The following is a 57671-nucleotide window of genomic DNA, read 5'->3' on the forward strand; positions in this document are numbered from 1 at the left end:
GCCCCGGCCCCGGTTGTTCTCCCCCCCCGCCCCCCCCCCCGGGGGGGGGGGGGGGCCGGGGGGGGGGCGGGGGGGCCCCCCCCGGGGCCCCCCCGCCCCCGTGCGCTCGTGCCCTCAGGCCGAGGCGCGACGGACCAGGGACGTGGGGGTGATCACGGAGGCGGGGACGCCCGGACCGGTCCCGTCGAGCAGTCCCATCAGCAGCCGCACCATCAGCCGGCCCATGCCCTCCACGTCCTGGTGCACCGTCGTCAGGGCCGGGTCGGTCCTGACGACCACCGACGCCATGTCGTCGAAACCGACCACCGCCACGTCCTCCGGCACCCGCAGCCCCCGCTCCCGCAGGGTCAGCAACGCCCCCGCCGCCATCAGGTCGTTGGCGACGAACACCCCGTCGACGTCCGGCCGCCGGTCGAGCAGCTCCGCCATCGCGCGCGCACCGCTCTCCTCGGTGAAGTCGCCCCGGCACAGCAGGGCGGGATCGGCGTCGGCGAGGACGTCGTGGTAGCCGTGCAGACGGTCGAGGGCGGACGTCTGGTCCCGGGGCCCCGAGAGGTGCGCGATGTTCCGGCGGCCGAGACCCAGCAGATGCCGCACCGCCTCCCGGGCGCCGCCACGGTTGTCGCAGTCGACGAACGGCACCCCGGGACCGGTCCCCGGCGCCGGACGCCCGCCGAGCACCACGGGCACGCGGGCCCGGTCGATCACGCCGGGCAGCGCGTCCTCGTGCAGGGAGAAGGCGAGCGCCCCGTCGACGTGCCCCCCGCCGAGATAGCGGGCGATCCGGTCGTGATCGCCCGGCCCCTCCGCCCAGAGCAGCACCAACTGGGCGTCGTACGAGGTGAGCTCACGGCTGATGCCCCGTACCTGCTGCTCGAAGAACGGGTCGGAGAAGATCCGGAACTCGGGCTCGGCGATGATCACCGCCACCGCGCCGTTGCGCCGGGTGACCAGGGTGCGCGCCGCGTGGTTGGGCACGTAGCCGAGTTCCTCGACGGCCCTGCGGACCTTCTCGACCAGCGGGGCGCGGACACCGGCGCCGCCGTTCACGACCCGGGAGGCCGTGGCGCGGGACACGCCCGCGCGCGCGGCGACGGCTTCCAGCGTGGGGCGTGACCCCGTGGTCTGCTCGGACAAGTCGGGCGCTCCTCGGCTGCGTCGCGTGGCGGGCGGACGTGCGCGCCCCCGGGGATGATATCCGCGCCCCTGGGCCGCTGAGAGCGCTCCCAGAATCGTGTGGCGGGGTACGGAGGAGCCCTCCGTACGGTGGGGTCGTGCCACCGTACGGAGGGCTCCGCCGTACCGGTCGGGTGACGGAGGGGGTGTCAGCCGTTCCAGTCGGCCGCGCCGCGCACCATGTGATGGTCGGTCACCCTGTTGTCGAGGGGCATGGAGTCCCCGACGACGTGCCGGAAGTGGCGCGAGCTGAAGAAGATGTAGTCGATCTTGCAGTCGGTCAGGGTCTCCGGCACGGTGACGGGCGGGCAGCCGGGGCCCCTGAACGTCGGCTCGCCACCACGGCAGAGCCGGGTGCCCGCCGGGCACGCCGGGGTGTTGCGGGGGTTGTTGTCGGTCTGGTCCGCCTCGTCGAAGACGCCCTGGGCGCCGCCGCCGAGCGCGGGACGGTAGAAGCCGTCCATGAAGTTCTCGTCGGGGAACCCGTTGAAGTCCCCGCCCAGGACGACCGGGGTCCCGGCCCGCTCCCAGCTCTCGGCCTGTCGGCGCAGGACCGCGGCCTCGGCGTCCCGCAGGGAGTTGTCGTCCCAGTACAGGTGGATGGAGCAGGCCCAGCTCAGCCTGGACCGGTAGAGGGTCTGCACGCAGGGGACGCGGATGAGTTCCCGCTCGTTGCTCTGGGTCAGCTCGATCGTCGCCGTCCGGACGACGGTGCCCTTGACGAAGACGGCGACGCCGTACGCCTGGCCGCCGCAGACCGTCGCCTTGCCGGTGACGGTGGCGGCGAACTTCCCGCTGAACCCCAGGGGCGCGAGCTTGGCGCCGAGCTCGTCGTACTGCTGCTGGCAGACCTCCTGGAGATGGATCTGGTCGGCCTTCCAGGGCCCGGACGCCTCCGCGACGACGGCGGCGATCCGTCGCGCGTTGCTGTAGCCGCCCGGGGCCGGACCCTTGCCCTCGGGGCAGGAGTGGCCGCAGATGTTGTAGGTGACGAACCGCAGGCTCTGCGGAGTGTCGACGGGCACGGTGTCGGCGGCGGCGGGCGTCGGGGACGCGAGCGTGGTGAAGAGGAGTGCCGCCGCGGTCGCGAGCGCCGCGGCAAGCGTTCTGAGACTTCTCACAGGGGCTTCCTTAGGGACGGTGACGGGCTCTCGGGGTGGCCGAAAGGCGATGGAGGGCCGTGGTGTGCTCCGTACCGAGGGGTGGCTGCCGAAGGGCCGTGCGGGCGCACGGCCGCCCGGTACCGGGCGTGCGGGTCCGGCGGAGGGCCGGTCGGTTCCCTCTGCCGGGGTGGTGGTTGCGGGGTGCCGATGCCCCGTGCGGCTGCGCGTCTCTCCACGCCGGACTCAACGCGGTGTACGGCCATAGGAAGCGATGCGTTACGGACTTTCCGGGGCAGACCGTCCGGATGGTCCCTTGAGGGGCCGTCAGTGCCCCGTGCCAGGATCCGCCGTGACCGTCCCGCTCGAAGCCAAGGTGCCCGTTCTCCGGCGGGCGCACACCTCCGCCGTGACGCCGACCGGCCGCCGTCCACGATCCCGGCGCCGTCGGCGACGCGCGGGGAACCGTGGGGGAAAGTGCGGGTGTCCTGAATCAGACCTGGACCGAGCCCGGGGCCTTCGCCGACTCCAGGGCCGGGCGGACGCGGCGGCCGTGGACCGCAGGGCGCGGGCGCGGTGCGAACGGCCCGGCGCGCTGCCCGCCGTGGACGACCGCCGGGACGTGGGAGCGCGGGGGAGCGCCGGAGGCCCGTACGCCGGGCAAGCCGTCGTACGGGCCGGTGCGGCGGCTGCGCGCGGCCACCGGCCCGGGGCCGTACGGACTCCTTCCGGCCACGGGGAACGCCCGGGTACGCGCGGACGGCGCCCCCGGGCCGGTGCCGGGTGACGGCCCAGCGGGACCGGCGGAGGCCGGAGCGGGGACGGCGTCGCCGGGGCCTCGGCCCGCTCCCGGGTCAGTCCTCGTACAGTCCCGCCACGAAGGCGTGGGCCAGGGTGCGGGTATGGGTGAGGGTGATCAGCCAGGACCGCACCCCCGCCTCCTCCGCGAGCGCGGCGGCGCGGCCCGTCAGCCGCAGCGAGGGGCTGCCGGACGGGTCGCGGACCACCTCGATCTCGGTGAGCACGGAACCGTTGAGGCCCACCCCCAGCGCCTTGAGCACCGCCTCCTTGGCGGCGAACCGTACGGCGTACCGCTCGGCGCAGTCCGCCGGGACGCCGCAGTAGGCGCGTTCCTGCTCGGTGAACACCCGCTCCGCGAAGCGCGGCTGACGCTCCAGGACGGCCCGCATCTCGTCCACCTCCACCAGGTCCGTGCCCACGTTCAGGACCCGTCTGCCGATCAGGGCACGGGCCGCCCGTGCCGCCGCCTCCCCGACGTCCCGGCCGCTCTCCCCGAGACTCCCGCCGACCTTCCGCGCGGCCTCGCCGCCGCTCATCGACCCGATCATCATGCCAAGATCCAACTCTCTTGCTCCGCCGCGCGATCGGCCGATATGGTGCCGTGCCGTCACCCATGATGGAGCACGCGCGCGCCGATACCGAGCGCCGACCGAGAGGGTCCCCGCGATGAGTCTGCGGTTCACGCTTCAGCCCCACCCCCGCCCCACCGCTCCCGAGCGGCGCGCCGAGATCCTGGCCGACCCCAAGTTCGGCCAGTACTTCACCGATCACATGGCCCGCGCCGTGTGGACGGCGGACGACGGCTGGGGCGACGCGGCCGTGGTCCCGTTCGCCCCCGTCCCCATGCATCCGGCGGCGGCGGTCCTGCACTACGCGCAGGAGATCTTCGAGGGGATGAAGGCCTACCGGCACGCGGACGGGTCGGTCCGGACCTTCCGTCCGGAGGCCAACGGAGAGCGGTTCGCCCGCTCGGCCCGGCGCCTCGCCCTGCCGGAACTCCCGCTGTCCGCGTTCCTCGAATCGGTCACCGAACTCGTCAGGGCCGACCGTGACTGGGTGCCGACCGGTGAGGAACAGAGCCTCTACCTGCGCCCGTTCATGTTCGCCTCCGAGCCCTTCCTCGGCGTGCGGCCCGCCGCCGAGGTCACGTACATGGTGATCGCCTCGCCCGTCGGCCCGTACTTCGCGGGCGGCGTGAAGCCGGTGTCGATCTGGCTCTCCACCGACTACACCCGGGCCGGACGCGGCGGCACGGGCGCCGCCAAGTGCGGCGGCAACTACGCGGCGAGCCTCGCCCCGATGCGGGAGGCCGCCGAGCACGGCTGCGACCAGGTCTGCTTCCTCGACGCGGCGGAGGGCCGCTACGTCGAGGAACTCGGCGGGATGAACCTGTACTTCGTCACCGACGACGGCAGGCTCGTCACCCCCGAACTGGGCACGATCCTGGAGGGCGTCACCCGCGCCTCGATCCTGGCCCTCGCCAAGGAGGCGGGTCTGGAGGTCGAGGAACGGCCCGTCCCGATCACCGAGTGGCAGGAAGGGGCGCGGACCGGCGCGATCCGCGAGGTCTTCGCCTGCGGCACCGGCGCCGTGGTCACTCCGGTCGGACGGCTGGTGTGGGACGGCGGCGAGGTCGTCGCCCCGGACACGGACGCCGAGGACTCGGTGACCATGCGGCTGCGCCGCCGTCTGGTGGACATCCAGTTCGGCCGGGCGGAGGACCCGCACGGCTGGATGCACCGCCTCGTCTGATTCCCCGCCCCCGGCGGTCCGGCGGCCCCCCCCGCCCCGGGCCGTCCGGGACGGGACGGGGCCGGGCCCGGACACGCGGAAGGGCCCCCGAGGGGCTCGCGGACCGGCCCCGGGAGCCGTCAGGCTCCGCGCCCGCCCGCCGTCAGCAGGCCCAGGCCCACCGCCTCGTTCGGGCAGGTGCCCCCGCAGGCGTCCCCGGTGGACGTCACCCCCTCGGTGACCGGCAGACACGCGTCCGCCAGGTCCTCCGCCCGCAGGGCGCGGCCCCCGCCGACACCCCGCTGCACGGCCAGCGCCACCACGCCCGCCGCGTACGCCGTCGCCCCCGACGTCCCGCTGGACACCAGCCAGCCGTCGTCCGGGGCGGTCCCGTCGTAGGCGCTGTTGCGCCGGTCGAAGAGACAGCCCGGCTGGGTCGGGAAGACGATGTAGTCGCCGTGCGGAAGGAGTCCGCAGGGCCCCGACAGATCCGGCACGCTCCGGCCGGGGAACACCGCGGAACGGTAGCTCGACGCCAGGTCGGCCGCGCGCAGCGCGCCCCCGGGGGAGAGGTGCGCCCCGCCGACGGTGAGCGCGCCGGGCGTGGCCACCGACTGGAACATGGCGGAGGGCCGGTCCGTGGAGCCGTTGCCCGCGGCGAAGAGGACGGTGATGCCCCGCCGGACGGCGTCGGCGACCTCCAGATGCAGCTGCGGCTCGGCGCGCAGGGTGCCCCAGCTGCACGAGATGACGTCGGGGGCCAGCTGCACGGCCCGCTGGAACGCCGCCAGCGGGAACGAGAAGCCCTCGTTCGCCATCTTCACCATGGTCAGCTCGGCCCGGGGCGCGACCGCGAGCAGCAGCGCCGACATGGCCGTGCCGTGGCCGCGTTCGTCGGCGGCGGGGTCGAAGGCGGCCAGCGCGGGCACCACGGACGTCGTGTAGCCGTGCGCCCGGTGGTGCGGATGCGCGTAGAGCCCGGTGTCCACCATCACCACCCGGACGCCCTCGCCCCTGATCTCGGCGGCGTGCAGCGGCCCGGCGCCCGCGACCCGCACCGCGTCCTCGGGGAGCCGCAGGAAGCGGTCGGTGCGGGGGAGCGGGGGAGTGGCGCTCACCGCCAGTTCGAAGCCGGACCTGGGGACCTGGACGTCGTCGACGAGTTCCGGCAGGACACGGGAGCGCAGGGGGCCCGCGGCCCGGGTCTCGTACCGTACGGAACCCCGGATGTACTTGTTGCGGACCGGGCGGACCGTGCTGCCGAAGACCTCCGCGAGCAGGGCGTTCCCGCCGGACACGGTCAGTCCCGCGCCGGTGCGGGCCTCGACGAGCAGCCCCGCGCGGGCGTACGCGTCGGCGAGCCGGTCCACGGCCCCCGGGGGCGGCAGGAACTCCGTCACGGGGTGGCGCAGGAGCTGCCCGGGGTCGGAACCGATCCGCCGTCCGCCGGCCGAGCGGGGGACGACGGTGAGGGTGCCGCGCTCCTCGAAGCGGGCGAACTCCTCCTCCACCATGGGTGCCTTCCCTTCAGCCGGTCGTGAGCGCCCGCAGGCGCCGCCGGTCGAGCTTGCCGGACGGGGTCAGGTTCACGTCCTCGTCGCCGAGGAAGGTGATCCGGGCGGGCAGCATGTAGTCGGGCAGCCGCAGGGCCAGGGCGCGGCGCAGCTCCGGCTCCCCGGGGGGCCCGCCGACCGGACCGGGGCCGCCGCCCAGGACGAAGAGGGTGATGGCCCGGCCCGTCAGGGGATGGTCCTCCGGCACCGCGCAGCAGTCGCCCACCCCGGGCACCGCGAGGGTCGCCGCCTCGACCTCCGACAGGTGGACGAGGTTCCCGTTGATCTTCAGGGCGTCGTCGCGGCGGCCCAGGAACACGAGCGCGCCGTCCGCGCGGCGGCGGACGTAGTCACCGGAGCGGTAGTAGCGGGCGCCGCCCGGCCCCGGCAGCTCCACCACGGCACGGGAGGTGCGTCCGGGCTCCCCGCAGTACCCCGTCATCACCTGGGGCCCGCCGATGAGCAGTTCCCCGGTGGCCCCGTCCGGCACCGGCCGCAGGGCGTCGTCGACCACGAGCACGTCCACCGACGGCAGGGGCCCGCCGATCGGCAGGAACTCCTCCTCGTACCCGGCGATGTCGTCCACCAGGAAGAGCGTCGCGCTGTGCGTGGTCTCGGTCGGCCCGTACCCGTGGACGTACGTGAGCCCCGGCACCCGCTCGGCGAACGCGCGCAGCACCGCCACCGGGCAGGACTCGCCGCCGAACCAGAGCCGCCGCAGCGAGCCGAGGTCGCGGCGGGCCGCGTCGCTGAAGCGGCCCACCAGCATCCGGATCACCGAGGGGACGAGCAGCGTGTCCGTGATCCGCCACTCCTCGACCGCCCGGGTGATCTGCGTCGGCATCCGCAGCCGGGGCAGCAGATGCACGCTCCCGCCGACCAGGAACGTCGACCAGAGGTCCACGACGGAGGCGTCGAAGAACAGCGGCGCCACATTGAGGAAGCGCATCCCCTCCTCGAAGCCGACCGTCTCCTGCGCCCCCGCGAGGAAGGCGCACAGCGCCCGGTGGCTGATCACGACCCCCTTGGGGGAGCCCGTCGAACCCGAGGTGAACACCACGTACGCGGCGTCGTCCGGGTCGCGCCCGGCCGGGTCGGCCACCGGACGCGGAGCGGACTCGGCCCTCGGGTCCCACTCCCCGGGACCGTCCCCGACGGTCACCACCCGGCCCGCCGACGCCCCGTCGAGGAGCGCCCGGTGGCCGGGATGGACGAGGGTGACGGTCGGTTCGCACCGGTCGAGCAGCAGCGCGACGCGGGCGGCGGGCAGCGACTCGTCCACCGGCACGTACCGGGCGCCGAGCCGCAGCGCCGCCCACATCGCCGTCACCGAGGCGATCGACTTGTCCATCACCAGGGCGACGGTCGAGCCCCTGCCGACACCCAGCGACGCGAGGAGCCCGGTCAGGGCCTCGGTGCGCCGGGCGAGCGTCCGGTACGACACCGTCTCGCCGGTGTCCAGCGCCACCACCGCCGTGGCGTCGCTCGTGGACCGGGCTTCCAGGATCTCGTCGGCGTACCCGGGCACACCGCCCTCCGCCCGTCCGCTCATCGGTCCTCCTGCCAGGTGAGGGGGGAGTCGAGCCGGAGGCGGATCGCTTCGAGCAGCTCCGGGAAGGTGTCCATCCGCTGCTCGTACGAGCCGAAGTGGCCCATGCCCTTCAGGACGGTGAGGTCGCTGCCGGTCAGCCCGTGCAGCTCCTCGGCGACCGCCAGCGGCACCCACGGGTCGTCCTCGGAGTGGAACTGGGCGATGAACCGCTGGTTGGCGCGGATGGCGTCCCAGTCCCACGGCCGGTCGAAGAACCCGCTGCGCCGCTCCAGTTCGTAGCCGCAGTCGGTGTGGTGCCCGGCCACGGCGAACGTACCGAGTAGCGGCGCCGTCTCCGCGTACCGGAACGCGGCGAGCGCCCCGGAGGAGTGCCCGACGATCACCGTGTTCTCGTCCGGCCGTACGACGTCCGTGAGGTACGGCAGCCAGAACCGCAGCCGCCCCTTGATGGGGTCGGGGAAGGTCTGCGCCACCACCTGGTGGCCGAGGGCCTCCAACTCTCGCTTGAGATAGGGGAACCAGATGCCCTCGACGCTCGCTCCGGCGTTCCCGTGGATCAGGACGATCCGCACGTCCGCCCGGGAGCGGGGCCGGTGCGGCCCCGCTCCCGCCGTGGAGATCTCAGACAGGGGACACCTCGTCGTCCAGGAGCTCGTCGAGCAGCTCGGACAGCGAACCCAGGGTCGCGAAGTTCTCGACGGTCAGCAGCTCGGGTTCGAGCTCGATGTCGTAGAACGTCTCGAAGGCCAGCGTCAGCTCGATCATCTGGGTCGAGTTCAGCGAGAGGCCGCCGTTGAACAGGGGCGTGTCCGAGGTCAGTTCGACCTTCTGGTGGGGGAAGATCTCGGCGATGACCCCGCGCAGGTCGTCCTCGATGTCCGCCCGGGTCTTGCGGTCGCTCACCCTCGGTTCAGCTCCTCTCGGGCGCGGCGGGACCTTCGCCGGGCGTCTTCGCCGGGGTGGTCTCGTCCGCGGTCTTCGGCCGGGTCTGCAGGAACAGCGGGGTCCTGGGTATGTTCTGCGCGTCCTGGTGGAAGGGGTTGCGCTTGTTCTTGAGCGAGAGGTACATGGTGCGGCGGGCCCGCGCCTTCTCCTCGTCGGAGTAGAACAGGAAGGCGATGTTGCCCGCGTTCTCCCGGCCGACCTCGGTGAGCGTCAGGTCCTCGTCGGTCTCCACCGCGTAGCCGCCCTCGACGAGCCAGTCCACCTCGCGGCGGTACTTCTCGAAGTTGGCGACGTCCTCCTTCCGCACCGTGCCGAAGACGGGGAAGAAGACCATGACGCGGTTCTCGACCTCGTCCTCGCTGCAGATGCGGCCCTGCTCGATGGGGATGATCCCCTCCTCGACCTCCCGCATCCACCGGTCCACGTCGGTGTGGTTGCGGTAGCTGCGCTCGCCCATGTAGTTCTCGGCGGCGGGGCCGATGCCCAGGGTGTAGCTGGCGCGGTAACCGTTGCCGCCGCAGGCGTGGTTGAGGCCGATCTCGCCCGCGTCGTCGAGATGGGTGAAGAAGTTGATCAGGAGCTGCTTGTCGTAGCCGTACCCGGCGAGACCGTCCTTGATCTGCCGGTACTGTTCGCGCTCGATGGTCCCCGACGGCTTCACGTCGGCGACCTTGCCCGCCCGGATCTGCTGGTCGAGCCGGGTGCCCTCCCACTGGTTGAACCGGTACGTCTGCACGAAGCTGGGGCGCAGCTCGGCGCAGATGCCCTGGAGGTCCCGGCCGAGGACCTCGTCGTCCTGGCCCGGCAGGTTGTACATGAGGTCCAGGGCGAAGGTCCGGATGCCCGCCCTGCGGATGTTCTCCGCCGTGCGGTGGACCTGCTCGACGGTGGCCTTGATGGTGAGCTTGCGCCGGATCTGCTCGTCGAGGGTCTGCACGCCGAAGGAGATCCTGGTGATGCCCAGCGACTTCAGCATCTCGATGTAGCCGTCCTGGGAGAGCCCGAGCGGGCTGCCCTCCAGGGAGATGCCGTCGACCTCGCTGAGGTCGAACTCGCGGTGCACCGCCTCCAGGATGGTGGCCATCGAGTCCTGTTCGAGCGCGGAGGGCGTGCCGCCGCCGAACTGGACGTACTTGATCTTCGTTCCCTGGAAGTACTTCGAGCGCGCGTTGCGCTGGATCTCCTTCACCATGGCCTGGACGAAACGCTTCTGCCGTTCGCCCTGGTACTTCGCCGCGGACTCCTTGAAGCACGCGCAGAAGTTGCAGAACGCCTCGCAGAACGGGATGTGGAAGTAGAGCAGGATGTCCGTCCGCTCCGGGTGGGACTGCCGGTCCAGGAACGAGAAGTACTCGGCCTTCTCCGCCTCGTCGTCGAGGGCGTCCTGGAAGGCGCAGATCTTGGGGTAGAACCAGGTGACATTGGTGCGCTTCTCGGGGCTCTCGAACTCGTCCTTCAGATAGAAGTTCGAGTCGAGCCCGAGCATGAAGGGATTCTCGACAGGGGTCGTCATGGCCTCGGCTCCCACTCTCTGATCAGGAAGGCTGGCTGGAGGGCTCCCCGTGGGGACCCCGGCTCTTGAGGAGAACCGGGTACTGGGCGCTCTTCTCTCCGTTGATCTCGATCCACTGGAGCTTCTCCTCCGGCAGGTCGACGTCCGCCCAGATGGCCTCGGGCGGGCACTCGGCGACGCACGCGTTGCAGTCGATGCACTCCTCGGGGTCGATGTAGAGCATCTCGGGGCCCTCGTGGAAACAGCTCACGGGGCAGACGTCCACACAGTCCGTGTACTTGCAGCCGATGCACTCGTCGGTGACGACGTACGCCATTCTCGGTACCTCCGCGGTCTCGTTCCCGGCGTTCCCGCCGCGGTTCGTGTCACAGGGGGTGTGACGCCCTCACGCGTGGACCGGCGCGACCTCGGTCAGCCGGCGCATCCACCCGAAGCGGTCGACGGTCTCGCCCCGGTGGACGCCGTCGAGCAGCCCCTGGAACCGGGCCGTCACCGGACCGGTCTCCCCGGCGGCGAACCGGTGCTCCTCGCCCCGGTGGCCCAGCGACGTCACCGGCGCGATCCCCGCCCCGCCGCCGGTGGCGAAGCACTCGGTGACCGTGCCGTCCGCGATGCCCTTCAGCACCTCGGCCAGCTCCACCGGCCGCTCGACGACCCGGGTGCCCGCGTCCCGCGCCAGCTTGACGACGGAGTCGCGGGTCACCCCGGGCAGCACCGTGCGGTCCAGCGCCGGTGTGGTCAGGACCCCGTCGATCACGAAGAAGGCGTTGAGGCTCCCGATCTGCTGCACGAAACGGCCCTGCGGCCCGTCGAGCCACAGCACGTGGTCGTAGCCGTAGTTCGCCGCGACCTCGCCCGGCACCACCGACGCCGCGAGCGAACCGGCGTCGTTGACGTCGCCGGTGCCGCCGGGCCAGGCCCGGACGTAACCGTCGAGGGTCATCGCGCGGACCGGCCGCCCCGCCGCCGCCGGGTCGGCGACGGACGCCAGGACGTAGAACAGACAGGCGTCCGCCGGTCCCGGCGTGAGCCCCGTACCGTCGGCGGCGAGGACCGCGCGCAGCCGCAGCGCCCCGCCGGGACCCGCCGGGATCCACTCCCGGTCCAGCTCCACCAGGGCGCGGACCGCCGTCCACACCCGGTCGAAGTCGACCTGCGGCAGGGCCAGCCTGCGGGCGCCGTTGTTCAGCCGCTTGAGGTGGCTGTCCGGCCGGAACACGGCGATCGGGCCGTCCGCCGTACGGTACGCGGTGAACGTGTCCACCACCGTCTGACCGGCCAGGACCGCGCCCGCGGTGGGCCGCAGCGCCGGGATCGCGTCCCGGTCGGCCACGGTGAGCCCCTGCCAGGTGCGGCGCTTGCCCGTCCGCATGAAGAAGGCGTGATCGGTGAGGACCGGGGCGACGGGACCGTCCGCCTCCGGCCTCGGACGGGGGGTGGCGGTGGGTGTGACCACCAGTTCGTTGCTCATGCGTGGACACCTTCCTTGTCCTGGAGACCGACGCCCTCGACGTCGGCCTCGACCTCTGAGATGACCGAGGCGACGAGACGCTCGACCTGGTCGAGGGCTCCCTCGAAATGCAGCCGGGCGACCCGGTTGCGGAAGATGTCGCCCGGATCGAGCACCGTGCCCGGCTCCGCCTCCGGGACCAGCTCCCGGAACTCACCCGCCCCGGTGAACGGACCGGTACCGCTCAGCGTCCCCGCGTACGGCCCCGCCCGCCGGGTCGTCACGAACGCGAGGCCCGCGCTCACCGGCGACAGTGGACCGGGATCGTGCCGCAGCCCACGGGCCGCGTCCACCGCCGCCGCGCACAGGTCCACCCCGGGACCCGCGAGCACCAGCTCGGGAATGTTGTCTCCGGCGAGCCGCGCGCCGACCTCGATCAGCACCGGCCGCCCGGCGCGGTCGATCCGCGTCTCGATGTGGAAGGGCCCCACCGTCAGCTCGAACGCCTCCACCACCCGCCGGGCGAACTCCTCCAGGGCCACGCCGTACGGCGAGCGCTCCGGAGCGGTCGCGATGTGCCCCGTCTCGAAGAAGTCGGGCTCCGCCGACAGGAACTTCGTGGTGACGCTCGCCAGATGCGGCCCCGCCGCGTCCACCCAGCCGTCCAAGGAGAACTCCGGCCCCTCCACGTACTCCTCCACGAGCGCGGCCCGCCGGGGGTTCGGATGGAACCTCACCTCGCCCGGCCCGTGCACCACGGCGCACGCCGCCGCGTACTCCTCCTCGTCCCGGCAGAGGCTCACCATCAGGCTCCCGCCGCAGTCGACGGGCTTCACCACCACCGGGAACGGCAGCGGACACGGCCCCGGCACCCCCTGCTCCACCAGCACCGAACGGGGGAACGCCACCCCGCGCTCCGCGCACCAGCGGCGCATCACGTCCTTCTGCCGCACCGCCTCCGCCGCCTCCGCGCCCAGCGCCGGAAGCCCGAGCGCCCGCGCCAGGGCGGCGCTCTCCGGCACCACGTACTCGAAGCCCGCGACGACCCCGGTCGGCCGCTCCCCGCACTCCCCGACGATCCGCAGCAGCTCCGCCACGCCCCGCTCGGGACTCCAGTCGACGACGGTCGCGCCCGCCGCGACCTCCGGCGGCAGCAGCTCGGGGAACTGGGTGGGGATCAGACAGGGCGTCCCCGACGCCACCACCCGGGCGGCGAGCCGGACACCCGCCGACAGGGGCTGGACCACGATCAGCACGGCAGGACCTCCGACGAGACCCCGGCGACGAACCGCTCGTCGTCCCCGAGGAACGCCCAGTCGGGCGCGGGAACGGGCAGCGGACGGCCGGTGCGGGACATGAACAGGGTGCGGCGCGCCCGCAGTTCGGCGCCGCGCAGGGACTTCGCCCGGTACGAGGTGACACCGAGGTGCACGGCGTCGAGACCCCGGTCGAGAGCGAGCCGCAGCGGACCGTACACGGTCGCCTCGAAGTACTCCCCGGCCTCGCCGTGCCCGGCGGCGTAGTCGCAGCCGAAGACCCGCATGTGCAGGGTCCGGCCGTGGACGATGCCCAGGGCGAAGGCGGCGAGCCGGTCCCGCCCGTCCAGCACCTCGGTGACGACCACCTCCGCGCCGCCGACGCTCAGACAGCGCAGCAGATAGCGCACCGCGCCCTCCTCGCTCAGCTCCTCGCCGTGCCGGGCCTGCACCTGGACGACCAGCGGCGCGTACCGCTCCAGCTCCGCCGGGTCGGCGACCACGGTCCGCGACCGGTAGCCCCCCTTGGCGAGCCGTCTCAGATCGCGCCGCACCAGCGAACGCCGGGACGAGGGCAGCGCCGCCACGTGCGCGTCGAAGTCCGCGCCGCGCGGCAGGACCACGGCCGTCGGAGGACAGGGCGCGGCGACCGTCGCGAACCCGGGCAGCGAGGCCAGCTCCCGGGTCTCCGCCTCGGGCAGGTACCACCAGGAGACGTGCCCCGCGCCGTGCTCCTCGGCCCGGTCGAGCAGCCGCCCGCACAGGGAGCCGAGCAGCCCGGCGCGGTCCTCGCGGGACAGCGCGGGGCTCAGCAGCACCCGGTTGTCGTAGCCGGTCCGCGAACCGGCCAGCACCTGCACCTCGGGGGCGTGCCCGAGCAGGGTGGACTCGTTGTAGAGCGGGTTGCTGTCGCCGCCGGACGCCGTGTGGAAGGGCACCAGGGCGCTGGTCCGGCCGCTCGCCGCGTCCCGGCCCGCCAGATACGCCGTGACGAAACCCCGGTCGCCCTCCTGGGAGGCGGTCCAGCGCCGGGAGGTGTAGAAACCGGCCTCGTCCAGCCACGGCACACCGGTCCCCGAGGGGTCGAGGCGGTCCAGCTCGCCCACCGTGAAGGGCGTCAGGGAGTCGTCCATGCCTCGTCCTGCCTCTCGGTCGTGTACGTGCCCCGGGCCAGGACCCAGGTGGCGACGACGCTCAGCACCGCCACCAGGCTGGCCGCCACCGCCGCCGTCGTGAACAGCAGCAGGAGGGCGGCGGCGCCCGCGCCGAGCGGGATCGTCCCGAAGGCGAAGGTGCGGTACACCGCGTTCACCCGTCCCAGCATCCCCTCGGGCGACACCAGTTGACGCCGCGTCAGCGAATGCACGTTGTAGAACGCCATGGCGGCGCCGTACACCGTCATGCTCGCCAGGAAGGCCGCCGCACCCCAGGTGCCGAGGTCCAGCGCCCACAGCGCCGCGAGCAGCGCCGCCTGGGACACGAGCAGGGCCCACACCCACGACCGGGCGCCGTTCCCGCCGCCGTACCGCGCGCTGGCCCTGGCGCCGAGCACACTGCCGACCCCCGCCGCGCTGAACCCGATGCCCAGGAAGGTGACCGAATGCTCGGCCTCCTGCACCACGGCGATGAACAGCACGCTCAGGGCGACCTGTTCGGCCAGATTGAACAGGGAGCCCGCCGCCACCAGCCGACGCAGCGGATCGGACGCCGCGACGGCGGCGAACCCGGCGCGGATCGACGCGTTCTCCCGGGTCGCCCGGCTCCGCGAGGGCTGCCGACGGGCCCGCAGCGCCGCCCCGCCGAACAGGTACGACACGGAGTCCAGGGCCAGGGCCAGACCGGGGCCCAGCCCCGACACGACCAGACCGCCGACGGCCGGACCCGCCGTCTGCGAGACCGCGTTGACCGCCGCCAACTGCCCGTTGGCACGGGTCAGGTCCTCGGTGTCCACGGTGTCGGGGACGTACGCGAGGAGCGCGGTGTCGAAGAGCGCGGTGAACGCGCCGAGCAGCATCGCGGCGGCGAACAGCGTCGTGTAGTCCAGCCACGCCGCCGCGGAGAGCCCCACCACCAGGAGCAGCACCACCGCCCGCGCGAAGTGCGCGGCGTACAGCAGCGGCGCCCGGTCCCGCAGGTCCGCGAGCCGCCCCGCGAACGGGGTGACGAGCAGCACCGGGACGAACTGCGCCCCGCTGAGCAGCGCGATCTGCGACGGAGAGGCGTCCAGACCGGCGGCGGCGAGGACGGGCAGCGCCACCAGGGTCAGCTGCGAACCGGCCGAGGACACCGCCTCGCTGACCCGCAGCGCCCGGAACGCGACGGGCAGCCCCCGGCGGCCCGCCGACGGCGCCGGCTCCTTCGCCGTACCGGCCATCACACCGCCCCTTCCGAGGGGCCGCGCCTGCCCACATGGAGCGTGAACACCATCGGCACCGGCCCGAAGTTCTCCAGCACCCGCAGCCCCTCCGCCCGCGCGGAGGGGCCCGTGGTCACACAGGCGTCGAACTCACCGGCCGCGCAGAGGGCGGCGGCCCGCGAGTTGCTGCTCGCCAGGGACACCGCGCCCCGGCCCTCGACCAGGCAACTGGGCGCCGGGTGCGACACGATCGTGCGGATCCCGGTGCCGTCCGCCCGGCCCGCGAGGACCATGTCATGGGTGTCCAGGAGGAAGCTGTCGGCCATCTCCAGACGGTGCAGGTTCTGGAAGACCAGGTCGTGCAGCCGGGGGTAGACGGCGCACGCGAGGATGGCCTCGGTGCCGTCGAAGCCCATGACGTCGAGCCCGTCCTCCACCTCCGCGTGCAGCAGCACCTTCCCGTCGACGCCCCGCTCGGCGAACCAGTGGTGCGCGGCCTTCTCCAGATTGGTCCCGGTGGGGCCCAGGGTGTGGATCGTGGTCACCGCCGGAAGCGTCGCGCCACGGCCCGTCCCGCGTCCCGTGCTGTCGTTCATGCGTGTCGTCCCCCGCCTTCGATGGCCCTCGCTCCGGCGCCGCCGGTGACCGGCAGCAGCCAGCCGTGCGTGTCAGGTGTACGTGCGTGCTGGACGTCGAGGAGCGCGGTCCGCAGCCGCCGGGTCACCGGGCCCTCCGCGCCGTCGCCGACGAGCAGGTCCCCGCCGTCGAGGCCGAGCCTGCCGACCGCCACGACCACGCCCGCCGTCCCCGAGGCGAAGACCTCGGTGAGCCGCCCGGAGCGCAGCCCGTCCCGCACGCTGTCGATCGCCGTGGGCTCCTCCGCGGCCGGGAGCCCGAGGTCCCCGGCCAGGGCCAGCAGCGAGTCCCGGGTGATGCCCCGGACGATCGTGCCGTCGCACGGCGGGGTCGTCAGCCGGGGCCCGTCCCCGTCGTCCCGGACGAAGAAGACGTTCATGGTGCTGAGTTCCTCGACCCAGCGGCGCTCCAGACCGTCCAGCCACAGCGCCTCGTCGTACCCGGCGGCCTGCGCCGCCGTCCTGGTGAGGAGGCTGGCCGCGTAGTTCCCCGCGCACTTCGACTCGCCCGTCCCGCCGCGCACCGCGCGGACCGCGTCCGACGCCACGGTCACCGACAGCGGCCGGAAGCCGCTCCCGAAACAGGGGTCGGCGGGATAGGGAAGGACGACGCACCGACAGCTCCGCGAGGGCCGCAGCCCCATCTCGGCCTCGGTGGCGAGCAGCAGCGGACGCAGGTACAGGCTCTGCCCGTAGCCGCCCGGCACCCACCGTTCCTCCGCCGCGACCAGCTCCGCACACGCCCGTACGTACAGGTCCACCGGCATCTCGGGCATCGCGAGCCGCGCCGCCGAGAGCCCGAGGCGACGGCCGTGGTCCGCCGCCCGGAACAGGGAGACCGACCCGTCCGCGCCCCGGAAGGCCTTCATGCCCTCGAAGACGGCCTGCCCGTAGTGGAGTCCCAGCGTCGCCGGGTCCAGGGCCAGGTTCCCGTACGGCTCGATCCTCGGCTCGGACCAGCCGGTTCCGGCCTCCCACTCCACGACCGCGACCCGGCCGGTGGGGTGACGGCAGAAACCGGGATCACGGAGCACGCGGTCAGGGCCGGGCGGCGCTGTCTCAGACATGTACCTCGGAACCCCACAGTCCGATCGGTGCCAGCGGACCGCCGTAGCGGTCCGGCTTCGACTCGGGCCTGCGCAGCAGCGTCCCGTACAGGAAGTCGACGGCCCGCGTCCGGTAGGCCTCGTCGTCCTCGACGGTCTCGATCTCCTCGATCAGACGCACGAGTTCACGGACGCACTCCACGATCTCCGCCTTCGGCCCGAGGGCCCGCCGCCCGGAGCCGTCCACGGTGAACAGCCCGTGCGCCGCCAGCCAGGTGCCGAGCGCGAACCCGGTGCCGGAGTCGAAGTTGCGCAGCGGCTCGGGCTGCGCCGGATAGCGGAACAGCCGCTCCAGGAAGACGTATTCGAGGACGACCGGGCCGTACGGCACGTCCTCCTCGAAACAGGCGATGGCCGTCTTCATGTCGACCTTGAGCTCCTCCAGGAGGCCGGGCCGCCACTTCGTCTTCAGCGCCAGGTGCTGGTCGAGCGGCCGGGGGCCGGTGTGGTGGAAGTAGTCGTGCATGTACCCCCAGACGCACCTGGCCTGGTAGACGTCCTCGGGGTCGATGCAGGGGGAGACGAGCCCGGTCTCCCCGGCGAACGGCGACGGGCCGCACAGCCGCTCGGTGATCGCCAGCGTCTGGGCCCAGATGTCCACGTGCCGGTCGAAGAAGAACCAGGCGAAGTTCTGGTGCGTACAGCGGGTCGCCGACGGGATGTTCTCCGGGAAGAACACCACGCAGTTGCCCTCCCGCAGACCCCGCGAGGCCGAGAGCAGCCGGGTCGACTGGAAGACGGCCTTCGGGTGCGGATAGGTGTCCTGGAGGTACGGAGTGCAGTCCGGGTCCTGCCGGACCACCGAGAAGGCCTCGATGCGCACCTCGTGCCGGTCGCTGTTGGGCAGGATCACCGGCCCCACGTACGCGGCCGGTTCACCGTCCTCGGGCGCGGGCACCGAGTCCCGGGTGGCGTCGAAATCCGGGACGCCCTCGCACCCCGACTCGCCCCAGCGCGCCAAGTCGTCGAGCGTCGCCGATATCTGACGCTCCGGCATAAGTCCCGAGAGCCCGCGGACAGCCGTGCGCAACTCCTCAAGGACGACCCGTGGATCGCCGTCTCCTCCACCGCTCCTGACCTCGCGCAGACGGTCCACGACAGGGACGACCCGACGCTCGAAAACCAGGAGTTCGGCAATGCTTCGCGGACCCACTCCACCCCCCACGGCGACGCTCCCCAGTACGGAACCCGAGGGCTCCGCTCGTCCCACCGGCGTCGAACACCGCCGGTCGCCAGGGACGCTAACATCCCAACTCCGCTCCTAACAATGGCAGTCTGAAGATCGGGACGTCATCTGCTCGACCTGCGGCGATGCGCCGGGCGCGGCGACGCGCGCCGGAGCGCCGGAGGCCGCCCGGACGTCAGCCTCCCCTCGGTCGGCCGCGCCGGGGCACCCGGACACGACCCGCCCGGAGGACGCTCACGGAAAGCGGCCCGGGAGAGTGCGACCGGCCGCACCGGCCGGTCGCACGGAAACTCTGGAATTAATACAGGAATGACCTGAATTCTCTCGCCCGCTTGGGTGCAGGAAATTTGTTGCGCGTCAATCCGACTGATAGGGATTCACCACAACGGGCCGAAAGGGAAAGAGGCGCGCGGTGAACAGAACTCGCATGGTCGGTCGTATCGTTTCGGCGGAGGAGTGCGGGCCGGGCGAGATCCTCATTCCCCTCCGCTTTTCCCACGGCCCGCGCGAGCGCGTCACCTGCGCGGAGACCGGCCTGCTCGCCGGAAGCGCGGCACGGAACGGCTGGAAAGCGACGCCCCGCGAGATGCGCGCCCAGGCGTTCGCCGAGGATTCCCCCGGAAGCCCGGGACCGTCCGCCGACGCACCCGTCCGCAGCACCGGCTGGGCCGTCTCGTACGAACTCGGCACCGGGCTCCGGCTCGGATTCGCCGCGCTCGCCGACCCGGCGGACCACGCCGCCGTCGCCGCCGCCCGGCGAATCGTCGAGGAGTGGACGGCCGCCCTGCGCACCCGCCTGCTCGTCACCACCGAGACGGGTGCCCTGTGCACGGGTGCCCGGGGCCTCCTCGCCGCCGTCCAGCGGGCCGGGCGCCCGCCCGGCGGCCGTACCGTCGTCGCCGGATCCGAGGGCTGCGGTCTGACGGTGACCGACGAACTCCGCCACCTCGGCGCCCGGCGGACGGCGGACGCGGGCCCGGCCCGCCCGGGGGACCTGATGGTCGTGGGCCCCCTGCCGCCGTCCCCGGCGGACCGCGCCGCCGCACCCGGCGTCACCGTCGTGGACGCCGTCTGCGAACGCCACCGGGCCACCGCCGACGAACTCGCCCGCCTCACCCGCCAGGGCGAACACGTGGTCCTCGCCGCGCCCCTCCGGACGATCGCGGCGCAGCGGCTGAGGGAGGGCGCGGAAGAAGCGGAGGGCCCGGAGGGGGGAAGGGCGGGCGGCGAGGTCCGGCGGGGGGAGACCGGGTCGGCGGCGGACGGCCGGACCGACCCGGGCCGCGCGTCCGGCGGGGAGCGGGCCCGCCCCGGGGTCGTGCTCTCCGCGCCGGACCCTGCGGCCACCCCCGTGCCCGATCCGCGTCGGGTCGGGTTCGCCCTCGTCCCCGGTCAGGCCCTGCGGCCCGCCCTCGCCGTCGGGGAGACCCTCCGCGCCCGCTTCGGGCACGTCGTGCCCCAGGCCCCCCGCTCCTACTGCTACGAGGCCGACGACCGGCGCGACACCGTGCGCTGCGTCGCCGCGCTCGTGGACCTCCTGCTGGTCGCCGCCCGCCCCGACGACCCCGAGGCCGCCGAGGTCGCCTCCTGGGCACCGCCCGGCACCCCCGTCCGCACGGTGACGTCCGTCCACGACCTGGACCCCGGCTGGCTGCGCGCCGCCGGAGCCGTCGGCGTCGTCGAGACCGTCCACGCCCCGCGCCCGCTCGCCGAGCAACTGCTGTGCGCCTTGCGGGGACTGGGCCCGAGTGACACCGTGAGACGATCCGTCACGACCCGCCGCGCGGGCCCCTGAGCCCCCGCCCCGGGCCCGCCGGACACCGCCCCCGGAGCCCCCGGGCCCCCGCCCCGGGCTCGTCGGCGGACGCCCCCGGCGGGGGTCCTCCCTCCGCTTTCAGCATCCCGCCGTTCTCACCCCGATCCCGCCCGACGGCCCTGTCCCGGGCCCCGTCCCCGGCGCGACCGTGGTACCAGGCGTCCGCACGACCGGTGGACGCGGAGGACGACGGTGTCCACGGGGGAAGACATGGCGAGAACGGTCCACATGTTCCCGGGCCAGGGAGACTTCCCGGTACGGGAGTTCACGGCGGCGCTCGCACGGGACGAGGTGCTGCGCGCGGCGGCCGAGGCGACCTTCGCCGCCGTCGACCGGGACCACACCCGGCGGGGTGTGCCCGCACTGCGGCCCTGGCTGCTGGGCCGGACCCCGCCGGACGCCCGGGAGTTGGCCGAAGCGCCCGTGGGCACCGGACAACTCGCCCTGTTCGGCGCCTCGATGAGCGTCCACACCGCACTCGTCCACCGGTACGGCCGCCCGGACGCGGTGCTCGGCGTGAGCTTCGGGGAGATCGCGGCCCTCACCGCCGCCGGAGCCCTCACCGTCCGCGAGGGGGCCGGGCTCGCCCATGTGCTCGCCCGCGTCCTGGCCACCGCCCCGGGCGGGCTGACCCTGCTGGTCTGCGACGAGGCCACCGCCGCCGTGCTCATCGCCCCGGTGGACACCGGCGCCCTCGCCGTGGCGTGCGTCAACCACCCCGAGGAGACCGTCGTCGCGGGGCCGCTGCGGGAACTGGCCCGGCTGGAGGCGCGGGCGACCGCCGCCGGGATCGGAGCCGTACGGCTCAGGCTGCCGTTCAGCGCCCACCACCCGGCACTCACCGCACAGGCGGACCGGTTCCACGCGGCCGTCCGCGCCCGGTTGCCGCGTCGGCCCCTGCTCCCTGTCCTCTCGGCGGTCGCGGGCCGCGCGTACCGCCCCGGCGAGGACCTGCCCCGCCGCCTCGCGGACTGCCTGGTCCGCCCCGCGCACCTCCCCGCCGTACTGCGGCTCGCCCGCGCCACGGGCCACGACACCTTCCGCGAGGCGGGCCCCGGCACGACCCTGACCCGCGCGGCCCGCCGCGTCCTGCCGGAAGACCTCACGGTGTCCGGGGGCCTCGGGGAGGCCCCGGAGCCCGAGCCGGGGACGGCCCCCGGCCCCGGTCCCGGCTCGGGCCTTGGTCCCGGTCCCGGCTCGGGCCTCGGCTCCGGTGCCGGTCCCGGCTCGGGCTCCGGCCCCGGCGGTTCCTCGGGTGAGGGGGTCTTCGCCCTCGGCCTCCCGGGAGACGGCCCGGTCGACGGTCCCGCCCCCGGCGGGCCCTCCGGCATCCGGCCGCCACCGCCGCTCGTCCGGCCGGTCCGCGCCGCCACGCCCCTCCCTCTCCTCCCGGAGTGACCATGACCCTCACGCCCCTGCCCCCGTGCACCGCCCGGTCCGGCGCCCGACTGCTCCTGCACGGCGACTGCCCGCCCGGCTTCCTCCGTACCGTCCATGAGGCCCTGGCCCGGCACCCGTACCGGATCGCCGTCCGGCCCGAGGAACGCGACCCGTACCTCGGTGACCGGCTCCGCTCCCTCCTGCGGGCGCTGCCGCCCGCCCGTACGCTCCTCACCTCCGCCGACGCCCTCGCCGCCGCCCTCGCCTGGACGGCCGTCGCCGACCCGCGCCTCGCCATGAACCTCGTCACCCACACCGTGCTCTGCTCCGGCTCCCTCGTCCGGCTCGCCCCCGGGACGACCGGCACGCCCGAAGTCCGCGAGGCGCTCGACGCGTTGGACCGGGGAGACGCCAGGGGCAGCTACCTGATCACCGAGACCGGACGGGCCAACAGTCATCTGGGGGCGATGACCCGCGCCGTCCACGACCCGGAACGCGGACAGTTCGTCCTGGACACGCCCGATCCCGCCGCCGCCAAGTTCGCCGGGGTCCCGGACGCCCCGGAGCGCCGCCTCGCCGTGGTCCTCGCCCGCGTCGAGGCGGGCGGCCGGGAGGGCGGGGTCTTCCCGTTCCTGGTGGAACTCGCCGACGCCGACGGCCCCCGCCCGGGGGTGGAGTGGTCGGCGCCGGTCGAGGTCGGCGCCCTGCCCCTCACCCTGCGCAAGGTCTCCCTCCACGGGGTGCGCGTCCCGGTCGGCCACTGGCTCCGCGACACCGCCTCCCTGGACACCGACGGGACCCCGGCCGACCCCCTCGGCTCCCCGGACGCCCGCCTCCAGCGCTCCCTGCACGTGGGGCGCGACCTGTGGGGCACCCTGCCGTCCGCCGCCGCCGCGCTCGCCCGCCAGTCCACGGTGCTCGCCCTGCGACACTCCCGCCGCAGGGCCACCCTCGCCAGGCCCGCCTCCGGCGCGCCGCTGTTCTCCCACCGAAGCCAACAGCGCGCCCTGCTCGGCGCGTTGGCGGACTCGTACGCCCTCGGCTGCGCGGCGGCCCGCGCCCGGGAACTGCTCCAGGAGCTGCTCGACGCCCCCGGGGGACCGACGGGCCGCGCCACCGACGCCATGGGGTTCGCCCCGTGGACGGCCGTCAGCCGGGACCTGTCCGCCTACAAGGCGCACTCCGTGCGCGAGGCGGAACGCGTCGTCGCCGGGTGCCAGCGGCGCTGCGGCCACCACGGGCTCGTCGACGCCAACAGGCTGGCCGGGTACCGGGGTTTCCTGCACGCCTTCGACCCGGCGGGCGGCGACAGCCAGCTCATCCTGTACGACCTCGGCCGCACCCTCGCCACCGAGCCGCAGGAGCCGTACGAGCACCATGGGCCGTACGTGCCCGAGCCGTACGAGCACCACGGGCCTTACGTGCCCGAGCCGTACCGGTCGTACGAGCCGGGGGCCGCCCGCCGGGCACCCGCGCCGCGCCCCACGGACCCGACCGACCCCTCCTGGTGGCCGACGGTCCTGCGGGCCCACGAGACCGCCCTCGCGGACGGGCTGCGCGGCGCCCTGCGCACCCGCCGCCATCTCGACGACTTCGAGAGGTGGAACCCGCTGCTCGACCTCGCGGGCGAACTGGGCGAGACGCACGCGGCCCGGCTCGCCGCCGAGGACGTCGTACGGGCCGGGAACCGCTTCCTCACCGACGTCGGCCCCCCGCTCCGTGACGCCCTCGAAGACCTCGGCACCCTCGCGGCCCTGCGCGCGGCCCGCCGCAGGGCCGGGGAGCTCCTCACCCACGGGACCCTCGCCCCGGCCGCCCTCGTACCGGTCGCGGCGGAGACCGACCGGCTCTGCGACCGGCTGCTGCCCCATCTCCCGCTCCTGGAAGGGCTGTTCTCCTTCCCCGACGACATCGTGTGCTCCGGCCTCGGCGTCCGTCCGCCCGCCGCGCACCCCACCGGAGCCTTTCTCCCCGAGGACCCCTCATGAACATCCCCGCACCGCCGCCGGGACCCGCCATCGGCGTCCTCGGCACCGGCAGCCACCTGCCCCCGACCGTCCGCACCAACGACCAGGTCGCCGCCGCCACCGGGGTCTCCGCGGCCTGGATCAGGGACCGCACCGGCGTCCGCGAGCGGCACGTCGCCGCCCCCGACGAAGCCTCGTCGGACCTGGCCGCCGTCGCGGTCCGGCGCGCCCTCGCGTCGGCCGGGATCGACGCGGGACAGCTCGGCCTCCTCGTCTGCGCCACCTCCACCCCCGACGAACTCGGCCCGTCGACCGGCTGCCGCGTCCAGGGCCTCGTCGGCGCCTCGGCGGCCGTGGCGCTGGACGTCTCGGCCGCCTGCTCCGGCTGGCTGTTCGCGGCGAAGGTCGCGCACGACTGGCTGCGGCAGGAGAGCCCGCCCGGATACGCGGCCGTGGTCGGCGTGGAGACGTACTCGAAGTTCCTCGACCCCGCCGACCGGGGCACCTCCGTCCTCTTCGCGGACGGCGCCGCCGCCGCCGTCCTCGGCCCCGTCCCGCCGCCCGGCGGATTCTCCGACTTCCGGCTCGGCAGCGACGGCACTCTCGCGGACCTGGTCCTCATCCCGGCAGGCGGGAGCAGGCGGCCCGCCGACGTCCGGAGCCTCGCCGACGGCGGGCACCGCATCCACATGGACGGCCGGGAGATCAGCCGCTTCATCCGCGCGACCTTCCCCCGCCTCGTCCACGAGGCCCTCGACCGCAACGGGCTCCGGCTCGGCGACCTCGACCGGATCATCGCCCACCAGCCCAACCCGGTCCTCCTGCGCGGGCTCGGCGAGGAACTGGGCCTCGGCCCCGACCGGCTGGTCGTCGTCGGCGACGAGGCGGGCAACATCGGCGCCGCGAGCGCCCCCTACGCCCTGGCCGCCGCCGACGCGCGCGGTCTCCTCGCCCCCGGCGACCTCGCCCTCGTCACCGTCTTCGGCGCGGGCATGACCTGGGGCAGCGCGCTCCTGCGCTGGAGCCGCCCCGCCGCCACCCCCACCCTCCCGACGAAGGACAGGACCACCCCGTGAACACGACGCCGACCACGCCCACCGCCCCGTCCCTCCCCGCCACCTCCCCGACCGCGCCGGGCGAGGACCCCGGCGGCCCGTCCGCCGCTCCCGCCGTCCCCGCCATCCTCGCCGTCCCCGCCGCCCCGGCCGGTTCGTCCACCGTCCCCGTCGTACCCTCCGGTTCGTCCACCGGTCCCACCAGCCCCACCGGTCCCACCGGTCCCACCAGCCCCACCGGTCCTACTGGCCCCGCCGCTCCCGTCGACGCGCCCGCCGTCCTCGCCGCTCCGCCCGGCGACACCATCGGTTCGCCGACCGTCTCCGTCGCCCCTTCCCTCGCCTCCGCCGCGGCCCCCGCCGAACCCACCGCTCCGGCCACCGTCTCCCTCGCGCCCGGACTCCTCGGGGCCTTCCGGCTCGACGGTGCCCGTGCCCTCGTCACCGGCGCCTCCCGGGGCATCGGCCGCGCGTGTGCCGTGGCGCTGGCCGACGCGGGCTGCGACGTCGCCCTCGCCGCCCGGAGCACCGAGGCGCTGGCGGCGACGGCCGCCGCCGTCGAGGCCCGCGGGCGCAAGGCCGTCCTCCTCGCCGGAGACCTCGGCGTGCCCGGCACCGCCCGCGCCCTCGTCGACGCTGCCGCCGCCGCGCTCGGCGGGCTCGACGTCGTCGTCCACAACGCGGGCGTCCTGCCGACCGCCGACGACGGCGTGACCCCGGTCGTCGCCCCCTTCACCGAGAGCGACCGGCACGGCTGGGAACAGGTCATCGGCGTCAACCTCCACGCCACCGCCGAACTGTGCCGGGCCGCCCACCCCGTGCTCGCCGAGTCCCCGCGCGCCTCCCTCGTCCTGATGTCCTCGGTCGCCGGAGTCATCGCGGCCCCCCTCCTGGAGGCCTACGCCGCCTCCAAGGCCGCGCAGGTGTCCCTCGCCCGCACCCTCGCCGCCGCCTGGGCCCGTACCGGCATCCGCGTCAACGCCCTGTGCCCCGGCTGGACCCGCACCGACATGACCTCCTTCGCCCACACCAGCGGCCCGCTCAGCGACTGGCTCCTCGCCCATGTGCCGCTCGGCCGCTGGGCCCACCCGGACGAAGTGGCCGCCGCCACCCTCTTCCTCGCCTCGCCCGCCTCCTCGTACCTCACCGGTCACGCCCTCGTCCTGGACGGCGGACTCTCCCTGGCCGACGGGGGCCTCGCGGGCATCCCGAAGCCCCCGTCCCCCTTCGCCGCGCCGTGACCCCGCCCCCGGCCGCCCCACCCGGCCCACCCGTGTCCCGCACCGCCGTCGTCCGTGCCGTCGGCACCTGCCTCCCCGCCCCCGTCGTCGGCAACGACGAGATCATCGCCTTGGGCGGACTCGACACCAGCCACGAGTGGATCACCAGCCGCACCGGCATCCACCGGCGGCGTCACGCCCCGCCCGGCACCTCCACCGGAGACCTGGCCGTCGCCGCGGGCCGCGCCGCCCTCGACGCGGCACCCGGCACGCCCCGCCCCGGTCTGGTCCTCCTCGCCACCACCACTCCCGACCGCCCCTGCCCGGCCACCGCGCCCGACGTCGCCCACCGCCTCGGCCTCGGCACCGTACCCGCCTTCGACCTCTCCGCCGTCTGCTCCGGATTCCTCTACGGACTGGTCACCGCGACCGCCCTGCTCCGCGCGGGCGTCTGCCGCGAGGTGCTCCTCGTCGCGGCGGAGACGTACACGACGATCATCGACCCGTACGACCGCGACACCGCGCCGCTCTTCGGCGACGGCGCCGCCGCCGTCCTGCTGCGCGGCGGGAGCAGCGACGAACCCGGCGCCGTCCTGGCCACCGACTGGGGCAGCGACGGCTCGGGCGGCGACCTCGTCGCCATCGCCGCCGGAGGCTCGCGCGCGCCGCGCTCGGGCAGCCCGCCCGGACGGGACGAGACGTACTTCCGGATGCGGGGACGGCCCGTGTACGCGCACGCCGTCCGCCGGATGACCGCGTCGGCCCGCACCGCCCTGGACGCCACCGGCTGGAAGGCCGACGACGTACGGGCGTTCATCGGCCACCAGGCCAACCAGCGCATCCTCGACGCCGTCGCCGACCGGCTGGGGATCGCCCCCGCCCACCGCTTCGGGAACATCGCCGACGTCGGCAACACCGCCGCCGCGTCCGTGCCCCTCGCCCTCGCCGACGCGCTCGAGGACCCCGGGGCACCGACCCCCGGGGCCGCCACCCTGCTCACCGCCTTCGGCGGCGGGCTGACCTGGGCCTCGGCCACCCTGCGCTGGCCCGCCGTCCGCCCGAACACCGCTCCCGCACCCCGCGCCTGACCCGCACGGCCCGCATCGGCCGGGCCCCGCTCGTACGCCGTCGCCCGCGTCCGGCACCACCCGCGTCCGGCACCACCCGCGTGCGACCCCCATCCACCCCCTACGCGTCCGGGCCCCATGCGGCCCGCGCCCGTCCAGCACCGTGCCCGCCGGGCCGGCCGACCAGAGGAACACCCGTGAGAGGAACACCCGTGGACGAGGTACGCCACCATCTGACCGCCCTGCTCACCGGCAAGTTCGAGGTGCCCCCGGAAGCGGTCACCGACACCGCCACCCTCGCCGAACTCGACCTCGACTCCCTGGCCCGCGTCGAACTCGTCGTCACCCTCCAGGAGGAGTGGGGCGTCCCGCTCGACGAGGACGACGACACCCTCGACGGAGGGACCGTCGGCGAGCTCCTGCGCCGCGTCCACGCCCTGCTCGACGCCGCCCCCGGCGCCGGGGACCCGGACCCGTCGTGAGCCGGGCGCGCGAGCCGCTCGCCGTCACCGGCCTCGGCATGGTCACCCCGGCGGGCGTCGGCACCGACACCACCTGGCGGCGGGTCCTCACCGGCCGCCCCACCGCCGCGACCGACCCCGGGGCCACCGGTCCCCTGGCCCGCCCGCTCTGCCGGGTCCCCGGCTTCGACCCGCACCGGCACACCGGGGGCCGCCGCCCCTGGCAGCACGACCGGGGCACGCAGTTCGCCCTCGCCGCCGCGCGGGAGGCCGTCGACGACGCCCGGCTCGACCCCGGGACCTGGGACGGCACCCGGGTCGCCGTCGTCCTCGGCTCCGCCGCCGGAGGGGTCGCCCGCTACGAACTCGGCCTGGAACGGCTCCGTCTGGCGGGCCCGTCCGGAGTCTCCCCGCTGACCCTGCCCGGCTTCCTCCCCAACATGGCGGCGGGCCAGGTCGCCCTGGCAGTCGGCGCCCGGGGGCCGGTCCACCACACCGCCTCCGCGTGCGCCTCCGGCGCGGGCGCCCTCGCCCTGGCGGCCCTGCTGCTGCGCTCCGGGGCCTGTGACATCGCGGTCGCGGGCGGCACCGACGCGATGATCACCCCGCTGTGCGTCGCCGCCTTCGCCCGGATGAACGCCCTGTCGTCGGGGCCCGATCCCGCCACCGCCTCCCGGCCCTTCGACCGGGACCGCGACGGCTTCGTGCTCGGCGAGGGCGCCGCCCTCCTCGTCCTCGAACGGGCCGCCGACGCCACCGCGCGCGGTGCCCCGGTCCGCGCCCATCTGGTGGGCGCGGGGAGCACGGCCGACGCCCACCACGCCGTCGCGCCCCACCCCGGGGCCCGGGGCCTGGAGGCCGCCGTACGGCTCGCGCTCACCGAGGCGGGCGCCGGGCCGGGGGACGTCGACCACATCAACGCCCACGGCACCGGAACCCCGCTCAACGACCGCGCCGAGGCCCGGCTCGTCACCCGCCTCCACTCCGCCGCCCCGCCGACCGTGACGTCCGCCAAGGGCGCGCTCGGGCACACCATGGGCGCGGCGGGGGCCGTCGAGGCGGCCCTCACCGTCCTGACCGTGCAGCACGGACAGGTGCCGCCCACCGCCGGGTTCCACACCGGTGACGCGGACACCTCGGCGCTGCGGCTGGTCGCGGGCGGTGCCCTGCGGCAGCGCGTACGGCTGGCGCTGAGCCATTCGGCGGGCTTCGGCGGCCACAACACGGTGCTGGCGTTCCGGCCCGCGAGATCCTGACCCCTCCCTCACCGGCCCCGGCGCGGGCCACCGCCCGGGACCACCCGGGCGCTGTGCAGGAGGAGCGCGCGGGCCGCCGGGTGACGGGCGTGCGGACGCAGCAGGGCACGGAGATCACCGAGTGCCTTGTCGGCCCGCCCGCTCATCAGGTGCGGATAGTCGTCGAGGAAGCGGTAGCCGGTCTCCACGGCCTCGTTGAGGCGCCCGGCCCGCAGTTGGAGCACGGCCAGATCGGCCAGCACCACCGCCCGGGACCGGCGTTCGCCCGACGGCCGGTGGTGCTCGGCCACCCGCAGGGTCCGCAGCGCGCCCTCGGGATCGCCGAGGATCTCCCGTACGGCGGACTCGTGACGCAGCAGCGAGCCCTGGTGGTAGCGGCCGGTGACGGAGACGGCGGAGGCCGGGTCGGGGGAGCGGTCGAGCAGCCGCTCCGCCGTGCCGAGCGCCCGTGCGGCGTCGCCGACCCGCCCGTCGAGCGCGTGCGCGACGGCCAACTGGCCCTGGACGAAAGCCCGGTGGACGGCGGGTCCGGTGACGGTGTCGGCGGCGGCCGTCGCCAGGTCCACCGCCTGACGCACATGCCCGAGCTGGCAGGCCTGGACGGACATGCCCCGCAGGGTGATGGCCCGGTCGAGCAGCGAGTTGTTCGCGGCGGCGATCCGCAGCGCCCCGTGGTAGTAGCGCTGCGCCCGTCCGTGCGCGTGGTCGTCGAAGTGCATGAACGCGCAGAGATAAGCGAGTTGGGCGGCCACGCGCATCAGCCGTCGACGCAGTGCCGGGGCGGCCGGACGGTGCAGTTTCGGCCCGAGGTCCGCCGTCAGATAGGAGGCCAGGGCCCGCCGCCCGCGCCCACCGCCGAACGAGGCGTCCGCGTCGTGGAAGACGAGGGCCATGGCCTCGGCCGCCTCCACCTCGAAGCGTTCGATCCGGTCGTCCGGCCCGCCGAGCGGCCCGCGGAGGACCACCGGCGCGGAGTGCTCCGGCACCGGCAGGTCCCGGGCGTAGACGGGTTCGCCGTGGGTCCGCCCCGGGTCGCGTACGGCGGAGACCGGACCGGGCCGCTCGTCCGGCGCGGCCGTGACGTCCGCCGTGGCACCCGCCGTGATCTCCAGACCCGTCTCGCGCAGGGTCACTTCGCGGCCGAGGCGGCGTGAGAGCGCCTCGGTGACGAGACCGAGCACCGCCGCGCGCGGTCTCGTCCCGGCGAGCCAGTGGGCGACGGCCGACCGGTCGTAGCCGAGTGTCCGTCCGGTCTCCGCCCCCGCTCTGTTCACCTCGGCCGCCAGTTCGGCCGCCGTCATGCCCGCCTCCGCGAGCAGATCGCGCAGGGCCTGGTTCGGACGTGGACGCCTCTCCATCGTGTCCCCTCCCCGCCGGGATTCCTCCGGCATCCTCCGATTGAGCCCGTACGGGCGGGGCCCCGCAACGGCGCGTTCGGGGCGGGGCCCCGCGCCCCGGGGGCCGCGCCGGGGGACACGGGGGACGCGGGGAGCGGACGGGCAGGTAGGACGCGCGGCGCGGGCGCCGGGGCGGTCGGCGCGGGGGAGGGGAGCGGAAGGGTCCGGATTCAGCGGAGTGGCCCGTTCAGCGCGGCTCCGCCCCGACGACGACGGCGCCGGTGCCGGTGCCGGAAGCGGATCGCTCCGACGATGGGTCCGGCAGCGGGGCCACCGGGTCCGGGCCGCAGCGGGGCCAGGACGGCGGACAGCCCCGTACACCAGGGGCGTACGGGGCTGTGCGCGGGACCGTGTGCGGGTCAGTCAGTCGGCGACCGTCGCGGCCACCGGGGCGGTCGCGCCGCCCACGGCCGTCCGGGTGGCCAGGGCCTTCTGGGCGAGGACGCCGAAGACGATCCCGAAGACCGCCCACAGCACGAGCTGGACACCGAGCGAGGCCAGCCGGAACTCCCACAGCAGCGCGGCGGGGAAGCTCGCCTTCACCGCGTCGTCGTTGGCGGGCAGTACGGCGAAGGCGAGGCCGGTCACCACGAGGTACCCGGCACCGGCGACCAGGGCCGCGTTCCAGTTGCCCAGACGCGGGGCGAGCCGCCGTCCGACGATCACGGCGGCGACGGCGAGCAGCACACTGAGCAGGATCATCAGGAAGAACAGGGTGGTGCGCTTCCCGATGGTGTCGGGATTGCCGACGGCGGGCGGGGTCGCCGGATACTTCAGGAACGGCACCAGGTACACGGTCGTGAACGCGGCGGCGGCGGTCAGCGCGGCGGTCGCCCGGGGGCTGAACCGGCCCACGCGGCCGAGCGCGAAGGAGAACACGAGCGCGCTGATGCCGCCGAGCGCCACTCCGTAGACGAGGACCCCCGTGGCGAGGCCGAAGGTGGACTGCACGGGACGGCTGACCACCTCCTCCTCTTCCTCCGCACCGGCGGCGGCGTCGCCGTGTCCGGCGTGCGACTCCTGGGCGGCCTGGGCCTCCTCCACCGCGATGGCGCCGTTCACGGACGGCTCACCGGCCACATAGGCCACGGCGAAGGCGAAGAGTCCGGCGATCAGGCCCGCGAGCATCCCACGGACCAGCAGGGATCTGACAGTTGAGGCGTGCATGTGCGGAACGCCTCTCAGTGGCAGGGGAAGCCGAGCAGATGACGTCCGTCGTGCACCCACTCGTGCACGTCGGAGCCCGCGAACAGCGAGGTGGCACCCTGCTCGGCGCCCACGAAGTACAGGGCGATCAGCGCGAGAAGGCCGACGAAGAAGGCCCAGGGAAGAACGGCCCGGACGGGCAACGGGGCCGGAACGGCCACGGAAGGGCTGGATGCGGCGGACACGACGGCCTCGGCCATGATGGAACCTCCTGCGGGAACTCGCGTCCCGATCGGTGGTGCAGGACGACGGTCCACGGGTCTGACTCGCCGCGACAGCGCCCCCGCAGGAGGGCGCGCCCCGGCACACAGTGGCGCGACCGTGCCGGTTTTCCACCGGACTTCCGTCTCGCCGTCGTCACGTTGTTGAGATGTCGCCCGACGGTACCGCGCGTGGTGCCCGCCGCCAAGGGCGTGAGGCGGGGATCACCTCCGCCCGTCCGCCTGTTGGGACGGGAACGGCCAGGGAGGGAGCCCTCCGGCGGGGACCGGGACCCACCCGAGAACGGAGCCGCCGTGGGGCCGGGAACGCCCGCGGAAGGAACCTCCGGCGGGCCGGGACCCGCCTGCGATGCGAGAGGAGGCGCCCCCGGCCGACCGGGGCCCGTCCACCTGCCCCGTCCCCTGAAGCGGCGCCCGCCCGGCCGGGCCCCGCAGTACCCTGGGCGCCGCCCCCACCGGCGTACCGCCCCCACCGGCGTACCCGCCCCGCCCGTGTCGCCCACTCCCGAAGGACCGCGATGACCGTCCGGCTCACGCTGATCTCCCCCGCGACGAGCGGGGCCCTGCGCGAGGTGCGGTTCGACGACGACAGCCCCCTCGACCCGGGGGGAGCGGCGCTCGCCGAGGCCGCCGCCCCGGCCGCCCCCGCCGCCGCGCGGGCGTACCGCTCGCCCTCCGCGCGCTGCCGGGACACCGCCCGAGCCCTGGGGCTCACCGCCGCCCCGGTCGACGCCCTCGCGGGCTGCGCCACGGGACGGTGGCGCGGACGGACCCTCGCGGAGGTCGCCGCCACCGAGGAGGCGGCGCTCGGCGTCTGGCTGTCCGACCCGACGGCCGCGCCGCACGGCGGGGAGTCCCTGAGCGCGCTGCGGGTCCGGGTCGGCGACTGGCTCGACGCCCTGGGCTCCGGCTCCGGGCCGGTCGTCGTGGTCGCCGAACCGGACGTGGTGCGCGCCGCGACGGTCCACGCGCTCGGCGCCCCCGACGCGACGGCCCGGCGGCTCGACGTGCGCCCGCTGACCGCCGTCCGCCTCAGCGGGCGCGCCGGACGGTGGAACGTGCTCGCGGGCGAACCGCTGACGCCCCGGTAGCGGTCCGCCGCCCGTACGGGAAGCGCCCCGGTGACGGTCCGCCGCCCGTACGGGAACGGCGCGGGCCCGGAGGCGGGAACGGCGCGGGGCCCGGAGGAGAGTTCCTCCGGGCCCCGCGCCGTCCTCTTCGTACCGTCGGGCGTCGTACCGTCAGGCGGGACGGCGCCACTCCCGCAGGAGCAGATAGCCCAGGTACGTACCGCCGAGGGCCATCGTGTAGAGGCCGACCGGCAGGTTGTCGAAGAGCGGCAGCTGCTGCGCTGTGAGGTCCGCGAGGACCAGCAGCAGCGCCCCCATCAGGGTGGACATCATCAGGTGCGGGCCACCGCCCCGGGTGACCCGCTTGGCGATCTGCGGCGCCGTCAGGGACACGAAGGCGATCGGTCCCGCGACGCTCACCGCGCCCGCCGAGAGCACGATCGACAGGGCGACCGCGCCGGTCGCGGTCCGGCCCGGCCGGGCGCCGAGCCCGCTCGACAGCTCGTCGCCCATCTCGCCGACGGACAGGGGCCGTGCCAGGAGCGCCGCGAGCGGCAGCGAGAGCAGCAGCACCGTCCAGATGGTCGTCGCGTCGTCCCAGGAACGGGCCGAGAGACTGCCGTTGATGTACGAGGTGAGGGCGGTCGCCTTGTCGCGCTCGACGGCGTAGACCACGTACTGGGTCAGTGCCGTCGCCATGGCGGCCACGCCGATGCCCGCCACCACGAGGCGGCCCGGATTGCGGAACCCGGTGCCGGTGGCGAGGAACACCACCGCCATCGCGAGGACCGCGCCGAGCAGCGCGCCGACCGGCACCGGCAGGACGTCGGGCAGGAACAGGGCGGCTGCCGCGGCCCCCGCACCGGCCCCGGCGCCCAGCCCGATCACGTCGGGGCTGCCCAGCGGGTTGCGGGTGACGGACTGGAACAGGGCCCCGGACAGGCCGAAGGCGGCGCCGGTCGCGACGGCCACCACGAGCCTCGGGCCGCGCAGCCGGTTGAGGACGAAGGCGTTCTTGCCGGTCGCCTCGCCCGCGAGGGCGGACGGCAGGTCGGCGAGCTGGATGCCGAGCCGCCCCATCGACAGGGTGGCCACCGCCGCGGCCACGAGCAGCAGCAGGGTCGCCGCGCCCGCGACCAGGGAGAGGCGGCGCACGGGGAGGGCGACCCAGGGGCCGATCCTCAGCACCGTGCGTCCGGCGGGACGCGTCGGCCGGGGCGCTACGGTCCCGGTGGGGACGGGCGCGGTGGAGACGGGCGTGGTGCCCGTCGGGTCGGCGGTCCTCATGAGGCCCCCCTCATACGGCGGACGGCGAAGAGCAGGGCGGGGGCGCCGACGAAGGCGGTGACGACGCCGACCATCAGCTCCTGCGGACGCAGCAGCACCCGGCCGATGACATCGGCGAAGAGCAGCAGCGCGGGACCCGCGAGGGCGCTGAAGGCGATCTGGGCCCGGAAGTCGGCCCCCACCAGCGCCCGCACCACGTGCGGGACGGCCAGGCCGACGAAGGCGATGGGGCCGACGGCGGCGGTGGCGGCGGCGGCCAGCAGGGTCGCCGCGAGCAGCCCGCCGCCCTTGATCCGGGCCGGGCTGATGCCGAGCGAGGCCGCCTTGTCGTCGCCCATCGCCATGGCGTTGAGGCCCGGCGCGAGCAGCAGGGCGAGCAGCAGACCGGCCGCCGCGAACGGCAGCACGGCCCAGAAGGCGTCGAAGCCGCGCCCGCCGAGCGCGCCCACGACCCAGTAGCGGTAGGTGTCGAACACCCGGGGGTCGGACAGGGCGACGGCCTGGATGAAGGCGGCGAGGACGGCGGAGAGCACCGCTCCGGCGAGGACCAGCCGGACCGGCCCGCCCCCGCCGCCCGCGGTGCCGATGAGATGGACGACGACACCGATGGCCAGCGCCCCGAGGAGGGCCCACCAGATGGTCTCCCGCTGCCCGGAGGCACCGAGGAACGCGGTGGCGGCGACGATGCTCGCGGACGCGCCCGCGTTGATGCCGAGGAGTCCCGGCTCGGCGAGCGGATTGCGGGTGATGCCCTGCATCAGGGTGCCCGCGACGGCCAGGCAGAGGCCCGCGAGGACTCCGAGGGCGGTGCGCGGGTAGCGGCTCTCGACGACGGTGCGGGTGTACGCGTCGCCCTCGCCGGTGAGGACCCGCAGGACGTCGCCGAAGGAGGTCGGCCTGCTGCCGAACATGACGCTGGCGAACAGCGCGAGGGCGAGCAGGGCCAGGCACAGGACAGCGCCGATGACATGCCGTCCGAGGCCCCGCCGTGCGACGGCGGGGCCTCGGAGGGTCCGGGAAGGAGTGGTCACGCCGGGACCGCGGTTACTTCCCGGCCTTGGCGACGGCCTTGTCGATCATCGGCAGGTAGCGCTCGATGCTGTACGGCACGGTCAGCGGGTTGATCATCGACGAGGCGGTGACGAACGGCTGGTCGTGGCTGTAGACGAGGGCCTGCTTCTTCACGGCGGGGATGGCCGCGTAGAGGGGCTGGGCCTCGATCTCCTTGCGGGACTTGTCGTCCATGTAGAAGGTGAAGGCGATGTCGCTGGCGGACAGCTTGTTGGCGTTCTCCAGGCCGATGAGGGCGGAGTCGGTGCCCTCGGTCTCCTTGAAGGAGTCGACGACCGGGTCCACCTTCAGACCGAGCTTGGACACCATCGCCACGCGCTGCTCCTCGGGCTTGAAGATGCCGAGGCTGCCGGGGCCGGTGTTGTAGATGTACGAGAACGTGACGTTCTTGTAGTTCGGGCGGGAGGCGGCGGCGTCCGAGAGCTGCTTGTCGATCTTCGACTCCAGCTCCTTGGCCTTCTCCGGCTGGCCGAGCGCCTTGGCGACGATCTCGATCTGCTGGTCCCAGTTCGTGCTCCACGCCTTCTCGGGGTAGGCGACGGTGGGCGCGATGTCCTTCAGGATGTCGTACTGCTTCTGCGTGATGCCCGACCAGGGGGCCAGGATGACGTCGGGCTCCAGCTCGGTGATGGCCTCGATGTCGAGTTCCTCGCCGCCCTTGAACTGCTTGGGCAGCGTGCCGCCGGACGTGGTCACGGCCGCGTGGATCCAGGGGAGGTAGCCGGTCTTGTCGCTGCCCCAGGCGTACTCCTCGATGCCGACCGGGACGTTGCCGAGGGCGATGGCGGTCTCGGCCGAACCCTGGCCGAGGGTCACCACGCGCTTCGGCTTCTCCTTGATGACGGCCTCGCCGAGCGCGCTCTTCAGGGTGACGGGGAAGGCGCCGGCGGGAGCCTTGGCCGCGGAGCCCGGGGCGTCGCCCTTCTTGTCGTCCGAGCCGCACCCGGTCGCCATGAGGCCGAGCGAGACCGCGGCGGCGCTCGCCACGAGGACGCGACGGCGGACGGGGGTGAACACAGAAGGCATGGTGGATCCTTGTCTCCGGGCAGGGATGTGCTGCCGCCCCGCCTGACGCCCCCGCAGACGGATGTGTACGGGAGCAGCGGCCATCGCGAGGCGCTTGTTAGGTGAGCCTAACCTATTTCTTTGCCCTGCTCGAACCCCGGGAGGAGGGCCGCGCGTCTGATCGACACGCGGCCCACCTGCGACTTCACCTCGGAAGCGCTCCGCGCGCGGGCGGGCGGCCACCGGCCGGAGGCGGTTCCAGATGCGCGTGCACCCGGCGGAGCAGAGCGGCGAGCTGCTCGCGCTCCCCGGCGTCCAGCGGGGTGAGCACCTCGTCGTCCACCGCCGCGATCTCGGCGCTCAGTTCGCGCAGCGCGGCCGTTCCCTCGGGAGTGAGGCGTACGACGACCCGGCGCCGGTCGACGTGGTCCCGGACGCAGTCCACCTGCCCGGCCCGCGCCAGATCGTCGACGACCTTCACCAGGTCGCTGGCGTTGATGGCGAGCCGGGTGGCCAGGGCGGTCTTCATCTGCGGGCCGAGGTCGGCGAGCAGCGTCATCACGGTGAGGTGCCAGAGGCGTAACCCCCGGGCCTCCAGCGTCTCCGCGAGGCGGCGCCGCGCGGACCGGCCGACGGCGTGCATGAGGTACGCGTTCAGACCGAGCACGCTGGGCGGAGTCATGGCCCGTGCGGGCGACGACCCGGGCGCCCGCGCCCGGGACACGGCCGGGGGCGGGTCCTGCGCCGACGTCGGTGACGGCTCCGGCGAAGGGCCCCGCGACGGGTCCTGTGCCGTCGCTCGCGCCGACTCCCGTCCCGGCTCCATCGCCGACGCGTGTACCGACTCCCGCGCCGACGCGTGTGCCGGTACGGGAACGCCGGGGGAGCCGGGGACGGTGGCGGTCCCCGCGCCCGTCGCCGGATCGAGGGTCAGACCGGCCTCGGCGAGCGAGCGGAAGACCTTCGCCCAGTCCGTCGGCGCGCTCGCGATGCCGACGACGGCGAACGTCGCCCCCGGGAGATGGTGCGGGAAACCGGTGACGACCGGCTGGTCCATCGGCTGCTCCTCGCTCTCCGGCGCGTCAGGGACGGCCGGTGAGGTAGCCGCCCATGGAGGTGAAGTACTCGGCGGCCGGCAGTTCGCGCCCGTCCTCCGTCCGGACCCGGGTCATGGCGAGCCCGTGGTTGCGGCCGGTCCGCGCGTCGGCACCGGCGACGATCACGACGCCGTCGCCCTCGCGGTAGAAGATCCGGCCGGGGGTGCCCCCGTACCGTCCCTCGGACACCACGGCGGAGAGCACTTCGAGGCGCTTGCCCCGGTGGAAGGTGAAGGCGCTCGGGTAGGGCGCGGACTGGGCGCGGACCAGCCGTTCCAGGGTCTCGGCGGGCCAGCTCCAGTCGATCCTGATGTCCTCCTCGGCCCGCTTGTGGAAGAAGCTGGCCTGCGTCCGGTCCTGCTTCCTGAACTCGGCCCGCCCGGAGGCGATCAGGTCGAGCGCCTCGACGGTGACCGGCGCGATCAGGTCGACCGTCTTGTGGAAGAGGTCGGTGGTCGTGTCCGTCGGTCCGACGGCCACGGACCGCTGCTGGACGATGTCGCCCGCGTCGAGCACCTCGTCCATCATGTGGGCGGTGACGCCGACTTCGGTCTCGCCGTTGATCAGGGCCCAGATCAGCGGCGAGAAGCCCGCGTACTTGGGCAGCAGCGAGTCGTGGATGTTCAGGGTGCCGTGCCGGGGCAGCCCGTAGATGTGCGGCGGGATCCAGGTGCGCCAGTTGTTGGCGACGATGATGTCCGGCTCGGCCTCCTTGAGGCGGGTGAACAGCTCTTCGTCGTCGGGCCTGTTGCGTATGACGACGGGCACGCCGTGCTCGGCGGCGAGATCGGCGACCGAGTCGCTCCAGATCTTCTCGTAGGCGTTCTCGCTCCTGGGGTGCGTCACGACGAGGACGACCTCGTGTTCGGAGTCCAGGAGCGCTTGGAGGGTGCGGTGGCCCCAGGTCTGATAGCCGAACATGACGACCCGCATGGGCTTCCTCCTCGGTAGAGCGATTGACCGGCGCCAGTAAAGCAAGGCTTACCTAACACTGCAACTGGCTTGATTTCGGCCCTGCTTGAGCGGCGATGTCCCTGCGATGTCCGTTTTGCCCCGTCGACAGCATCGCCAGATCAGGTTAGCTTTACCTAAGTTCGGCTCGGCGGTCGATCGGTGGCGCCCGTGTGCCCGGTGCTCCTGCCCACCTTCCGCCTCATTTCAGCCCCCCTTCCCGCACTTTCCCGCACGATGGGAGCGACATGTCGCAGGTTCCTCCTGATGACGCACCTCTGGTCCACGACCTCATAGGCATCGGCTTCGGGCCGTCCAATGTGGCCATGGCGATAGCGCTCAGCGAGCACAACGCACGCGTCGGAAGGCAAGAGGCGGTCACCGCCCACTTCTTCGAGCGCCAGCCCCGCTTCGGCTGGCACCGCGGCATGTTGATCGACGACGCGACCATGCAGGTGTCCTTCCTCAAGGACCTGGTGACCCTGCGCAACCCGACCAGCGAGTACAGCTTCCTCTGCTATCTGCAGAGCAGGGGCCGGTTGATCGACTTCGTCAACCACAAGAACCTCTTCCCGCTGCGCGTCGAGTTCCACGACTACTTCGAGTGGGCCGCGTCCAAGGTCGACGACATGGTCTCGTACGGCCACGAGATCGTCTCCGTGGAACCGGTCGAGCGCGACGGCGTCATCGAGTACCTCGACGTGACCGCCCGGTCCGGCACCGAACTCGTCGTCCACCGCGCCCGGAACCTCGTCCTCGGCACCGGGCTCCGGCCCCGTATGCCCGAAGGCGTCGACCGCAGCGACCGCGTCTGGCACAACTCCGAGCTGCTCGCCAAGGTCGAAGGACTCGAAGGCACCTCCCCGCAGCGGTTCGTGGTCGTCGGCGCCGGACAGAGCGCCGCCGAGAACGTGGCCTACCTCCACCGGCGCTTCCCCGAGGCCGAGATCTGCGCCGTCTTCTCCCGCTACGGCTACAGCCCCGCCGACGACAGCGCCTTCGCCAACCGCATCTTCGACCCCGACGCGGTCGACGAGTACTTCACCGCCCCCGACGACGTGAAGCGCAAGCTGATGGACTACCACGGGAACACCAACTACTCCGTGGTGGACATCGACCTCATCGACGACCTCTACCGCCAGGCGTACCAGGAGAAGGTCCTCGGGACCGAACGGCTCCGCTTCATCAACGTCTCCCGGCTCACCGGCGTCGAGGACGGACCCGACAAGGTCCGCGCCTTCGTCACCTCCCTCGTCACGGGCGAGGAGACCACCCTCGACGCCGACGTCGTCGTCTACGCCACCGGCTACAGCCCCGCCGAACCCCTTGGTCTGCTCGGCCCGGTCGCCGACCGCTGCCACCGCGACGACCAGGGACGGGTCCGCGTCGAGCGCGACTACCGGATCGCCACCGACGCCGAACTCCGCTGCGGGATCTACCTCCAGGGCGGCACCGAGCACACCCACGGCATCACCTCCTCGCTGCTCTCCAACACGGCGATCAGGGTCGGCGAGATCCTCGACTCGGTCCTCGACCGGGGTCTGGCCGATGCCACCGGGACCCGCACCACCGACGAGATCCGGCCGCTGGCCGACGGCGTCGGCACCGCGCGCTAGCGCACCCCCTCAGCGCCACCCCCCACGCACCGACCGCACCAACGCCCCGCCCTCCGGACGGAGTCACCCGCACCCGGCGGGCGGGGCACGCACCAGGTATCCCCGAAAGGAACGTCCGTGTCCGCTGGTCCTCGTACCGTCTTCGCGCGGTTCGCCAGATCCGCCCCCAGGATCGCCGTCGCCACGGCGGCGGCCCTCGCCCTCGCCGCCTGCGGCGGCGGATCCGGCAACGGCGACGCGCCCGCCGCGCCCACCTCGAAGGCTCCGGCCGGCGGCTCCGGCACGTCCGCCGCGTTCCCCGTCACCGTCGAGCACAAGTACGGCTCCACGACCATCGACGCGGAACCGAAGACGATCGTCACCCTGGGCCTGTCCGACCAGGACGCGGTGCTCGCCCTCGGCTTCAAGCCGGCCGGCGCGGTCGACTGGTTCAAGGAGAAGCCGTACGGCAAGTGGCCCTGGGCCAAGGAGAAGTGGGGCTCGACCCAGCCCCAGATCGTCGGCGAGCGCGACGAGTACAACATCGAGAAGATCGCCGCGCTCAAGCCGGACCTCGTCATCGCCCAGTACTCGGGGATGAAGAAGGAGCAGTACGACACGCTCTCCAAGTTCACCAAGGTCGTCGCCCAGCCCAAGGACCACCCGGACTACGGCGCCCCCTGGCAGCTGATGACCCAGCAGATCGGCAAGGCGCTCGGCAAGGGCACCGAGGCCGACAAGCTGATCGCGGACATCGACACCCGGTTCAAGGCCGTCCGCGACAAGCACCCCGAGTGGGCGACGAAGACCCTCGCCGTCGCCGACAGCTTCGAGGCGGGCAAGTACTCCGCGTTCACGAGGACCGACCCCAAGTCGCTCTTCTTCAACGCGCTGGGCTTCAAGCTGAAGCCGGAGATCGACAGCCTGGCCAAGCCCGGCTGGAACGTCGCCGAGCTGAGCGCGGAGAAGCTCGACGTCCTCGATGTCGACCGGCTCGTCTGGGTCACCTCCAGCACCGACGCCAACGACCGCATCAAGGCCGAGCCGCTCTACAAGAAGCTCAAGGTCAACCAGGAGAAGCGCGACCTCTTCGTGCCCTACCAGGGCCCGGACATCGGCGCCGCCTTCTCCTTCAACACCGTCCTGTCGATCCCGTACGCCATCGACGAGATCGAGCCCCTGCTCACGGCCGTCAAGTGACGCCCGGCAGCTGACGCCCCACCGGCGAGGAGCCGGACCGACCGACGGCGTGGCGACCTGCGCCACGCCGTCGCCGGTTTGTGCCGCCACCACCCCGCACCCCCAGGGAAAGGCCACTTCGTACGATGTTCGACGTCGAGTCCGACCGGAAGCCAGCCTCCGGCCTCCCCGTCACCGGAGGGCAGTCCGGCATCTGGCTGGCCCAGCAGATCGAACCGGACAGCAGCGCCTACACCATCGTGTTCGCGCTCCACCTCCGGGGAGCCGTCGACCTCGACCGCCTCACCGGCGCCGTCCGCCGCGCCGTCCGGGAGGCCGAGAGCCTGCACGTACGGTTCACCGAAGGTGACGGAGGACCGCGCCAGGAACCCGGCGCCCACCCCGTCACCGTCGGCCTGGCCGACCTGCGCCACACGGACGACCCCGACGAAGCGGCCGACCACTGGATAGCCGCCGACCGCGAACGGCCCGTCGACCTCACCGCGGACCCGCTCACCGGCCACACCCTGCTGCGCCTCGCGGACGACCGGGTCCTGTGGTGCCAGCGCTACCACCACATCGTCGCCGACGGCGCGGCAGCGGCCCTCATCACCCGGCGCGCGGGCGAACTGTACGCGGCCGGGGCACCGGACGGACCCCCGGCACCCGAGCCCCGGACCCCGGGCGACGAGACCCCCGACGCCCGGACCTCCGACGCCGGGACCCCCGGCACCGCGACCACGACCGGCGCCCCGGCCCTGCGGAACCCCGCCGACGCCCCGCCCGGAACCGGCCCGCACCCCGGCTCCCTCGCCCGGCTCGTCGAGGCCGACCACGCCTACCGCGCCTCCGAGCGGCACGCCGCCGACCGCGCCTGGTGGCTGGAGCGGATGGCCGACCGCCCCGAACCCGTCCGGCTCGTGGCACGCGGCGCGTCCCCCATGACCCGGCGACTGCGCCGCACCACGGAACTGGACCCCGGGACCGTCGAGCGGCTGACCGCCCTCGCGCACACCGCCGACGTCCGGCCCTCCCGGGTCCTCGTCGCCGCCGTCGCCGCCTATCTGCACCGGGCCACCGGCGAGCAGGACCTCGTCCTCGGACTGCCCGTCGCCGCCCGGCACGACGAGGTCTCCGCCCGCGTCCCCGGCATGGTCTCCAACATCGTCCCGCTGCGCCTCGCCGTCCGCCCCGCCACCACCGGCAGGGCCCTCCTGGCGCAGGTCCACGACACGGTCGCGGACGCCGTCGCGCACGGCCGCCACCGCGCCGAGGACCTGGCCAGGGAACTGGGCCTGGTCGACGGCGTACCGGAACTGGTCGGCCCGACCGTCAACGTGCTGCCCCGCCTCGCCGTCCCCGCCTTCGCCGGACTCCGGGCCGAACTGCGCCCCGTCTGGCTCGGCCCGGTCAGCGACCTCGCCTTCTCCTTCGCCGAGGGCCCCGCAGGACAAGGACACACCCTCCACCTCGACGCGGACGCCGACGTCTGCGACCCCGAGACCCTCGCCGCCCACGAGCACCGCTTCCTCGCCCTGCTCGACGCCCTCACCCGGCACCCCGACCGGCCCCTCGGCCGCGCCGAGCTGACCACCGGCGCCGAACGCGCGCTCCTCCTCGACGCGTTCGGCGCCGCCCCGCGCGAGGTCGCCGAACTCTCCTGGCCCGCCGCCTTCGAACAGCAGGTCCGCAGGACCCCCGAGGCCGTCGCCCTGGTCTGCGAGGACCGGGAGCTGACCTACGCCGCCCTCGACGAGGCCGCCGACCGGCTCGCCCGCGTGCTGCGCGCCCGGGGCGTCGGCACCGAGGACGTGGTGGGCGTGGCCCTGCCCCGCTCGCCCGAACTGGTGGTCGCGCTCCTCGCCGTCATGAAGGCGGGCGGGGCCTACCTGCCGCTCGACGCGGACCACCCCCGGGACCGGATCGCCTACATGCTGGCCGACGCCGGGGCCCGTACCGTCCTCACCGTACGGGAGCTGGCCGCCGAGCTGCCCGGGGCCCCGGACACCGTCCCGCTGCTCCTGGACGACCCGGCCGTCACCGAGGCACTCGCCGCCGCGACCGCCCTGCCCCCGCCGCCGCCCGTGCCGCTCGACCAGGCCGCGTACGTCATCTACACCTCCGGCTCCACCGGCCGCCCCAAGGGCGTCGTCGTCCCGCACGACGGCGTCGGCAGCCTCATCGCCACCGCCACCGACCGGATCGGCGTCACCGCCCGGAGCCGGGTCGTGCAGTTCGCCTCCGTCGGCTTCGACGTCACCGTGTGGGACCTGATCATGTCCCTGTGCGTCGGCGGCCGGATCATCCTCGTCCCGGCCGAACGCCGGGTCGCGGGCCCCGCGCTCACCGAGTACATCGCGCGGCACCGCGCCACCCACATGATCCTGCCGCCCTCCCTGGTCTCCGCCCTGCCGCAGGAGTGCGAACTCCCCGACGGCGCCGTGCTCGTCGTCGGCACCGAGGCGGTACCCGGCGAGCTGATCGCCCGCTGGGAGGGACGGCTCCGCGTCGTCGTCGCCTACGGACTGACCGAGGCGAGCGTCAACTCCACGCTCTGGACCGCCGACCCCGACCGGCCGGGCCCCGCGCCCATCGGCCGCCCCGACCCCAACACCCGCGCCTACGTCCTCGACACGGCACTGCGGCCGGTGCCCGTCGGCACGGAGGGAGAGCTGTACGTCGCCGGGCGCGGCCTCGCACGCGGCTACCTGGGCCGCGCGGGCCTCTCCTCGGAGCGGTTCGTCGCCGACCCCTACGGCGCCCCCGGCACGCGGATGTACCGCACGGGCGACCGGGTCCGCTGGGGCGCCGACGGCAACCTGGAGTTCCTGGGCCGCGCCGACGGCCAGATCAAGATCCGGGGCCACCGGGTGGAACCGGGCGAGGTCGAGAGCGCCTTCATGGCCTGCGAGGGCATCGCCCAGACCGCCGTCCTGGCCCGCGAGGACCACCGGGGCGTCAAGCGCCTGGTCGCCTACGTCGTCCCGGTGACCCCGGCAGGGCCCGAAGCGGGCCCCGGAGCCACGACCGCGACCGAAACCGGCCAGGGACCCGCGACCACGACCGGACACGGGGATGGGACACGGCCCCCGGCCGAAGACCCCGAAGATGCCGACGACGCCGCACGCGCCGAGCTCACCGCGGGCATCGTCGCCGCCGCACGCGCGCGCGTGGCCGGGGCGCTGCCCGAGCACATGGTGCCCTCGGCGGTCGTCGTACTCGACGGCCCGCTCCCGCTGACCCCCAACGGCAAGCTCGACACCAAGGCCCTGCCCGACCCCCGCTGGACGTCCCTGTCCGGCGCCGACGCCCCGACCACCCCCGCCGAGACCACCCTCGCGGCGCTCTTCGCCGAGGTCCTCGGGCTGCCCTCGGTCGGCGTCCACGACAGCTTCTTCGAGCTGGGCGGTGACAGCATCGTCGCCGTCCGGCTGGTGAACCGGGCCCGCGAGGCAGGTCTCGCCGTCACCCCGCGCGAGGTCTTCCGGCACCGGACCGTCGCCGCCCTCGCCACCGCCGCCGGTACCGCCGGGGCGCCCGCCGCCCCCGCGCGCCGGGTGGACCTCGACGGAAACGCGCTGCCCGTCTCGCCGCTCCAGGAAGGCTTCTTCTTCCACGCGGAGTTCGACGGCACCGCCGCCGACCTGTACGTGGTGCAGGAACTCCTCGACCTCTCGGAACGGGTGGACCCGGAACGGCTCCGCGCCGCGCTCCAGCTCCTCCTCGACCGCCACCCGCTGCTCCGCGCCTCCTTCCGGCAGCTGCCGGGCGGCCGGGTCGTGCAGCGGCTCGCGGACCGGGCGACCCTCCCGTGGCGGGAGGCCGACACCGCCGTGACGGCCCTCGACGACCTCCTCCGCGAGGACCGGGAGCTGCCGTTCGACCTCGGCCGGGCGCCGCTGCTGCGCGCCACCCTCGTCACCGAAGGACCGCGCCACCGGCTGCTCCTGACCCTGCACCACATCGTCGCCGACGGCTGGTCGGTCGCCGTCCTGCTGCGCGAGCTGACCGCCGCCTACCGGGGCGCCGACCTCGCTCCCGCCGTGGCGCCGGAACCGTACCTCTCCTGGCTCGCGGGCCGGGACCGCGAGGCCGCGCGCACGGCCTGGCGCGAGGCCCTGGCCGGACTCGAAGGCCCCACCCGGCTGCCCGCCCCGGAGGGCGCCGCGCCCGCCGAGCCGGGCCCGTCCGCGCCCGCCCGCCCCGAGCAGGTCGACACGCGCCTGCCCCGGGACCTCGGCGACGCGCTCACCGCCTACGCCAGGACCCACGGGCTCACCCTGAGCAGCGTCGTCCACGGCGTGTGGGGACTGCTGCTCGGTGCGCTGACCGGTGCCGACGACATCGTCTTCGGCACCACCGTGTCGGGCCGGACCACCGAGGTCCCCGGCCTGGACTCCGCCGTGGGCCTGTTCGTCAACACGGTCCCCGCCCGGGTGGCCCTGCGCCCCGACGAGACCCTGACCGGTCTGCTCCGCCGCGTCCAGGACGAGCACAGCGCCCTCCTCGACCACCAGCACCTCGGTCTCGCCGAGATCCAGCGGATCGCGGGCGGCGGCGAACTCTTCGACACGCTCGTGGTCTTCGAGAACTACCCCACCGGGGACGACCCGGCCCGCCTCCGGGACGCGTCCGGCCCGGGCGCCCGCACCGGGGGGACCCCCGCGGGCGACGGGCCCCTCGTCACCGGCGCCGAGGTCCTCGACGCCGTCCACTACCCGCTCGCCCTCGTGGTCGAGCCCTCCGCCGACGGGCTGCTGCTGCGGTTCAAGCACGACGCGGCGCGGCTCGACCAGGTGGCGGTCGCCGTCCTCGCGAACCGGTTCACGGGCCTGCTGCGCACCGTGGTCGGCGACTCCGGACGGACCGTCGCCCGCACCGACCTGCTCTCCGCCCGCGAGCGGGAGCACCTGACGGAACTGAACGCCACCGCGCACCCCGTGCCGGAGGCCACCCTCGCCTCCCTGATCGCGGACCGGACGGCCCGCACCCCGCACGCCCCGGCCGTCGCCTCCGAGGACACCGTCCTCAGCTACGCCGAGCTCGACCGGCGGGCCGAGGCGCTGGCCCGGCGGCTGCGGGCGCGCGGCGCGGGACCCGAGACGTACGTCGCCGTCGCCGTCCCGCGCTCGGCGGAACTGATGGTCGCCCTCCTCGGCGTCCTCAAGGCGGGCGCCGCCTACCTCCCGGTCGACCTGGACTACCCGGCCGACCGGGTGGCGTTCATGCTGGCGGACTCCGGCGCCCGGCTGGCCGTGACGACCGAGGAGTCCGCCGGACGCCTCCCGGCCGTCCCCGGCCTCGCGCACCTCCTCATCGGTACCGGACACGAGAACGACCCCGCCGACGAGAACGGCACCGCCGACCGGGACGAGACCGCCGCCGGGGACGGGACCGCCGCCACGGACACCTCCGCCCGCTCCGCCGGGCCCGACCACCCCGCGTACCTGATCTACACCTCCGGCTCCACCGGGCGCCCCAAGGGCGTCGCCGTCACCCACCGGGCCGTCGTCAACCGGCTCGCCTGGATGCAGGGCGCGTACGGGCTGACCGCCGACGACCGGGTCCTCCAGAAGACGCCGTCCAGCTTCGACGTGTCCGTGTGGGAGTTCTTCTGGCCGCTCGTCGAGGGCGCCACCGTCGTCCTCGCCCGCCCCGACGGGCACCGCGACCCGGAGTACCTCGCCGGACTGGTCGCCCGACGGGCCGTCACCACCCTGCACTTCGTGCCCTCGATGCTGGCCGCGTTCACCCGGGTCATGGAGACCGCCCCGGCCCCCGGGCCCGGCACCCCCGACTGGACGGCGAGCCTGCGCCGGGTGTTCTGCAGCGGCGAGGCGCTCACCGGCGCCGACGCCCGGCGCTGGTCGGAACTGACCTCCCGGCACGGCCGCCCGCCCGTCCCGCTGCACAACCTGTACGGCCCCACCGAGGCGGCCGTCGACGTCACGTACTTCCCGTACGAGGGCGGTGACGCCCCGGCCGTGCCGATCGGCAGGCCCGTGTGGAACACCCGGCTGCACGTCCTCGACCCGTTCCTGCGACCGGTGCCCGACGGCGTCCCCGGCGAGCTGTACCTCGCCGGGGTTCAGCTCGCCCGCGCCTACCACGACCGCCCCGGCCTCACCGCCGAACGCTTCGTCGCCGACCCGTACGGGACGCCGGGGGAGCGGATGTACCGCACCGGCGACCTGGTGCGGCGCCGCGCAGACGGGGCCGTGGAGTACCTCGGCCGCACCGACCGGCAGGTCAAGATCCGGGGCAACCGCGTCGAGCCCGGCGAGATCGAGACCGCCCTCGCCGCGCTGCCCGGCGTGGCCCGCGCCGCCGTCGTCGTCCGCGCCGGAACCCTCGTCGGCTACGCCGTCGCCGCCCCCGGCGCCGCGCTCGCCGGAGAGGCCCTGCGGACCGCCCTGGAGGGCGCGCTGCCCGCCCCGATGGTGCCGGGCGCCGTCGTGGTCGTCGCCGAACTGCCGCTGACCCCCAGCGGCAAGCTCGACCAGAACGCCCTGCCCGCGCCCGAGACGGCCCCCCGGGCCGCCGGACGCGCGCCCCGGAGCCCGCGCGAGCACGCCCTGTGCGCGGTCTTCGCCGAGGTCCTCGGCATCCCGGGCGTGGGCGCCGAGGACGACTTCTTCGTGCTCGGCGGCGACAGCCTCAGCTCGATCTCCGTCGCCACCCGCGCGCGTGCGAGGGGACTGGACCTCAGCCCCCGCGACGTCTTCGAGCACCGCACCCCGGCCGCCCTCGCCGCCGCCGTCCCGGACGCCCCCGCCCCGCCCGTATCCGCCGACACCCCCGAGGTACCCGTGCAGCCCGACGGCGTGACCGTCTCCGCAACCGACGCCGGGCAGGCCGCCGCCGCCCTCCAGGCCGTCCTCGCCCTCCAGCAGCGGTCCGGCGCCGCCGTCGACCCCGCGCTCAAGGCCCTCCTCGACCAGCTCACCGCCGCCGCGCCCCCGGCGGAACCGGAACCGGAGCCCGGAGCCGCCTTCAGGGGCCCCGACCTCACCCCCGAGGAGACCGCCCGCGTCCACACCGCCGCCGGACGGCCCGTCTCCGACATCTGGCCGCTCTCCCCGCTCCAGGAGGGCATGTACTTCCACGCCACCTACGACGCCGGGGACGCGCTCGACGTCTACCAGTCCCAGGAGACCCTGGACCTCGACCACCGGATCGACACCGCACGGCTGCGGGCCGCCTGCCGGACCCTCCTCGACCGCAACACCGGACTGCGCGCCGGATTCACCAGCGACGGACTGCCCCAGCCGGTGCAGTTCATCGTGGAGGGCGCCGAGATCCCGCTCGTCGAGGCCGACCTGTCCGGTCTGCCCGCCGACGAGCAGCGGGCCCGTACGGAGGAACTCCTCGCCGCCGACCGCAGGCAGCGCTTCGACCTCGCCGCCGCACCGCTCTGCCGCCTCCTCCTCGTCCGCCTCGGCGACGGCCGGGACCGGCTCGTCGTCACCCACCACCTGATCCTCTGGGACGGCTGGTCCGCCTGGCTGTTCCTCGAAGAGCTGTTCACCCTGTACGAGCGGGCCGGCGACCCCGCCGGGCTCCCGGTGCCCGGCGACTACCGCGACCACCTCGCCTGGCTCGACGCCCAGGACACGACCCTCGCCAAGGACGCCTGGCGCCGGGCCCTCGCGGGCTTCGACGAGCCCACCCTGCTCGCCCCCTCCGGCCGCGACACCGGCCCGGTCATCCCGGTGGACTTCGACGCCCGGCTCGACCAGGAGACCGGGGACCGGCTGCGGGCCGCCGCCCGCCGCCACGGCCTCACCCTGAACACCGTCCTCAACGCCGCCTGGGCCCTGGTGCTCTCCGCGACCACCGGCCGCTCCGACGTCGCCTTCGGCACCGCCGTCTCGGGCCGCCCGGCGGACGTCCCGAACGTCGCCGGCATCATCGGCATGTTCCTCAACACCGTCCCCGCCCGCGTCGCCCTCGCCCCCGGCGAGCCGCTGCTCGCCCTGCTCCGCCGGATGCAGTCCGAGCGCGCCGCCGTCATGCCGTACGAGTACGTGGGCCTCGGCACCCTCCAGCAGGAGACCGGGCACCGCCGTCTCTTCGACACCCTCTTCGTGCTCCGCTCGGCGGACGGCGAGGACCGGGCGACCGCCCTCCGCGAACGCCACGGCATCACCGGGGTGTCCAACGTGGACGGCACCCACTTCCCGCTGACCCTGATCGTCACCCCCGGCACCCGGCTGCGGGTGACCCTCGCCGCCCGGCCCGACCTGTTCGATGCCGGGGCCGCCACCACCATCCTGAGCCGCTTCACCACCGTCCTCGACCGGCTCGCCTCGGCCCTCGCCGGAGCGGACGCCGAGACCGCCACGACCGCGGGCACGGACCTGCTGCTCCCCGCCGAGCGGACCGCGCTCGCCGCCGCCCGGGAGTCCACCCGCGAACCGCTGCCCGACGACACCGTCGCCGACCTGCTGGCCGCCCAGGCCACCCGTACCCCCGACGCCGTCGCCCTGGTCTTCGGGGCCCGCTCCCTCACGTACGCGGAACTCGACGCGCAGGTCAACCGGTACGCTAGGCTGCTGCTCGCCCGGGGCGCCGGGCCCGAGAAGGTCGTCGCGCTCGCCCTGCCCCGGTCCATCGAGATGGTCGTCGCCCTCTTCGCCGTCCTGCGCACCGGCGCCGCCTATCTGCCGCTCGACCTCGACCACCCGGCCGACCGGCTGCGCCTGATGGCCGAGGACACCGGCCCCCTCTGCCTGGTCTCCACCGCCGCCGTCGCCCCGACGCTGCGGCGCGCGGACGGCCCCGTCGCCCCCGAACTCCTCCTCGACGACCCGGCGGTCACCGCCGAACTCGCCGGGACCTCCGGCGACGCCGTCGACGACACCGAGCGGCCCGCGTTCGCGCGCGGCCTCCCGGACCGCCTCGACCACCCCGCGTACGTCATCTACACCTCCGGCTCCACCGGCCGCCCCAAGGGCGTCGTCACCCCCTACAGGGGACTGACGAACATGCAGCTCAACCACCAGAAGGAGGTCTTCGACCCGGCGATCGCCGCCACCGGCGGACGCCGACTGCGCATCGCGCACACCGTGTCCTTCGCCTTCGACATGTCGTGGGAAGAACTGCTGTGGCTCGTCGAGGGCCACGAGGTGCACGTCTGCGACGAGGAACTCCGCCGTGACGCCGAGGCGCTCGTCGCCTACTGCGACGCGCACCGCGTCGACGTGGTCAACGTGACGCCCACCTACGCCCAGCTCCTCGTCGAGGAGGGCCTGCTCGACCACGACGAGGACACCGGCAAGCACCGCCCCGCCCTCGTCCTGCTCGGCGGCGAAGCCGTCTCCGACACCGTCTGGGCCCGGCTGCGCCACACGGAGGGCACCTACGGGTACAACCTGTACGGCCCCACCGAATACACCATCAACACCCTCGGCGGCTCCACCGAGGAGAGCGCCACCCCCACCGTCGGCCGTCCCATCCGCAACACCCGCGCCCACGTCCTGGACGCGATGCTGCGCCCCGTCCCGCCGGGCTGCCCCGGCGAGCTGTACATCGCGGGCACCGGACTCGCCCGGGGCTACCACGACCGGGCCGCGCTCACCGCCGAACGGTTCGTCGCCGACCCCTTCGGCGCACCGGGCGAGCGCATGTACCGCACCGGCGACCTCGTACGGCAGCGCCCCGACGGCCTCCTCGACTTCCTCGGCCGCACCGACGACCAGGTGAAGATCCGTGGCTACCGCGTCGAACTCGGCGAGATCTCCACGGCCCTGTCCGCGCACCCCGAGGTCGCCCACGCGGCCGTCGTCGTCCACGAGACCGCGGGCACCAAGCGGCTCGTCGGCTACGTCGTACGGGAGGACGACCAGCACCGCCCCGAGGACACGTCCAGCGCGCCCGGTGCGTCCGGCACGTCCAGCGCGTCCGGCACGTCCGGCGAAGGACGGCCCGACGACGGTCTCGCCCAGCGGCTCCGCGAGCACCTCAAGGCCCTCCTGCCCGACTACATGGTCCCCGCCGCGCTCGTCACCGTCGCCGCCCTGCCCCTGACCGTCAACGGCAAGCTCGACGTCAAGGCCCTGCCCGCCCCCGACCTCACCGGCCCCCGCACCGGCCGCGCCCCCCGCACCCCCGAGGAGGAGACCCTCTGCGGGCTCTTCGCCGAAGTCCTCGGCCTGACCGCGGGCAGCGTCGACATCGACGCCGACTTCTTCGACCTCGGCGGCCACTCGCTGCTCGCCACCCGGCTCGTCAGCCGCGCCCGCACCGCGCTCCACACCGAACTCGCCATCCGCGACCTGTTCGAGGCGCCCACCGTCGCCGAACTGGCCGAGCGCGCCACCGCCCCGCGCGGCCCCGCCCGCCCCGCCCTGGTCGCCGCCGACCGCCCCGCCGAACTGCCCCTCTCCCACGCCCAGCAGCGCCTGTGGATCGTCCAGCAGATCGAATGCGGCTCGGCCGCGTACAACTTCCCGCTGGTCCTGCGGCTGCGCGGCGCCTTCGACCACGCCGCCTGGCGCACGGCCCTCGCCGACGTCACCGACCGGCACGAATCGCTGCGCACCCTCGTCGCCGAACACGACGGGCGCGCGTTCCAGCGCATCCTGCCCGCCGGAACGGCCACACCCACCGTCGAACACCTGCGCGCCACCGAGGACGAGCTGACCGGCATCGTCGACGCCGCCGTCCGGCGCCCCTTCGACCTCGCCGCCGAACTCCCCGTCCGCGCCACCGTCGTGGAGCTCGCCCCCGACGACCACGTCGTCGTCCTCCTGCTCCACCACATCACCACCGACGAGTGGTCCGACCGCCCCTTCCTGCGGGACCTGACCACCGCCTACACCGCCCGCCTCGCGGCCACCGCCCCCGACTGGACGCCGCTGCCCGTCCAGTACGCCGACCACGCCCTCTGGCAGCAGCGGCTCCTCGGCGACCCCGCCGACCGGGACAGCGTCGCCGCCCGGCAGCTCGCCCACTGGCGCACCGCCCTGGCCGGCGCCCCCGAGGAACTCGAACTCCCCACCGACCGGCCCCGCCCCGCCCGCCCCACGTTCACCGGCGACGTCGTCGACGTCACCTTCGACCGGACGGCCCACGAGGGCCTGCGGCGGCTCGCCCGCGAGACCGGCACCAGCATGTTCATGGCGGTCCACGCGGCCGTCGCCGCCCTGCTCCACCGGCTCGGCGCGGGCACCGACATCCCCCTCGGCGCGCCCATCGCGGGCCGGGGCGAGGAAGCCCTGGACGACCTCGTGGGCTTCTTCGTCAACACCCTGGTCCTGCGCACCGACCTCACCGGCGACCCCACCTTCACCGAGCTCCTCGCCCGGGTCAGGGCGACCGACCTGGCCGCCTTCTCCCACGCCGACGTGCCGTTCGAGTCGGTCGTGGAGGCCCTCAACCCGACCCGCTCCCTCTCCCGCAACCCGCTGTTCCAGGTCATGGTCGGCCACCACGTCCGTACGGACACCGCCCCCCGCCTGCCCGGACTCGACGCCTCCTACCTGCCGCACCGGACCGGCACCGCCAAGTTCGACCTCGTCTTCAGCTTCACGGAGCACACCACGCCCGACGGCGCGGACGACTCCCTCGCCTGCCGTCTGGAGTACGCCACCGAACTCTTCGACCGGGAGACCGCCGAAGGCGTCGCCGACCGGCTGGCCCGGCTCCTCACGGCCCTCGTCACGGCCCCCGGACGCCCGCTGTCCGAAGCCGTCGTCCTCACCGGGGAGGAGCACCGGCTCGTCCTCGACGACTTCAACGGGGCGCCCCGCGAGGTCGAGGAGGAGACCCTGCCCGCGCTCTTCGCCCGCCGGGTCGCCGAACACCCCGGAGCCGTCGCCGTCGTCGAACGCTCCCGCGCGGTGACGTACGCCGAACTCGACGCCCGCGCCGACACCCTCGCCCGGCTCCTCGCCCGCCACGGCGTCGGCACCGAGAGCGTCGTCGGCGTGGCCGTGCCCCGCTCCGTCGACATGGTCGCCACGGTCCTCGCCGCCCTGCGCCTCGGCGCCGCGTTCCTGCCGCTGGACCTCGCCCACCCCGGCGACCGCCTCCAGTACATGATCGAGGACTCCGGCGCCGCCGTCGTCGTCGGCACCGAACCCGTCGCCGGGAAGATCCCCGCCGTCCCCGGCGTCCCCGTGCTGCTCCTCGACGCCCCCGGCACCGCCGACGCCCCGGACGGCACCGACGTCCCGCCGCCCGCCGGCCCCGCCGGGCTCGACCAGGCCGCCTACGTCATCTACACCTCCGGCTCCACCGGCCGCCCCAAGGGCGTCGTCGTCCCGCACGAGGGCATCGCCAGCCTCGTCGCCACCGCCGTCGACCGGATGGGCCTCGCCCGCGACAGCCACGTCCTCCAGTTCGCCTCCATCGGCTTCGACGTCTTCGTCTTCGAACTCGCCATGGCCCTCTGCCACGGCGGCCGACTGGTCCTCGTCACGGACGAGGCCCGGGTCGCGGGCCCCGCCCTGACCGACTTCCTCACCGCCCAGCGGATCACCCACATGATCCTGCCGCCGTCCCTGATGTCCGCCCTGCCGTCCGAATGCCGCCTCCCCGACGGCGTGACCGTCCTCGTCGGCACCGAGACCGTCCCCCCGGACCTCTTCGAACGCTTCGGCGCCACCGCCGACCTGATCTGTGCCTACGGACTCACCGAGGCGACCGTCAACTCCACCCTCTGGCCCGCCCGCGAGAACGGCGGTCGCGCCCCCGGCCGCGTCCCCATCGGCCGCCCCGACCCCAACACCCGCTGCTACGTCCTCGACGAGCACCTGCGGCCCGTACCGCCCGGCGTCACCGGAGAGCTGTACGTCGCCGGACGCGGTCTCGCCCGCGGCTACCTCGGACAGCCCGGACTCAGCTCGCACCGCTTCGTCGCCGACCCCTACGGGACCCCCGGCAGCCGCATGTACCGCACCGGCGACCGGGCCCGCTGGCGCGCCGACGGCAACCTCGACTTCCTCGGCCGGGTCGACACCCAGGTGAAGATCCGCGGCTTCCGCATCGAACTCGGCGAGATCGAGGCCGCCCTCGCGGGCCACCCCTCCGTCGCCCAGGCCGCCGTCCGGCCCGACCGCGCCGGGGACATCGTCCGCCTCGTCGGCTACGCCGTCCCCGAACCGGGCACCGGACGGGACCTCGACCCCGGGGAACTGCGCTCCCACCTCGCCGCCCGACTGCCCGAGTACATGGTCCCCGCCCTCGTCGTCCCGCTCGACGGGCCCCTGCCGCTCACCCCGAACGGCAAGCTCGACCACAAGGCGCTGCCCGCGCCCGACTGGTCGGCGATGACCGGCGACGCCCGCCCCGCCACCGCCACCGAGGAACGGATCGCGCTGCTCTTCCGCGAGATCCTCCGCCTCGACGACATCGGCGCCCACGACAGCTTCTTCGCGCTCGGCGGCCACTCCATGGCCGCGATGCGCCTCCTCGGCCGCGTCCGCGCCGAGTTCGGCGCCGAACTGAGCATCCGGGACGTCTTCGACGCACCCACCGTCGCGGGCCTCGCGGGCAAGCTCGACGGAGCCCGCGCCGCCCGGCCCGGACTGCGCCCCGCCGCCGCGCCCGGGACCGGGGGCGCCGACCTCCCCGCGGCCCCCGTCCAGCGGTGGCACTGGGACGCCCACCGGCGTGGCCCGGCCTTCGACCACGCGCTCGTCCTGCGCTCGCCCGGCGGCCTCGACCCCGACGCCCTCGCGGCGGCCCTCGCCGACGTCACCGCCCGGCACGAACCCCTCCGCACCGCCTTCGCCGAACACGACGGCACCCTGGTCCACCGGCCCGTCCCGGCCCCGGTCCTCGCCGTCGAGGACTGCCCCGACCTGGACGCCCGCATCGCCGAACTCGCCGCCTCCGACGCCGAGGCCGAGCAGGCACCCCCGGTGCGGGCCCGGCTGCTCACCGCGCCCGACGGCACCCAGGCGGTCGTGTTCACCCTGCACTACCTCGCCGTCGACGAATGGTCGGTGGTCCCGCTCTTCCGCGACCTCACCACCGCCTACGGGGCCCGCGCCGAGGGCCGGGCCCCCGAACCGGCCCCGCTCCCGGTGAGCTACACCGACTACGCCCGCTGGGCCCGCGAGGTCCTCGGCGACCCCGCCGACCCGGACAGCCGGGGCAACCGGCAGCTGGACCACTGGCGCCGGACCCTCCAGGGCGCTCCCCGGGAACTGGCCCTGCCCTCGGACGGCCCGGCCGACGCGCCCGCGCCGACCGGACGACCGGCGGCCGGACAGGTCGGGTTCGTCCTCGACGAGCGACTGCACGCCGACGTCGACCGGCTCGCCAGGACCACCGGCACCAGCATGTTCATGGTGCTGCACGCCGCTCTCGCCGCCCTGCTCACCGACCACGGCGCGGGCACCGACCTGCCCATCGGCACCATGGTCGCCGGACGCGACGACGACCGCCTCGCTGACCTCGTCGGCTGCTTCTTCAACACGGTCCTGCTGCGCACCGACACGGCGGGCGACCCCACCTTCACCGAACTCCTGGCCCGTGTCCGGGAGACCACCCTGAGCGCCCTGGACCACCAGGAGGTGCCGTACGACGAGGTCGTGCGGGCCGCCGGACTGCGCCCCGAGGGCCCCCAGGTGCGGGTGATGCACCACGAGCAGGCCGACCTCGCGGACCTGGAGGGCGGGGTCGGCGACCTCGTCGCCGTCCCGACGGGCGCCGTCCGCGCCGAGCTGACCCTCAGCTTCCACGAACCACGGGGCGAGGGCCCCGTGCACTGCGCCCTGATCCACGCGACGCGACGGATCGGCACGGCGAAGGCCCAGCGCCTCGCCGAGGAGTTCCAGACCCTGCTGCGCAAGGCCACCCGGAACGCCGGGCAGCCCCTGTCCCAGCTGTCCGGTGTGCACCACAAGAGGAGTGAGAACGCATGAGCACCAACCCGTTCGAGGACCCGCAGGGCCGTTTCCTGGTCCTGGTGAACGACGAGAACCAGCACTCGCTGTGGCCGTCCTTCGCCGAGGTCCCCGCCGGATGGCGGACCGTCTTCGGCGAGGACACCCGGGAGGCCTGCCTGGCACACGTCGAGACCCACTGGACCGACCTCCGCCCGGCGAGCCTGGCCGCCCGCCAGGGCTGACCCACCACGACCGACGGCCGCCCGAGGGGGAATCCCCCTCGGGCGGCCGTCGTGCGTACGGGGAGGGGACCCGCACGCGGGGAAGCCGCACACGAGCGGTCCCGTCCGAGCGGTCTCGTGCGAGCGGTCTCGTGCGAAGGGGGCCGTACGTGTGAAGCCCGCGCGCGAGAACCGTGCGTGCGGGGCCCGTACGAGCGAGGGCCGCAGGGCAGGGCCGTACGAGCGAGGGCCGTACGGGGTGCCCGTACACGAGCGAGAGCCGTAGAGCGGGGCCGTACGAGCGAGGGCCGTACGAGGTGCCCGTACGCGCGAGGACCGTACGAGCAAGGCCGTACGGGAAAGGGGGCCGGTACGACGTCACCGTCGTACCGGCCCCCTCCGCGAGGTCCGCGACCCGGCCGGGCCCCCTGAGGAGCCCGGCCCCGTCACACCTCGCCGGGCGTCTTCTCCCCGGGCTCCCGGCGGCTCGCGGACCAGGCTTCCCAGAGGCCCGCGTACCGGCCGCCGGCCGCCACCAGTTCCTCGTGGGTGCCGGTCTCCACGATCCGCCCCGCGTCCAGGACGACCACCCGGTCGGCGGCGGCGGCCTGCGGCAGACGGTGGGCGACGAGCAGCCCGGTGCGCCCTTCGAGCGCGCGGGCCGCCGCCTCCTCCAGGACCCGCGCACCGGCGCTGCCCGCGTCGGCGGTGGCCTCGTCGAGGATCGCGATCGGCGGATCGGCCAGGACGAGCCGGGCCAGGGCCAGGTGCTGGGCCTGGGTGACCGTCAGCCGGTGGCCGCCCTCGCCGACGACCGTGTCCAGGCCCTCGGGGAGGGCCTTCGCCCACTCCAGGGCGCCGACCCGGTCGAGCGCCGCCCGCACCTGCTCCTCGTCGGCGTCGGGCCGGGCCAGACGCAGGTCGTCGGCGAGGGTCCCGGCGAAGACGTGCACCTCCTGGCTGATGAGCGCCACCGTACGGCGGACCCCGGCGGGTCCGAGTTCGCGGACGTCGACCCCGCCGAGCGCGATCGAGCCCTTGAGGGGGGCGTGTACCCCCGCGACGAGCTTCGCCAGGGTCGTCTTCCCCGCGCCGCTCGCGCCGACGAGCGCCACGCGTTCCCCGGTGCGCACCCGCAGGTCCACCTCGTGGAGCACGGGCTGCCCGGCACCGTAGGCGTGGCTGAGTCCGGACACCGTGACCGAGCCGTCCGCCGCGGCGGGGCTCTCGCTCGGGTCCCGCTCCGCCGGGAGGTCCGACACGCCGACCAGACGCGCGAAGCTGGCCCCCGCCGACTGGGCGTCGTCCAGGAGGAAGAGGGTCGCGTTGATCGGGTTGAAGAGGCTGTGGAAGTACAGCGCGGCGGCGGTGGCCGTACCGATGCTGACCGAGCCCCGGTCGACCAGGAGGAATCCGGTGCCGAGCATCGCGGAGAGACCGATGAACTCGGCCAGGTTGAGCCGCGAGAAGAACCCGGTGACGATGTGCACGCCCCGCAGGCCCAGATCGCGGGCCGCCTCGGAGCGGCGCTCCAGGAGGTCCGCGTGGGTCCGGCCCAGCCGGAAGGCGCGGACGGTCCGGACCCCGCCGACGCTGTCGAGCAGCTGGTGCTGCAACGCGCCGGTGGCGATCCGGTGTTCGGCGTACACGGGAGCCGAGCGGCGCAGGTACCAGCGCACCGAGACCACCTGGATCGGCGCGGCGAGGAGCGCGGCGATCAGGAAGCGCCAGTCGAGCAGGGCGAGTCCGCCGAAGGTGAGCACGATGGTCAGGGCCGAGCGGCTGAACTCGGGCAGTGCCTGGCGCACCGACTTCCCGATCACGGACACGTCGCTGGTGACGCGGGAGACCAGGTCGCCGGAACCGGCCGCCTCCACGCGGTCCAGGGGCAGCCGCAGCGCCCGCTCGACGAACTGTTCGCGCAGGGCGGCCAGGACGGTCTCGCCGAG

The 57671-nt window shown here is 74.5% G+C and carries 39 protein-coding genes, 1 pseudogene and 1 riboswitch (1 of these 41 running past the window's edge); of the genes and pseudogenes, 14 read left to right on the forward strand and 26 right to left on the reverse strand.

The genetic code is table 11. The features are described from left to right. Positions 1-114: 114 nt before the first annotated feature. From ACFXGN_RS28630 to acpS, 4 genes are all read right to left on the reverse strand, one after another. Positions 115-1137 carry a LacI family DNA-binding transcriptional regulator gene (locus ACFXGN_RS28630; protein ID WP_384864681.1) on the reverse strand — a complete coding sequence of 341 codons (1023 nt, stop codon included), beginning with the start codon at positions 1135-1137 and terminating at the stop codon, positions 115-117. Between the two features lie 188 nt (positions 1138-1325). Then, positions 1326-2297 carry an endonuclease/exonuclease/phosphatase family protein gene (locus tag ACFXGN_RS28635; protein WP_384864683.1) on the reverse strand — a complete coding sequence of 324 codons (972 nt, stop codon included), beginning with the start codon at positions 2295-2297 and terminating at the stop codon, positions 1326-1328. A gap of 472 nt (positions 2298-2769) precedes the next feature. Next, the gene (locus tag ACFXGN_RS28640) at positions 2770-2979 is read right to left on the reverse strand and encodes a hypothetical protein (protein WP_384864684.1); all 210 of its coding nucleotides are present in this window, start codon (positions 2977-2979) and stop codon (positions 2770-2772) included. Positions 2980-3130: 151 nt separating this feature from the next. Next, positions 3131-3628: a holo-ACP synthase gene (acpS, locus tag ACFXGN_RS28645; RefSeq protein ID WP_384864686.1), complete on the reverse strand. Its 498-nt coding sequence runs from the start codon at positions 3626-3628 to the stop codon at positions 3131-3133. Positions 3629-3743: 115 nt separating this feature from the next. Between acpS and ACFXGN_RS28650 the strand changes: the two genes are divergently transcribed. Beyond that, the gene (locus ACFXGN_RS28650; RefSeq protein ID WP_384864688.1) at positions 3744-4829 is read left to right on the forward strand and encodes a branched-chain amino acid aminotransferase; all 1086 of its coding nucleotides are present in this window, start codon (positions 3744-3746) and stop codon (positions 4827-4829) included. A gap of 119 nt (positions 4830-4948) precedes the next feature. Here ACFXGN_RS28650 and ACFXGN_RS28655 read toward each other — a convergent pair whose 3' ends face one another. The 13 genes from ACFXGN_RS28655 to ACFXGN_RS28715 all read right to left on the reverse strand — a co-directional run bounded on the left by ACFXGN_RS28655 (position 4949) and on the right by ACFXGN_RS28715 (position 18384). Then, complete coding sequence (locus tag ACFXGN_RS28655) at positions 4949-6322, reverse strand: S8 family serine peptidase (protein WP_384864689.1); 1374 nt, start codon at positions 6320-6322, stop codon at positions 4949-4951. 13 nt (positions 6323-6335) lie between these two features. After that, on the reverse strand, positions 6336-7913 hold the full coding sequence (locus tag ACFXGN_RS28660; RefSeq protein WP_384864691.1) for an amino acid adenylation domain-containing protein: 1578 nt from the start codon (positions 7911-7913) through the stop codon (positions 6336-6338). After that, on the reverse strand, positions 7910-8485 hold the full coding sequence (locus ACFXGN_RS28665; RefSeq protein WP_384864693.1) for an RBBP9/YdeN family alpha/beta hydrolase: 576 nt from the start codon (positions 8483-8485) through the stop codon (positions 7910-7912). The genes ACFXGN_RS28660 and ACFXGN_RS28665 overlap by 4 nt, the downstream gene beginning before the upstream one ends. Positions 8486-8534: 49 nt before the next feature. After that, entirely contained in the window at positions 8535-8816 is a 282-nt protein-coding gene (locus ACFXGN_RS28670) for an acyl carrier protein (RefSeq protein WP_384864695.1), read from the reverse strand. Between the two features lie 7 nt (positions 8817-8823). Next, on the reverse strand, positions 8824-10371 hold the full coding sequence (locus ACFXGN_RS28675) for a coproporphyrinogen-III oxidase family protein (protein ID WP_384864696.1): 1548 nt from the start codon (positions 10369-10371) through the stop codon (positions 8824-8826). 22 nt (positions 10372-10393) lie between these two features. Beyond that, on the reverse strand, positions 10394-10687 hold the full coding sequence (locus ACFXGN_RS28680; protein WP_351784079.1) for a ferredoxin family protein: 294 nt from the start codon (positions 10685-10687) through the stop codon (positions 10394-10396). Between the two features lie 69 nt (positions 10688-10756). Then, complete coding sequence (locus ACFXGN_RS28685) at positions 10757-11842, reverse strand: aminotransferase class IV (protein ID WP_384864698.1); 1086 nt, start codon at positions 11840-11842, stop codon at positions 10757-10759. Further along, positions 11839-13077: an acetyl-CoA carboxylase biotin carboxylase subunit family protein gene (locus ACFXGN_RS28690; protein WP_384864699.1), complete on the reverse strand. Its 1239-nt coding sequence runs from the start codon at positions 13075-13077 to the stop codon at positions 11839-11841. Before ACFXGN_RS28690 ends, ACFXGN_RS28685 begins: the two co-directional genes overlap by 4 nt. After that, positions 13071-14210, reverse strand: a complete 1140-nt coding sequence (locus ACFXGN_RS28695) for a GNAT family N-acetyltransferase (protein ID WP_384864701.1) — start codon at positions 14208-14210, stop codon at positions 13071-13073. Before ACFXGN_RS28695 ends, ACFXGN_RS28690 begins: the two co-directional genes overlap by 7 nt. Next, the gene (locus ACFXGN_RS28700) at positions 14195-15451 is read right to left on the reverse strand and encodes an MFS transporter (RefSeq protein ID WP_384864703.1); all 1257 of its coding nucleotides are present in this window, start codon (positions 15449-15451) and stop codon (positions 14195-14197) included. The genes ACFXGN_RS28695 and ACFXGN_RS28700 overlap by 16 nt, the downstream gene beginning before the upstream one ends. Further along, positions 15451-16029 (reverse strand): bacilysin biosynthesis protein BacA, encoded by a 579-nt coding sequence (locus ACFXGN_RS28705; RefSeq protein WP_384864705.1) that lies wholly within the window; start codon positions 16027-16029, stop codon positions 15451-15453. Before ACFXGN_RS28705 ends, ACFXGN_RS28700 begins: the two co-directional genes overlap by 1 nt. Then, complete coding sequence (locus tag ACFXGN_RS28710) at positions 16026-17135, reverse strand: branched-chain amino acid aminotransferase (RefSeq protein ID WP_384864707.1); 1110 nt, start codon at positions 17133-17135, stop codon at positions 16026-16028. Before ACFXGN_RS28710 ends, ACFXGN_RS28705 begins: the two co-directional genes overlap by 4 nt. After that, complete coding sequence (locus ACFXGN_RS28715) at positions 17128-18384, reverse strand: DUF6421 family protein (protein WP_384864709.1); 1257 nt, start codon at positions 18382-18384, stop codon at positions 17128-17130. The genes ACFXGN_RS28710 and ACFXGN_RS28715 overlap by 8 nt, the downstream gene beginning before the upstream one ends. A gap of 388 nt (positions 18385-18772) precedes the next feature. Here ACFXGN_RS28715 and ACFXGN_RS28720 point away from each other — a divergent pair, with 388 nt between their 5' ends. The 8 genes and pseudogenes from ACFXGN_RS28720 (at position 18773) to ACFXGN_RS28755 (ending at position 28582) form a co-directional block, all read left to right on the forward strand. Further along, a complete protein-coding gene (locus ACFXGN_RS28720) occupies positions 18773-20155 on the forward strand; it encodes a hypothetical protein (protein ID WP_384864711.1) in 1383 nt (460 codons plus the stop codon). A 231-nt stretch (positions 20156-20386) separates the two neighbouring features. Continuing rightward, the gene (locus ACFXGN_RS28725) at positions 20387-21574 is read left to right on the forward strand and encodes an acyltransferase domain-containing protein (RefSeq protein ID WP_384864713.1); all 1188 of its coding nucleotides are present in this window, start codon (positions 20387-20389) and stop codon (positions 21572-21574) included. Positions 21575-21576: 2 nt separating this feature from the next. Further along, positions 21577-23544 carry an acyl-CoA dehydrogenase gene (locus ACFXGN_RS28730; RefSeq protein WP_384864714.1) on the forward strand — a complete coding sequence of 656 codons (1968 nt, stop codon included), beginning with the start codon at positions 21577-21579 and terminating at the stop codon, positions 23542-23544. Continuing rightward, entirely contained in the window at positions 23541-24599 is a 1059-nt protein-coding gene (locus ACFXGN_RS28735) for a 3-oxoacyl-ACP synthase III family protein (protein ID WP_384864716.1), read from the forward strand. Before ACFXGN_RS28730 ends, ACFXGN_RS28735 begins: the two co-directional genes overlap by 4 nt. Positions 24600-24982: 383 nt before the next feature. Beyond that, a pseudogene (locus tag ACFXGN_RS28740) lies at positions 24983-25819 on the forward strand (SDR family NAD(P)-dependent oxidoreductase); the annotation flags it as partial. A 32-nt stretch (positions 25820-25851) separates the two neighbouring features. Next, complete coding sequence (locus ACFXGN_RS28745) at positions 25852-26886, forward strand: beta-ketoacyl-ACP synthase III (RefSeq protein ID WP_384864718.1); 1035 nt, start codon at positions 25852-25854, stop codon at positions 26884-26886. Between the two features lie 176 nt (positions 26887-27062). Further along, entirely contained in the window at positions 27063-27347 is a 285-nt protein-coding gene (locus tag ACFXGN_RS28750; protein WP_384864720.1) for an acyl carrier protein, read from the forward strand. Continuing rightward, positions 27344-28582: a beta-ketoacyl-[acyl-carrier-protein] synthase family protein gene (locus ACFXGN_RS28755; RefSeq protein WP_384864722.1), complete on the forward strand. Its 1239-nt coding sequence runs from the start codon at positions 27344-27346 to the stop codon at positions 28580-28582. The genes ACFXGN_RS28750 and ACFXGN_RS28755 overlap by 4 nt, the downstream gene beginning before the upstream one ends. 8 nt (positions 28583-28590) lie before the next feature. Here ACFXGN_RS28755 and ACFXGN_RS28760 read toward each other — a convergent pair whose 3' ends face one another. The 3 genes from ACFXGN_RS28760 to ACFXGN_RS28770 all read right to left on the reverse strand — a co-directional run bounded on the left by ACFXGN_RS28760 (position 28591) and on the right by ACFXGN_RS28770 (position 31385). Then, a complete protein-coding gene (locus tag ACFXGN_RS28760; protein WP_384864723.1) occupies positions 28591-29940 on the reverse strand; it encodes a hypothetical protein in 1350 nt (449 codons plus the stop codon). Positions 29941-30342: 402 nt separating this feature from the next. Further along, positions 30343-31146 carry a CbtA family protein gene (locus ACFXGN_RS28765; RefSeq protein ID WP_384864725.1) on the reverse strand — a complete coding sequence of 268 codons (804 nt, stop codon included), beginning with the start codon at positions 31144-31146 and terminating at the stop codon, positions 30343-30345. Between the two features lie 14 nt (positions 31147-31160). After that, on the reverse strand, positions 31161-31385 hold the full coding sequence (locus ACFXGN_RS28770) for a CbtB-domain containing protein (protein WP_351784107.1): 225 nt from the start codon (positions 31383-31385) through the stop codon (positions 31161-31163). Positions 31386-31444: 59 nt separating this feature from the next. After that, positions 31445-31530, reverse strand: a riboswitch (cobalamin riboswitch). 394 nt (positions 31531-31924) lie between these two features. On the opposite strand from ACFXGN_RS28770, the gene ACFXGN_RS28775 reads away from it, so the two are divergent. Next, the gene (locus ACFXGN_RS28775) at positions 31925-32497 is read left to right on the forward strand and encodes a histidine phosphatase family protein (RefSeq protein WP_384864727.1); all 573 of its coding nucleotides are present in this window, start codon (positions 31925-31927) and stop codon (positions 32495-32497) included. A gap of 150 nt (positions 32498-32647) precedes the next feature. Here ACFXGN_RS28775 and ACFXGN_RS28780 read toward each other — a convergent pair whose 3' ends face one another. The 5 genes from ACFXGN_RS28780 to ACFXGN_RS28800 form a co-directional block, all read right to left on the reverse strand. Beyond that, positions 32648-33763, reverse strand: coding sequence for a FecCD family ABC transporter permease (locus ACFXGN_RS28780; protein WP_384864729.1), 1116 nt, complete (start codon positions 33761-33763; stop codon positions 32648-32650). Further along, a complete protein-coding gene (locus ACFXGN_RS28785) occupies positions 33760-34728 on the reverse strand; it encodes a FecCD family ABC transporter permease (protein WP_384864787.1) in 969 nt (322 codons plus the stop codon). The genes ACFXGN_RS28780 and ACFXGN_RS28785 overlap by 4 nt, the downstream gene beginning before the upstream one ends. Positions 34729-34807: 79 nt before the next feature. Beyond that, positions 34808-35860 carry an iron-siderophore ABC transporter substrate-binding protein gene (locus ACFXGN_RS28790; RefSeq protein WP_384864731.1) on the reverse strand — a complete coding sequence of 351 codons (1053 nt, stop codon included), beginning with the start codon at positions 35858-35860 and terminating at the stop codon, positions 34808-34810. Between the two features lie 184 nt (positions 35861-36044). Beyond that, positions 36045-36896 (reverse strand): winged helix DNA-binding protein, encoded by an 852-nt coding sequence (locus ACFXGN_RS28795; protein WP_384864733.1) that lies wholly within the window; start codon positions 36894-36896, stop codon positions 36045-36047. A gap of 25 nt (positions 36897-36921) precedes the next feature. Beyond that, positions 36922-37869, reverse strand: a complete 948-nt coding sequence (locus tag ACFXGN_RS28800) for a methionyl-tRNA formyltransferase (RefSeq protein ID WP_384864735.1) — start codon at positions 37867-37869, stop codon at positions 36922-36924. A gap of 266 nt (positions 37870-38135) precedes the next feature. On the opposite strand from ACFXGN_RS28800, the gene ACFXGN_RS28805 reads away from it, so the two are divergent. The 4 genes from ACFXGN_RS28805 to ACFXGN_RS28820 all read left to right on the forward strand — a co-directional run bounded on the left by ACFXGN_RS28805 (position 38136) and on the right by ACFXGN_RS28820 (position 55743). Beyond that, positions 38136-39503, forward strand: coding sequence for a lysine N(6)-hydroxylase/L-ornithine N(5)-oxygenase family protein (locus tag ACFXGN_RS28805; protein ID WP_384864737.1), 1368 nt, complete (start codon positions 38136-38138; stop codon positions 39501-39503). A 117-nt stretch (positions 39504-39620) separates the two neighbouring features. After that, positions 39621-40682: an ABC transporter substrate-binding protein gene (locus tag ACFXGN_RS28810; protein ID WP_384864739.1), complete on the forward strand. Its 1062-nt coding sequence runs from the start codon at positions 39621-39623 to the stop codon at positions 40680-40682. A gap of 125 nt (positions 40683-40807) precedes the next feature. After that, positions 40808-55537, forward strand: coding sequence for an amino acid adenylation domain-containing protein (locus ACFXGN_RS28815; protein ID WP_384864741.1), 14730 nt, complete (start codon positions 40808-40810; stop codon positions 55535-55537). Then, complete coding sequence (locus tag ACFXGN_RS28820) at positions 55534-55743, forward strand: MbtH family protein (RefSeq protein WP_351784125.1); 210 nt, start codon at positions 55534-55536, stop codon at positions 55741-55743. Before ACFXGN_RS28815 ends, ACFXGN_RS28820 begins: the two co-directional genes overlap by 4 nt. A gap of 425 nt (positions 55744-56168) precedes the next feature. On the opposite strand, the gene ACFXGN_RS28825 is transcribed toward ACFXGN_RS28820, so the two are convergent. Further along, on the reverse strand, positions 56169-57671 hold the 3' portion of the coding sequence (locus ACFXGN_RS28825) for an ABC transporter ATP-binding protein (protein WP_384864789.1). The gene runs 294 nt beyond the window's last position; only the last 1503 of its 1797 coding nucleotides appear in the window; its start codon lies off the right edge, out of view — the gene reads right to left on this strand; its stop codon occupies positions 56169-56171.

It is taken from the genome of Streptomyces sp. NPDC059247 (assembly GCF_042754005.1).
In the GTDB taxonomy this organism is placed as follows: domain Bacteria; phylum Actinomycetota; class Actinomycetes; order Streptomycetales; family Streptomycetaceae; genus Streptomyces.

Excerpts from the sequence above, each read along its gene's own strand:
- acpS (WP_384864686.1), bottom strand. The coding sequence starts at position 3,628 with ATGATGATCGGGTCGATGAGCGGCGGCGAGGCCGCGCGGAAGGTCGGC.
- ACFXGN_RS28650 (WP_384864688.1), top strand. The coding sequence starts at position 3,744 with ATGAGTCTGCGGTTCACGCTTCAGCCCCACCCCCGCCCCACCGCTCCC.
- ACFXGN_RS28655 (WP_384864689.1), bottom strand. The coding sequence starts at position 6,322 with ATGGTGGAGGAGGAGTTCGCCCGCTTCGAGGAGCGCGGCACCCTCACC.
- ACFXGN_RS28660 (WP_384864691.1), bottom strand. The coding sequence starts at position 7,913 with ATGAGCGGACGGGCGGAGGGCGGTGTGCCCGGGTACGCCGACGAGATC.
- ACFXGN_RS28675 (WP_384864696.1), bottom strand. The coding sequence starts at position 10,371 with ATGACGACCCCTGTCGAGAATCCCTTCATGCTCGGGCTCGACTCGAAC.
- ACFXGN_RS28680 (WP_351784079.1), bottom strand. The coding sequence starts at position 10,687 with ATGGCGTACGTCGTCACCGACGAGTGCATCGGCTGCAAGTACACGGAC.
- ACFXGN_RS28685 (WP_384864698.1), bottom strand. The coding sequence starts at position 11,842 with ATGAGCAACGAACTGGTGGTCACACCCACCGCCACCCCCCGTCCGAGG.
- ACFXGN_RS28695 (WP_384864701.1), bottom strand. The coding sequence starts at position 14,210 with ATGGACGACTCCCTGACGCCCTTCACGGTGGGCGAGCTGGACCGCCTC.
- ACFXGN_RS28700 (WP_384864703.1), bottom strand. The coding sequence starts at position 15,451 with ATGGCCGGTACGGCGAAGGAGCCGGCGCCGTCGGCGGGCCGCCGGGGG.
- ACFXGN_RS28705 (WP_384864705.1), bottom strand. The coding sequence starts at position 16,029 with ATGAACGACAGCACGGGACGCGGGACGGGCCGTGGCGCGACGCTTCCG.
- ACFXGN_RS28710 (WP_384864707.1), bottom strand. The coding sequence starts at position 17,135 with ATGTCTGAGACAGCGCCGCCCGGCCCTGACCGCGTGCTCCGTGATCCC.
- ACFXGN_RS28725 (WP_384864713.1), top strand. The coding sequence starts at position 20,387 with ATGGCGAGAACGGTCCACATGTTCCCGGGCCAGGGAGACTTCCCGGTA.
- ACFXGN_RS28730 (WP_384864714.1), top strand. The coding sequence starts at position 21,577 with ATGACCCTCACGCCCCTGCCCCCGTGCACCGCCCGGTCCGGCGCCCGA.
- ACFXGN_RS28735 (WP_384864716.1), top strand. The coding sequence starts at position 23,541 with ATGAACATCCCCGCACCGCCGCCGGGACCCGCCATCGGCGTCCTCGGC.
- ACFXGN_RS28760 (WP_384864723.1), bottom strand. The coding sequence starts at position 29,940 with ATGGAGAGGCGTCCACGTCCGAACCAGGCCCTGCGCGATCTGCTCGCG.
- ACFXGN_RS28765 (WP_384864725.1), bottom strand. The coding sequence starts at position 31,146 with ATGCACGCCTCAACTGTCAGATCCCTGCTGGTCCGTGGGATGCTCGCG.
- ACFXGN_RS28770 (WP_351784107.1), bottom strand. The coding sequence starts at position 31,385 with ATGGCCGAGGCCGTCGTGTCCGCCGCATCCAGCCCTTCCGTGGCCGTT.
- ACFXGN_RS28775 (WP_384864727.1), top strand. The coding sequence starts at position 31,925 with ATGACCGTCCGGCTCACGCTGATCTCCCCCGCGACGAGCGGGGCCCTG.
- ACFXGN_RS28780 (WP_384864729.1), bottom strand. The coding sequence starts at position 33,763 with ATGAGGACCGCCGACCCGACGGGCACCACGCCCGTCTCCACCGCGCCC.
- ACFXGN_RS28790 (WP_384864731.1), bottom strand. The coding sequence starts at position 35,860 with ATGCCTTCTGTGTTCACCCCCGTCCGCCGTCGCGTCCTCGTGGCGAGC.
- ACFXGN_RS28795 (WP_384864733.1), bottom strand. The coding sequence starts at position 36,896 with ATGGACCAGCCGGTCGTCACCGGTTTCCCGCACCATCTCCCGGGGGCG.
- ACFXGN_RS28800 (WP_384864735.1), bottom strand. The coding sequence starts at position 37,869 with ATGCGGGTCGTCATGTTCGGCTATCAGACCTGGGGCCACCGCACCCTC.
- ACFXGN_RS28805 (WP_384864737.1), top strand. The coding sequence starts at position 38,136 with ATGTCGCAGGTTCCTCCTGATGACGCACCTCTGGTCCACGACCTCATA.
- ACFXGN_RS28815 (WP_384864741.1), top strand. The coding sequence starts at position 40,808 with ATGTTCGACGTCGAGTCCGACCGGAAGCCAGCCTCCGGCCTCCCCGTC.
- ACFXGN_RS28820 (WP_351784125.1), top strand. The coding sequence starts at position 55,534 with ATGAGCACCAACCCGTTCGAGGACCCGCAGGGCCGTTTCCTGGTCCTG.